At 72.4% G+C, this 55,585-nt stretch carries 56 protein-coding genes (1 of these 56 cut by a window edge); 35 read left to right on the top strand and 21 right to left on the bottom strand.

Translation table 11 applies throughout. The features are described from left to right. The first annotated feature begins 28 nt into the window (after positions 1-28). On the top strand, positions 29-3,220 hold the full coding sequence (locus ACZ5CZ_RS14310; protein ID WP_468942605.1) for an AfsR/SARP family transcriptional regulator: 3,192 nt from the start codon (positions 29-31) through the stop codon (positions 3,218-3,220). Between the two features lie 72 nt (positions 3,221-3,292). Here the strand turns inward: ACZ5CZ_RS14310 and ACZ5CZ_RS14305 are convergent, their stop codons facing one another. Both ACZ5CZ_RS14305 and ACZ5CZ_RS14300 read right to left on the bottom strand, forming a co-directional pair. Then, positions 3,293-4,978 carry a bifunctional 3'-5' exonuclease/DNA polymerase gene (locus ACZ5CZ_RS14305; protein WP_468942602.1) on the bottom strand — a complete coding sequence of 562 codons (1,686 nt, stop codon included), beginning with the start codon at positions 4,976-4,978 and terminating at the stop codon, positions 3,293-3,295. Positions 4,979-5,077: 99 nt separating this feature from the next. After that, a complete protein-coding gene (locus ACZ5CZ_RS14300) occupies positions 5,078-5,839 on the bottom strand; it encodes a Clp protease N-terminal domain-containing protein (protein ID WP_468942600.1) in 762 nt (253 codons plus the stop codon). Between the two features lie 183 nt (positions 5,840-6,022). Here ACZ5CZ_RS14300 and ACZ5CZ_RS14295 point away from each other — a divergent pair, with 183 nt between their 5' ends. Further along, the gene (locus tag ACZ5CZ_RS14295; protein ID WP_468942598.1) at positions 6,023-7,138 is read left to right on the top strand and encodes a DUF2786 domain-containing protein; all 1,116 of its coding nucleotides are present in this window, start codon (positions 6,023-6,025) and stop codon (positions 7,136-7,138) included. Positions 7,139-7,195: 57 nt separating this feature from the next. On the opposite strand, the gene ACZ5CZ_RS14290 is transcribed toward ACZ5CZ_RS14295, so the two are convergent. After that, entirely contained in the window at positions 7,196-7,711 is a 516-nt protein-coding gene (locus tag ACZ5CZ_RS14290) for a DUF4232 domain-containing protein (RefSeq protein WP_468942595.1), read from the bottom strand. A 125-nt stretch (positions 7,712-7,836) separates the two neighbouring features. Then, complete coding sequence (locus ACZ5CZ_RS14285; protein ID WP_468942592.1) at positions 7,837-8,340, bottom strand: hypothetical protein; 504 nt, start codon at positions 8,338-8,340, stop codon at positions 7,837-7,839. Between the two features lie 175 nt (positions 8,341-8,515). On the opposite strand from ACZ5CZ_RS14285, the gene ACZ5CZ_RS14280 reads away from it, so the two are divergent. From ACZ5CZ_RS14280 to ACZ5CZ_RS14265, 4 genes are all read left to right on the top strand, one after another. Further along, positions 8,516-8,890 (top strand): VOC family protein, encoded by a 375-nt coding sequence (locus ACZ5CZ_RS14280; RefSeq protein ID WP_385842152.1) that lies wholly within the window; start codon positions 8,516-8,518, stop codon positions 8,888-8,890. A 7-nt stretch (positions 8,891-8,897) separates the two neighbouring features. After that, a complete protein-coding gene (locus ACZ5CZ_RS14275; RefSeq protein ID WP_385842151.1) occupies positions 8,898-9,254 on the top strand; it encodes an ArsR/SmtB family transcription factor in 357 nt (118 codons plus the stop codon). Next, positions 9,251-9,730: an SRPBCC family protein gene (locus ACZ5CZ_RS14270; protein ID WP_468942587.1), complete on the top strand. Its 480-nt coding sequence runs from the start codon at positions 9,251-9,253 to the stop codon at positions 9,728-9,730. The genes ACZ5CZ_RS14275 and ACZ5CZ_RS14270 overlap by 4 nt, the downstream gene beginning before the upstream one ends. 169 nt (positions 9,731-9,899) lie before the next feature. Continuing rightward, positions 9,900-10,169, top strand: a complete 270-nt coding sequence (locus ACZ5CZ_RS14265; protein ID WP_385842149.1) for a DUF397 domain-containing protein — start codon at positions 9,900-9,902, stop codon at positions 10,167-10,169. 92 nt (positions 10,170-10,261) lie between these two features. On the opposite strand, the gene ACZ5CZ_RS14260 is transcribed toward ACZ5CZ_RS14265, so the two are convergent. Next, positions 10,262-10,732 (bottom strand): ATP-binding protein, encoded by a 471-nt coding sequence (locus tag ACZ5CZ_RS14260; RefSeq protein ID WP_385842148.1) that lies wholly within the window; start codon positions 10,730-10,732, stop codon positions 10,262-10,264. 366 nt (positions 10,733-11,098) lie between these two features. Here ACZ5CZ_RS14260 and ACZ5CZ_RS14255 point away from each other — a divergent pair, with 366 nt between their 5' ends. The 4 genes from ACZ5CZ_RS14255 (at position 11,099) to ACZ5CZ_RS14240 (ending at position 14,741) form a co-directional block, all read left to right on the top strand. After that, positions 11,099-11,923 carry a helix-turn-helix domain-containing protein gene (locus ACZ5CZ_RS14255; protein ID WP_385842218.1) on the top strand — a complete coding sequence of 275 codons (825 nt, stop codon included), beginning with the start codon at positions 11,099-11,101 and terminating at the stop codon, positions 11,921-11,923. 69 nt (positions 11,924-11,992) lie between these two features. Next, entirely contained in the window at positions 11,993-13,453 is a 1,461-nt protein-coding gene (locus ACZ5CZ_RS14250) for an aldehyde dehydrogenase family protein (protein ID WP_385842146.1), read from the top strand. A gap of 85 nt (positions 13,454-13,538) precedes the next feature. Next, positions 13,539-14,090 (top strand): DinB family protein, encoded by a 552-nt coding sequence (locus ACZ5CZ_RS14245; protein ID WP_385842145.1) that lies wholly within the window; start codon positions 13,539-13,541, stop codon positions 14,088-14,090. 9 nt (positions 14,091-14,099) lie between these two features. Further along, complete coding sequence (locus ACZ5CZ_RS14240; RefSeq protein ID WP_468942581.1) at positions 14,100-14,741, top strand: PadR family transcriptional regulator; 642 nt, start codon at positions 14,100-14,102, stop codon at positions 14,739-14,741. A 68-nt stretch (positions 14,742-14,809) separates the two neighbouring features. On the opposite strand, the gene ACZ5CZ_RS14235 is transcribed toward ACZ5CZ_RS14240, so the two are convergent. Continuing rightward, complete coding sequence (locus ACZ5CZ_RS14235) at positions 14,810-16,216, bottom strand: glutamate decarboxylase (RefSeq protein ID WP_468942578.1); 1,407 nt, start codon at positions 16,214-16,216, stop codon at positions 14,810-14,812. 172 nt (positions 16,217-16,388) lie between these two features. Between ACZ5CZ_RS14235 and ACZ5CZ_RS14230 the strand changes: the two genes are divergently transcribed. Next, a complete protein-coding gene (locus tag ACZ5CZ_RS14230; RefSeq protein WP_468942575.1) occupies positions 16,389-17,150 on the top strand; it encodes a MerR family transcriptional regulator in 762 nt (253 codons plus the stop codon). Positions 17,151-17,205: 55 nt separating this feature from the next. Here the strand turns inward: ACZ5CZ_RS14230 and ACZ5CZ_RS14225 are convergent, their stop codons facing one another. Then, entirely contained in the window at positions 17,206-17,571 is a 366-nt protein-coding gene (locus ACZ5CZ_RS14225) for a YbjQ family protein (RefSeq protein WP_385842139.1), read from the bottom strand. Positions 17,572-17,713: 142 nt separating this feature from the next. On the opposite strand from ACZ5CZ_RS14225, the gene ACZ5CZ_RS14220 reads away from it, so the two are divergent. Beyond that, positions 17,714-18,763, top strand: coding sequence for a DedA family protein (locus ACZ5CZ_RS14220; protein ID WP_468942571.1), 1,050 nt, complete (start codon positions 17,714-17,716; stop codon positions 18,761-18,763). Between the two features lie 21 nt (positions 18,764-18,784). On the opposite strand, the gene ACZ5CZ_RS14215 is transcribed toward ACZ5CZ_RS14220, so the two are convergent. Both ACZ5CZ_RS14215 and ACZ5CZ_RS14210 read right to left on the bottom strand, forming a co-directional pair. Further along, the gene (locus tag ACZ5CZ_RS14215) at positions 18,785-20,440 is read right to left on the bottom strand and encodes a threonine/serine exporter family protein (RefSeq protein WP_385842136.1); all 1,656 of its coding nucleotides are present in this window, start codon (positions 20,438-20,440) and stop codon (positions 18,785-18,787) included. A 109-nt stretch (positions 20,441-20,549) separates the two neighbouring features. Then, complete coding sequence (locus ACZ5CZ_RS14210; RefSeq protein ID WP_385842217.1) at positions 20,550-21,041, bottom strand: inorganic diphosphatase; 492 nt, start codon at positions 21,039-21,041, stop codon at positions 20,550-20,552. Between the two features lie 124 nt (positions 21,042-21,165). Between ACZ5CZ_RS14210 and dacB the strand changes: the two genes are divergently transcribed. The 6 genes from dacB to folE all read left to right on the top strand — a co-directional run bounded on the left by dacB (position 21,166) and on the right by folE (position 28,914). Further along, positions 21,166-22,719, top strand: coding sequence for a D-alanyl-D-alanine carboxypeptidase/D-alanyl-D-alanine endopeptidase (dacB, locus tag ACZ5CZ_RS14205; RefSeq protein WP_468942653.1), 1,554 nt, complete (start codon positions 21,166-21,168; stop codon positions 22,717-22,719). 149 nt (positions 22,720-22,868) lie between these two features. After that, the gene (locus tag ACZ5CZ_RS14200; protein WP_385842215.1) at positions 22,869-23,969 is read left to right on the top strand and encodes a zinc-dependent metalloprotease; all 1,101 of its coding nucleotides are present in this window, start codon (positions 22,869-22,871) and stop codon (positions 23,967-23,969) included. Between the two features lie 190 nt (positions 23,970-24,159). Next, complete coding sequence (tilS, locus tag ACZ5CZ_RS14195; protein WP_385842135.1) at positions 24,160-25,218, top strand: tRNA lysidine(34) synthetase TilS; 1,059 nt, start codon at positions 24,160-24,162, stop codon at positions 25,216-25,218. Between the two features lie 116 nt (positions 25,219-25,334). Next, entirely contained in the window at positions 25,335-25,895 is a 561-nt protein-coding gene (gene hpt, locus ACZ5CZ_RS14190; RefSeq protein WP_031165039.1) for a hypoxanthine phosphoribosyltransferase, read from the top strand. A 241-nt stretch (positions 25,896-26,136) separates the two neighbouring features. Then, on the top strand, positions 26,137-28,176 hold the full coding sequence (gene ftsH / locus ACZ5CZ_RS14185) for an ATP-dependent zinc metalloprotease FtsH (RefSeq protein ID WP_385842214.1): 2,040 nt from the start codon (positions 26,137-26,139) through the stop codon (positions 28,174-28,176). A gap of 132 nt (positions 28,177-28,308) precedes the next feature. Then, the gene (gene folE, locus ACZ5CZ_RS14180; RefSeq protein WP_385842134.1) at positions 28,309-28,914 is read left to right on the top strand and encodes a GTP cyclohydrolase I FolE; all 606 of its coding nucleotides are present in this window, start codon (positions 28,309-28,311) and stop codon (positions 28,912-28,914) included. A 23-nt stretch (positions 28,915-28,937) separates the two neighbouring features. Here the strand turns inward: folE and ACZ5CZ_RS14175 are convergent, their stop codons facing one another. The 6 genes from ACZ5CZ_RS14175 to ACZ5CZ_RS14150 all read right to left on the bottom strand — a co-directional run bounded on the left by ACZ5CZ_RS14175 (position 28,938) and on the right by ACZ5CZ_RS14150 (position 34,030). Then, positions 28,938-29,426: a DUF3180 domain-containing protein gene (locus tag ACZ5CZ_RS14175; protein ID WP_468942565.1), complete on the bottom strand. Its 489-nt coding sequence runs from the start codon at positions 29,424-29,426 to the stop codon at positions 28,938-28,940. A gap of 71 nt (positions 29,427-29,497) precedes the next feature. Next, the gene (gene folK, locus ACZ5CZ_RS14170) at positions 29,498-30,109 is read right to left on the bottom strand and encodes a 2-amino-4-hydroxy-6-hydroxymethyldihydropteridine diphosphokinase (RefSeq protein ID WP_468942562.1); all 612 of its coding nucleotides are present in this window, start codon (positions 30,107-30,109) and stop codon (positions 29,498-29,500) included. Next, positions 30,106-30,465 (bottom strand): dihydroneopterin aldolase, encoded by a 360-nt coding sequence (folB, locus tag ACZ5CZ_RS14165; RefSeq protein WP_184975317.1) that lies wholly within the window; start codon positions 30,463-30,465, stop codon positions 30,106-30,108. The genes folK and folB overlap by 4 nt, the downstream gene beginning before the upstream one ends. A 249-nt stretch (positions 30,466-30,714) precedes the next feature. Then, the gene (locus tag ACZ5CZ_RS14160; protein ID WP_385842130.1) at positions 30,715-31,248 is read right to left on the bottom strand and encodes a nuclear transport factor 2 family protein; all 534 of its coding nucleotides are present in this window, start codon (positions 31,246-31,248) and stop codon (positions 30,715-30,717) included. Then, positions 31,245-32,159, bottom strand: a complete 915-nt coding sequence (folP, locus tag ACZ5CZ_RS14155; protein WP_385842129.1) for a dihydropteroate synthase — start codon at positions 32,157-32,159, stop codon at positions 31,245-31,247. Before folP ends, ACZ5CZ_RS14160 begins: the two co-directional genes overlap by 4 nt. A 56-nt stretch (positions 32,160-32,215) precedes the next feature. Continuing rightward, the gene (locus ACZ5CZ_RS14150) at positions 32,216-34,030 is read right to left on the bottom strand and encodes a phosphatidylglycerol lysyltransferase domain-containing protein (protein WP_385842128.1); all 1,815 of its coding nucleotides are present in this window, start codon (positions 34,028-34,030) and stop codon (positions 32,216-32,218) included. 224 nt (positions 34,031-34,254) lie between these two features. On the opposite strand from ACZ5CZ_RS14150, the gene ACZ5CZ_RS14145 reads away from it, so the two are divergent. After that, positions 34,255-35,382, top strand: coding sequence for an alpha/beta hydrolase (locus tag ACZ5CZ_RS14145; RefSeq protein WP_385842127.1), 1,128 nt, complete (start codon positions 34,255-34,257; stop codon positions 35,380-35,382). A 97-nt stretch (positions 35,383-35,479) separates the two neighbouring features. Continuing rightward, a complete protein-coding gene (locus ACZ5CZ_RS14140) occupies positions 35,480-36,775 on the top strand; it encodes a hypothetical protein (RefSeq protein WP_468942557.1) in 1,296 nt (431 codons plus the stop codon). A gap of 32 nt (positions 36,776-36,807) precedes the next feature. On the opposite strand, the gene ACZ5CZ_RS14135 is transcribed toward ACZ5CZ_RS14140, so the two are convergent. After that, positions 36,808-38,142 (bottom strand): PH domain-containing protein, encoded by a 1,335-nt coding sequence (locus ACZ5CZ_RS14135; protein ID WP_468942555.1) that lies wholly within the window; start codon positions 38,140-38,142, stop codon positions 36,808-36,810. Then, entirely contained in the window at positions 38,139-38,642 is a 504-nt protein-coding gene (locus tag ACZ5CZ_RS14130) for a PH domain-containing protein (RefSeq protein ID WP_468942553.1), read from the bottom strand. Before ACZ5CZ_RS14130 ends, ACZ5CZ_RS14135 begins: the two co-directional genes overlap by 4 nt. Positions 38,643-38,673: 31 nt before the next feature. Here ACZ5CZ_RS14130 and ACZ5CZ_RS14125 point away from each other — a divergent pair, with 31 nt between their 5' ends. After that, positions 38,674-39,825, top strand: coding sequence for an NADH-quinone oxidoreductase subunit D (locus ACZ5CZ_RS14125; protein ID WP_385842122.1), 1,152 nt, complete (start codon positions 38,674-38,676; stop codon positions 39,823-39,825). Positions 39,826-39,846: 21 nt separating this feature from the next. Here the strand turns inward: ACZ5CZ_RS14125 and ACZ5CZ_RS14120 are convergent, their stop codons facing one another. Then, the gene (locus ACZ5CZ_RS14120; RefSeq protein WP_468942548.1) at positions 39,847-40,878 is read right to left on the bottom strand and encodes an SAM-dependent methyltransferase; all 1,032 of its coding nucleotides are present in this window, start codon (positions 40,876-40,878) and stop codon (positions 39,847-39,849) included. A 118-nt stretch (positions 40,879-40,996) separates the two neighbouring features. On the opposite strand from ACZ5CZ_RS14120, the gene ACZ5CZ_RS14115 reads away from it, so the two are divergent. Beyond that, positions 40,997-42,202, top strand: coding sequence for a sensor histidine kinase (locus ACZ5CZ_RS14115; protein WP_385842119.1), 1,206 nt, complete (start codon positions 40,997-40,999; stop codon positions 42,200-42,202). 40 nt (positions 42,203-42,242) lie between these two features. Further along, positions 42,243-42,914: a response regulator transcription factor gene (locus ACZ5CZ_RS14110; protein WP_385842118.1), complete on the top strand. Its 672-nt coding sequence runs from the start codon at positions 42,243-42,245 to the stop codon at positions 42,912-42,914. Between the two features lie 21 nt (positions 42,915-42,935). Here the strand turns inward: ACZ5CZ_RS14110 and ACZ5CZ_RS14105 are convergent, their stop codons facing one another. Continuing rightward, complete coding sequence (locus tag ACZ5CZ_RS14105; protein WP_385842117.1) at positions 42,936-44,039, bottom strand: DUF5937 family protein; 1,104 nt, start codon at positions 44,037-44,039, stop codon at positions 42,936-42,938. A gap of 183 nt (positions 44,040-44,222) precedes the next feature. On the opposite strand from ACZ5CZ_RS14105, the gene ACZ5CZ_RS14100 reads away from it, so the two are divergent. Then, the gene (locus ACZ5CZ_RS14100) at positions 44,223-44,450 is read left to right on the top strand and encodes a hypothetical protein (RefSeq protein ID WP_468942546.1); all 228 of its coding nucleotides are present in this window, start codon (positions 44,223-44,225) and stop codon (positions 44,448-44,450) included. A 12-nt stretch (positions 44,451-44,462) separates the two neighbouring features. On the opposite strand, the gene ACZ5CZ_RS14095 is transcribed toward ACZ5CZ_RS14100, so the two are convergent. Beyond that, positions 44,463-45,668 carry a threonine aldolase family protein gene (locus ACZ5CZ_RS14095; protein ID WP_468942544.1) on the bottom strand — a complete coding sequence of 402 codons (1,206 nt, stop codon included), beginning with the start codon at positions 45,666-45,668 and terminating at the stop codon, positions 44,463-44,465. Between the two features lie 219 nt (positions 45,669-45,887). Between ACZ5CZ_RS14095 and ACZ5CZ_RS14090 the strand changes: the two genes are divergently transcribed. The 10 genes from ACZ5CZ_RS14090 (at position 45,888) to ACZ5CZ_RS14045 (ending at position 54,248) form a co-directional block, all read left to right on the top strand. Next, entirely contained in the window at positions 45,888-46,841 is a 954-nt protein-coding gene (locus ACZ5CZ_RS14090) for a Rossmann-like and DUF2520 domain-containing protein (protein ID WP_467544789.1), read from the top strand. Then, positions 46,838-47,830 (top strand): pantoate--beta-alanine ligase, encoded by a 993-nt coding sequence (gene panC, locus ACZ5CZ_RS14085; RefSeq protein ID WP_468942542.1) that lies wholly within the window; start codon positions 46,838-46,840, stop codon positions 47,828-47,830. The genes ACZ5CZ_RS14090 and panC overlap by 4 nt, the downstream gene beginning before the upstream one ends. Beyond that, positions 47,827-49,524, top strand: coding sequence for an L-aspartate oxidase (locus tag ACZ5CZ_RS14080; protein ID WP_385842111.1), 1,698 nt, complete (start codon positions 47,827-47,829; stop codon positions 49,522-49,524). The genes panC and ACZ5CZ_RS14080 overlap by 4 nt, the downstream gene beginning before the upstream one ends. 54 nt (positions 49,525-49,578) lie before the next feature. Beyond that, on the top strand, positions 49,579-50,559 hold the full coding sequence (gene nadC, locus ACZ5CZ_RS14075; RefSeq protein WP_468942540.1) for a carboxylating nicotinate-nucleotide diphosphorylase: 981 nt from the start codon (positions 49,579-49,581) through the stop codon (positions 50,557-50,559). 5 nt (positions 50,560-50,564) lie between these two features. Then, positions 50,565-51,362, top strand: coding sequence for a type III pantothenate kinase (locus ACZ5CZ_RS14070; RefSeq protein ID WP_385842108.1), 798 nt, complete (start codon positions 50,565-50,567; stop codon positions 51,360-51,362). Between the two features lie 169 nt (positions 51,363-51,531). Further along, entirely contained in the window at positions 51,532-52,233 is a 702-nt protein-coding gene (locus ACZ5CZ_RS14065) for a hypothetical protein (RefSeq protein WP_468942649.1), read from the top strand. An 88-nt stretch (positions 52,234-52,321) separates the two neighbouring features. After that, the gene (locus ACZ5CZ_RS14060) at positions 52,322-52,498 is read left to right on the top strand and encodes a hypothetical protein (protein WP_385842107.1); all 177 of its coding nucleotides are present in this window, start codon (positions 52,322-52,324) and stop codon (positions 52,496-52,498) included. Between the two features lie 176 nt (positions 52,499-52,674). After that, positions 52,675-53,151 carry a BlaI/MecI/CopY family transcriptional regulator gene (locus tag ACZ5CZ_RS14055; protein WP_385842211.1) on the top strand — a complete coding sequence of 159 codons (477 nt, stop codon included), beginning with the start codon at positions 52,675-52,677 and terminating at the stop codon, positions 53,149-53,151. A 9-nt stretch (positions 53,152-53,160) separates the two neighbouring features. Continuing rightward, on the top strand, positions 53,161-53,709 hold the full coding sequence (locus tag ACZ5CZ_RS14050) for an amino-acid N-acetyltransferase (RefSeq protein ID WP_385842105.1): 549 nt from the start codon (positions 53,161-53,163) through the stop codon (positions 53,707-53,709). A gap of 203 nt (positions 53,710-53,912) precedes the next feature. Next, entirely contained in the window at positions 53,913-54,248 is a 336-nt protein-coding gene (locus ACZ5CZ_RS14045) for a histone-like nucleoid-structuring protein Lsr2 (protein WP_385842104.1), read from the top strand. Between the two features lie 11 nt (positions 54,249-54,259). Here the strand turns inward: ACZ5CZ_RS14045 and ACZ5CZ_RS14040 are convergent, their stop codons facing one another. Further along, the gene (locus ACZ5CZ_RS14040; protein ID WP_385842103.1) at positions 54,260-54,970 is read right to left on the bottom strand and encodes an SCO3374 family protein; all 711 of its coding nucleotides are present in this window, start codon (positions 54,968-54,970) and stop codon (positions 54,260-54,262) included. Between the two features lie 430 nt (positions 54,971-55,400). Between ACZ5CZ_RS14040 and ACZ5CZ_RS14035 the strand changes: the two genes are divergently transcribed. Further along, positions 55,401-55,585, top strand: the beginning of a protein-coding gene (locus ACZ5CZ_RS14035) for an ATP-dependent Clp protease ATP-binding subunit (protein ID WP_468942536.1). 2,341 nt of this gene lie beyond the right edge of the window; the window shows 185 of its 2,526 coding nt (coding positions 1-185); it begins with the start codon at positions 55,401-55,403; its stop codon lies beyond the right edge, outside the window.

The following is a 55,585-nucleotide window of genomic DNA, read 5'->3' as shown; positions in this document are numbered from 1 at the left end:
CCGGGCGGGAAGGCAGTGGAGCGGCGTGATGCGGCGGCGGTGCACGCTCCGGTTCGGACTGCTGGGGCCGCCGGTCCTGTACGACGTACGGCCGTACGGCGAGTCGTCCGAGGAGCCGTCCGAGGAGTCGCACAGGGACGCGCAGGAGGGCTCTTACGAAGACGCTCACGGCGGGTCGTACGAGGCGTCACCCCACAGCGCCGACGAGCCCATCCGGTCCATCGGCAGCCCCAAGGTGCGGGCCCTGCTCGCGGCCCTGCTGCTGGAGCCGGGCCGGGTCGTGTCGGTCGACTCCCTGAAGGACGCCCTGTGGGGCGGGGCGCCCCCCGTCTCCGCGCAGGCCTCCCTGCACAACCACGTCGCCCGGCTGCGCCGGCTGCTGGACGACCCCGAGCGGCTGCGGGCCGTACCGCCCGGCTATCTGCTCCGCGTCGATCACGGCGAGCTGGACATCCACGTCTTCGACGCCCGGGTCGCCGAGGCCCGCGCCGCGCACGGCCGCCGCGACTGGCCCGGTGTCGTACGCGCCTGCGTGGCCGCGCTCGGGCTGTGGCGCGGCACCCCGCTCAGCGGGCTCCCCACCGACCTCGGCGGCTATGCCCTCGTACAGCGCCTGGAAGAGGCCCGGCTGCTCCTGCTGGAGTGGCGCTACGAGGCCGAACTCGCCCTCGGCGGCGCCCGGCTGGCGGCGCTCGTCCCGGAGCTGGCGGCGCTCGTCACCGAGCATCCGCTGCGCGAGGCGTACCACCGCCAGCTGATGCTCGCCCTGCACCGCACCGGACGCCAGGCCGAGGCGCTCGCCGTCCACCGCGACCTGCGCACCCGCCTGGTCGAGGAACTCGGCATCGAGCCCGGCCCGGCCGTCCGCGACGCCCATGTGGAGGTGCTGCGGGGCGAGGAGGCCGCGTCGGCCGGGGAGCCGCGGCACCCGGAGGAGCACCCCGCCGACCAGCGGCGCCCGGCTGCCGAGGCGCAGGAGACGGACGCTCCCGCCGGAGCCTCGGTGCCCGTCGGCGAAGCGGCGCCGCCGTCCGCCGCCCCCGCGCAGGCGGCCGCCCGGCAGACCCCGCGGCCCGCCCAGCTCCCCGCCCCGCCGGCGCACTTCACCGGCCGGGTCGAGGTGAGCCGCCGGCTGTGCCACGCGCTGACCGAGCCGCCCGCCCCGGCACCCGCCGTCGCGGTGATCAGCGGGATGGCGGGCGTCGGCAAGAGCGCCCTCGCCCTGCATGTCGCCCACGCCCTGCGGGAGCGCTTCCCCGACGGCCAGCTCTACGTCAACCTGCACGGCGCCACTCCCGGCATGACCCCGCTCAGCCCGGTCCAGGCGCTGGCCGCGCTGCTGCGGGACCTCGGCGCCGAGCCCCGGAACATCCCCGAACACCCCGACGCGGCGGCCGCCCTGCTCCGCTCCCTGCTCGCCCCGGCGCGCATCCTGCTGGTGCTGGACGACGCGGCGAACGCGGCCCAGGTACGGCCCCTGCTGCCGGCCGGGCCGGGCTGTGCGGTGATCGTCACCAGCCGCTCCCCGCTGACCGCCCTCGACGGCGCCCGGCGCTTCCCGCTCTCCCCGCTGACCGGCGAGGACAGCGCGGCCCTGCTGCGCGCGGTGAGCGGACGCGAGGGGCTGGACGCCGGGCACGCCCTGGTCGAGCTGACCGGCCGGCTGCCGCTGGCGCTGCGCGTCGTCGCCGCCCGGCTCGCCGCCCGCCGCGCGCTCACCCCGGAGGTGCTGGCGGGCCAACTGGCCGCGACCGGCGGCCGGCTGCACCACCTGGAGTACGACGACCTGAGCGTCCGGCGCTCCCTGGCCGTGGCCCATGACGCGCTCGCCGCCGCCGGGCGCGAGGCCGACCACGACGCCGCACGGGCGCTGCGCCGCATCGGCGCGCTCGATCTGCCGACCTACGGCGCCCCGCTGATCGCCCGGCTCACCGGCACCGACGAGCGCCGCGCCGAGGCCGCCCTGGACCGCCTGGTCGACGTGGCCCTCCTGGAGGAGACGGCGTACGGCCGTTACACCCCGCACGACCTGGTCCGCGACTTCGCCCGCGAACTGGCGGAGACGACCGCGGCAACGCCCCCGGAGACCGCTCCCGACCTCGCCGCCCTGCGCTGGTACGCCGCCGTCGCCGAACGGGTGCTGAGGGCCGTCGTGGAGCCGGGACTCGATCTGGAGGACCGGCGGCGGCCGACCTCCGCGCAGCCGCCGGAGCACGCCGCGGACGTGGCCGGGGTGCCGCCCTTCGAGTCCGCCGAGGACGCCTTCGCCTGGGGCGAGGGGGAGCTGGAGAACGTCGTCGCCCTGGTGGAGCGGAACGCGGACACCGACGACCCGCGCCGGGCCGCGCATCTCTCGGCGCTGGCGCGGCTGCTCTTCCCCTATGTGCAGCGCGGCGGCCGGGTCGCCGAGATGGAGGTGCTCGGGCAGGCCGCGCTCGGCACGGCGCGCCGGCTCGGGGACCCGGCGGCCGAGGCCTACGCCCTCGGTGACCTCGCCGGCCTGTACTTCCTGACCGGGCGGCAGAACGACGCCCTCACCCTTACCGACCAGTCCCTGGACATCTGGCGGCGGCTCGGCCGGGCCTCCAGGATCCGGCGCTGTCTGAACAACCGGGGGCTGCTGCTGGAGGGCCTCGGACGCTTCGAGGAGTCCGGGGAGGCGCTGCGGCAGAGCCTCGCCTACTCGCGGCAGCTCAACGACCCGTACGGCGAGGCCGTCACCCACAGCCACCTCGGCAACCTCTACGAGCACACCGACCCGCGCGCCGCCATCGAGCAGCACCGGCGCTCGCTGGCGATCGGGGACGAGATCGGCGCGGTCATCGTGCAGCACTCGGCGCACTGCAACATCGGGTACGCCCATCTCACCCTCGGGGAACCCGCCGCCGCGGCGCGGCACTTCGAGGAGAGTCTGCGCATCCTCGGCGGCCACGGCGACTGGCACGGCGAGTCCCAGACCCGGCTCGGCCTGGTCCGCGCGCTGCGGGGGCTGGGGGAGACCGAGCGGGCGGCCGACGAGTGCGCGGAGCTGCTGCACCGGGCGGACGCCCGCGCCGACCGCTACATGGGCGGCCTGGCCCGCCACCAGCACGGGCTGCTGCTGAGCGAGCAGGGGCGGCGGGCGGAGGCGGACGACGCCTGGCGCGGGGCGCTCACGGCGCTGGTCGGCACGGACGCGCAGGCGGTGGTGGCGGAGCTGTGCGAACTCCTGGACCACTGAGGCCTCCTGGACCACTGAGGCCTCCTGGAGCACTGGGGACTGCTGGAGCACTGAAGTCACCCCCGTGGCCTCTCACTTGGCGTCCGCATAGCACTCCACCACCGCTGTGGTGAACGGAAACCGCACCGGTGTCTCGCCGAAGGTCAGCCGGCCGGCGAGGTCGGCGGCGTCGCTGATGGCCCGGACGACGGTCTCGGCCTCCTCGGCGGGGCAGTGCACGATCACCTCGTCGTGTTGGAAGAACACCAGCTCGGCCGCCATGTCCCGCAGGGTCCGGCGCAGCGCGGCGAGCAGCAGCAGGGCCCAGTCGGCGGCGCTGCCCTGGACGACGAAGTTGCGGGTGAAGCGGCCCCGCGCGCGGGAGCTGGAGGAGCTCTGGCCGGTCGACCAGGGCGGGGCCCCGGTGTCGTCGTCGCCGACCGGGATGCCCGCCTCCTCCGCCGTGTCCTCGCCGGACCCGGCCGCGGGCGGGCAGGTCCGGCCCAGCCAGGTGCGGACCAGCCGGCCCTCCTCGCCCGCGCGGGCGGCCTCGTCGACATAGGCGACCGCCTTCGGGAAGCGGCGGCGCAGCGCGGCGAGGTTCTTCAGGCCGTCGCCGGACGTCTGGCCGTAGACCGCGCCGAGGACGGCGATCTTGGCCTGGTCGCGGTCGCCGGAGAAGGCGCGCTCGGAGACGGACTGGTAGAGGTCGCTCGCGCGGCCGGCGACCTCCATCAGCCCGGGGTCGCGGGAGATCGCGGCCAGCACCCGCGGCTCCATCTGGTCGGCGTCGGCCACCACCAGCCGCCAGCCGGGGTCGGCGACCACGGCGCGGCGGATCACCTTCGGGATCTGGAGACCGCCCCCGCCGTTGGTCACCCAGCGCCCGGTGACCGTGCCGCCGGCCAGGAACTCGGGACGGAAACGGCCGTCGCGCACCCAGTCCTGAAGCCAGGACCAGCCGTGCGCCACCCAGATGCGGTACAGCTTCTTGTACTCCAGCAGCGGTGCCACGGCCGGGTGGTCCACGGACTGGATCTCCCAGCGGCGGGTGGACCCGACCTTGATCCCGGCCTGGGCGAAGGCCTTGATCACGTCGGCGGGCAGATCGGGCCGGACCCGGCGGCCGAAGGCGGCGGAGACCTGGTCCGCCAGTTCGGCGAGGCGCCGCGGCTCGCCGCCGCCCGGATACCGCTCGCCGAGCAGCCGGTGCAGCAGCTCGCGGTGGACCTCGGCGCTCCAGGGCAGGCCCGCGTGGTTCATCTCGGCGGCCACCAGCATCCCGGCGGACTCGGCGGCGGTCAGCAGCCGCATCCGGTCGGGCTGGGCGGTCCGGTCGTGCCGCCGCTGCTGGTCGGCGTAGACCGCGAGCAGGTCGGTCAGCGGCAGCCGGCTGCCGGCCGGCTCGAACAGCGGGGACTGGGCGCCCGGTTCGGCCGCGCGCTGCGGCGGGTCGGGCGGTACGGGGCCGCCGCGGAGGCGGGCCAGGGCGGCGGCGGCCGAGCGTGGCTCGCCGTGCCGCCCCTCGTGGCCCAGCAGGAGGGTCTCGGCGTCCTCGATGTCGTAGCACCGCTCCACTCGCACCCCCGTGGCGAGCAGACGCGGGTAGACCTCGGGGGTCGACCGCCACACCCAGCGCGTGACCTCCGGGCGGCTCCGCACCGCCGCGGCGAGATCGCTCTCCCGCCGCACCGGCCCGGCGGGCAGCCCGTCCGGGCCGAGGGGGGCGAGCTCCACGCCACCGTCCTCGGCCGGTGCGAGAGCCCACCGGTCGGTCATGACTGCGAGTGTGGCAGGCGGCTCTGACAATCGCCCTGACCTGCGGGTTTCCCGCTCTGCGGGTCAGGATCCGGTGCCATCGGCGGGGGGCTCGGCGGGTCAGGAACCGGTGCCGTCGGCCGGGGGCTCGGCCTCGACCTTCTGGGACTCCCGGAGCATCGCCAGCACCCTGCCGACGTACTCCTCGGTCGCGGGCTTGGTGATGCCGAGGCCGCTGAGCACGCCCTGGCCGTTCTCGTGCTCCAGGAGCGCCAGCAGGATGTGCTCGGTGCCGATGTAGTTGTGGCCGAGCCGGAGCGCCTCGCGGAAGGTGAGTTCCAGGACCTTCTTGGCCTCGGGGCCGTAGGGGATCAGGTCGGGGACCTCGTCCGCGGCCGGCGGCAGCGCGGCGGTCGCCGCCTGCCGTACGGCGTCCAGCGATACGCCCTGTGCGGTGACCGCCTTCCCGGCCAGGCCGTCCGGCTCGCTCAGCAGGCCGAGGACCAGGTGCTCGGGGCGGCCCTCGGGGTTGCGGGCGGCCACCGCCTCGTTGTGCGCGGCCATGACCACGTTCGCCGCGCGCGGGGTGTACCGGCTGAACCCCTGGCTGGGGTCGAGGTCGACGGACTCCTTCGGCACGAACCGCTTCTGCGCCGCCTGCCGGGTCACGCCCATGCTCTTGCCGATCTCGGTCCAGGACGCGCCCGAGCGGCGGGCCTGGTCGACGAAGTGGCCGATCAGGTGGTCGGCCACGTCGCCGAGGTGATCGGCGGCGATCACCGCGTCCTGGAGCTGTTCGAGGGGTTCGGCGTGGACCTTCTTGATGGCCTCGATGAGGTCGTCGAGGCGTACGGATGCCGTGATGTTCGGATGGGTCGCCATGTGTCAACCGTAGGTTGCACCCCCCGGGATGTCAACCAATGGTTGACAGTCGGTTTCGCGCCTGAGTGCCGCACTCGGACAATGGGACGCCGCCGCCGGGGCCGCTCCTTGTGCGCCCGCCGCTGTCCACAGGCTGTGGACAGCGCTACGGCGCTGTCGGCGGCCCGTGGCACGATCGACAGCGTGACCAGCTCCGCCGCCACCGTCGAGCGCGCCTTCCGCGCCGCCCTCTACGACGACACCGACACCGGCCTCGACACCGGTGCCTCCCTGCTCGCCGCCGACCCCGCCGCCGATGCCGAACTCGACCGGCGCGGCGAGGAGTTCGTCGCCACGGCCTGGCAGCGCGGCTGGCAGCCCGCCGACGTCGTACGGCTGGTGCGCCGCGAGCTGGACGACCCGCATGTGCGGCTGGCCGCCGCGCTGATCCGGGCGCAGTCCGGCCGGGACCGGCCGCGCGGCCACCGCTGGGCCGGACAGCTGGCGGCCCTGCCCGGGGACCCGGCGCGCCCGGGCGACCGCTTCGCGCACGCCACGGCGGTCCTGGAGCTGTACCGCCTGCTGCTCCGCCTGCCCGCGCTGGAGCCCCTGGAGGAGGAGCGCCCCCGCCCGCACGCCACGGCCCCGGCGGCCTCCCGCATGCTCGCCCGGATCCGCGCCCTGCTCGCCAAGGCCGAGGCGACCGGGTATCCGGAGGAGGCGGAGGCGCTCAGCGCCAAGGCCCAGGAGCTGATGGCCCGGCACAGCATCGACGAGGCGCTGCTCGCCGCCGAGGCGCCCGCCCCGGACGCCCCCGGCGCCTGCCGGATCGGCGTCGAGCCGCCGTACGAACAGGCCAAGGCGGTCCTGCTGGACGCCGTGGCGACGGCCAACCACTGCCGCGCGGTGTGGAACGAACCGTTCGGTTTCTCCACGGTCGTCGGCTTCGAGGCGGACCTCGAGGCGGTCGAGCTGCTCTACACCTCCCTGCTGGTGCAGGCCACGCACGCGATGACCAAGGCGGAGGCCGCCCAGCGCGCCGGCGGGCGCAAGCGGACCAAGACCTTCAGGCAGTCGTTCCTCGCGGCCTACGCCCACCGCGTGGGCGACCGGCTCGCTGCCGCGGCCGAGACCCAGGTCACCCAGGACCTGCTGCCGGTGCTGGCCACCCGCGCGATAGCCGTGACCGGCCGCCTGGAGCGCATGTTCCCGGAGACCACCACGACCCGGCTGCGCGGGGTGAGCGACGCCGCGGGCTGGGCGGAGGGCGCACGGGCGGCGGACCAGGCCCAGGTCAGAGCCCGCCGCCGGCTCGAATGAGGCGCACGAAGGGCCCCCGGCGCCCGGGCACGGAGGGCCCCCGGCGCCCGCCGGGGGTCAGTCGCCGACCTGCTGGAAGGCGCTGACGGAGGCGTTCGGGTGGCTCCGGCCGCCCTGGCCGGCGACCGGACCGTACTTCCAGGGGAAGCTCTGCACGGTGTCGGAGCCCGGCAGGGAGACCTTCATCGCCGTGGCCGCGAGGCTGCCCGGGTCGCCCTCCTTGCCGCGCACATAGGTGATCGTGAAGGTCGCGGAGTCGCCCTTGGCGAGCTTCAGCTTCTGCGCCTTCGCGCCCTTCTGGGCGGACAGCTTCGCGGAGACGCCCTGCTGCTCCAGGGTGACGCCGGGGAAGTGGTCCAGGGTGCAGGGCGCGCTCTGGTTGGTGATGCTCACCGGGATCTCACCCGTGTCACCCGCGCTGGGGGCCACGCTCGCCGCTCCCACCTGGACGGAGACGGTGCCGATCGCGCAGGCCGAGCTGTTCTTGCTCCCGCTCGTGCCACCGCCGCCGTTGCAGGCGGTCAGCAGGACGGCGGCGGCGAGAACGGAGACGGTGAGCGGCATGGCGCGCATGAGGCAGGTCCCATCGAGGTCGTGACGGTGCCCTTGCATCATGGCGCCTGCGCCCGGCCCCCGTGCGCGCGCCCCTGCCGAATCACCGCTTCAGGTGGTTTGCCGGGGCCGCGGCGGCGGAGCTGTCAGCCCTTCAGCCGGGCCGGCGGCGCGGTCGGCAGCTTGCCGCCCTCCGCCTTGGTGTACGTCTCCTGGCCGGCCTTGCCCGACCAGGTCACCTTCATCGCCGTACCGCTCACCGAGTCGACCATGCCGGTGACCCGCTCCTTGTCGCCGTCGGGGCAGGTCAGATGGATCATCTGCATCCCCGACTCCTCGCCCGCCGTGCCCTGGCACCAGCTCTTCTGGCCGGTCACGAAGAGCCCGGCCTTCCGGTCGCTGATCACCAGGGCCACGATCGTGCCGCCGTTCGTGGTGATCCAGCTGCCCTGGAGCTTGCCGGAGGCGCCGGTCACCGAGCCGGAGGCCGAGGTGCCGGTGGGGGACGCGGTGGCGCTCGGCGTGGCCGGGGAGCCGCTCGTCGAGCCGCCGCCCCCGCACCCGGTCAGCGCGGCCAGCGCACCCACCAGACCTGCGGCGACGGCCGCGGTCCGCGCCCGGGCGGCCGCGGAAGCAGTGTCAGAACCCACCGGAAGCTCCCAAGCTGTCGTGCGGAATGTCGTCGGCCGGACGGCCCGCAGCAAGCTATCGCACCGCACCGGGAGGGCTCGCGTACACCGGGCAGGAATCCGATGTGAGGCAGAAAACAGGTAGGTATTTCCCTACGCTTGACTGGTAGGTGAATGCCTACCTATCGTCGCCGGTATGACCATCACGCACGCCTCCTTCGTCACTCTTCCCGTCGCCGACCAGGACCGCGCCCTGGCCTTCTATCGGGACGTCCTCGGCTTCGAGGTGACCGCCGACCTGCACCTGCCGCAGGGGCGCTGGCTCCAGGTCGCGCCCGCGGGGGCGCAGACCGTCTTCACGCTCGCCGGGCCCGGGATGGGGGATTTCGAGCCCGGTTCGGCGCGGGGGATCATGTTGGCGACGACCGATGTCGACACCGACTGCGCGCGGCTCGCCGCGGCGGGCACCGAGGTGCGGGGCCCGGACGAGCTCCCCTGGGGCCGGATGGCCTCCTTCCGGGACCCGGACGGCAACGGTCTGATGCTGCTGACGGAGAAGGAAGGCCGCTGACCACGCCATGAGCACCGGGACCGGGACGGGCACCACCGCGGAGGACCGCGTCTTCGCCGCGCTCGCCAACGCCACCCGCCGTGAGGTGCTGCGGCTGCTGCGCGAGCGCGGTCCGCAGCCCGTCCAGGCCCTGGCCGACCACTTCGACATGCGCCGACCGAGCCTGTCGGAACACCTCAAGGTGCTCCGGGAGGCCGGCCTCGTCGCCGAGCAGCGCTCCGGCCGGCAGCGCATCTACCGCCTGCGGGCCGCCCCGCTCGCCGAGGTGCAGGACTGGCTCCATCCGTACGAGCGGTTCTGGCGCGCACAGCTGAAGGGCCTCGGCGATCTGCTCGACCGGATGCCCGACGATCACCCCTCATGAGCACCGAACCCGACGCCACCGCACCCGACGACGATCTGACGACCCTCCGCGTCGACCAGTTCTTCCCGCACCCGCCCGCCAAGGTCTGGCGCGCCCTGACCGACCCGGAGCTGCTCGCCCGGTGGCAGATGCCCGGCGCCGAGGACTTCCGGCTGGAGGTGGGGCACCGGTACCGGATGACCTCCGTCCCGCGTCCCCGCACGGCGTTCTCGGGCGTCGTAGAGGCGCAGGTCCTGGCCTACGACACCGAGCGGATGCTGTGCGTCCGGTGGACGGATGCCGATCCCGCCAATCCCGCCGACTGGACGATCACCTGGACCCTGGAACAGGAAGGGCGCGGTACGCGTCTCTTCCTTGTGCACGAGGGGTTCGATCCGGACGACCCGGCGCAGCTACTGGCCCGCACCATCATGGGTGGCGGCTGGCGCGGGCGTGTCCTGCCCGCTCTGGGGCAGGTGCTGGAGCGGCTCCGGTGAGGATGCCGGTCCGGTTTCGGTAAAGCGGACGTCAAAGCTGTAACCGGAGGAACACCCCGCGTGCACGTGCATCTGCTCATGCGGCTGCACGTGAACACAGCTATGATCCGGAACAGTTGACTACAGCATCTATGGCCACACCAGCCAGTGCACCAGCGGGGAGCGACCTGTGGACCGCGACGTTGACGGCGTGTACGGGGGGTACGACGTGTACAACGGCATGGCTGCCACGCAGCTGGACGGAGTGGCCTGGCAGAAGAGCAGGCACAGCAACTCACAGGGATCCTGTGTGGAGTTCGCGCGACTGCCCGGCGGCGATGTCGCCGTACGCAACTCGCGCTTCCCGGACGGACCGGCGCTCGTCTACACGCGGGCGGAGATCGAGGCCATGCTTCTCGGTGTCAAGGACGGGGAGTTCGACCACCTGGTCGGGTCGTAGCGTCCTGAAGGTCCGTGGGGCGCCGGTGTTCTCGGGTGGCAACGATGTCGGAACGGCCGCCCGGGCTGTCGGCGGCGGTGCGGCGCGTGCTCTCAGGCCGCCGTGTCCAGCCGGAACATCGCCCAGACGACCTTGCCGTCGAGCGTGCCGGCGAGCGGGTGCCAGCCCCAGCTGTCGGCGAAGGAGTCGACCAGGAACAGGCCCCGGCCCGACTCGGCCGAGAAGTCGTCCGAGTCGCCCGGCACCGGCGTCTCATGGCTCGGGTCGCGCACCGCGCACACCAGCCGCTCCGCCCAGCGCATCAGGTGCAGCCGTACCGAGGACTGCTGCTCGGTACCCGCCGCGTCGGGCAGCGCATGGCGCAGGGCGTTGGTGACGAGTTCGGAGACGACCAGGCATATGTCGTCGAAGCGGTCGCCGACGTCCCACTGGTCGAGCGTGCCGCGGGTGAAGTGCCGCGCCTCGCGCACCGCTTCGTAGCGGGCGGGGAGGGAACAGGAGGCGGCATCGGACACGGCCGCGGGATCCAGCGGCGGAAGGCCCTGCCGTAACGGCTTGAGCATGGTCGATCCATTCGTCCCCATGCGAGGCACTCCCGGTAATTCGCGGTCGTAGCGATGCGGCGGTGGTGCGGGACCATGGTTTCGGATGCGAAGAGCAGATGCAAGGGCAGATGCACGTGCACGTGACCGAAATGAGTTTGCCCGTACCGCTTCTTGGCCATTTTTTCCGCCATGTTGACGGCCTGTTCCGCCAGAGGTCACGACCTCTGCCCCGTCATGACCGAGCGGAAACGGCCGACCTCTTTCCGTTTCCGTAACCGTGCGAGTACTGCTCGGAGTGTTTTAGTGGCAGACTGCGGGCCCTGAGGACGGTTGGGGAGGCTGGCGAAGGTGAGCGCGGGAGAGCCCGGATCGGTGGTGCGGCGGATGCTGCTCGGCTCGCAACTCAGGCGGCTGCGGGAAGCGCGCGGGATCACGCGGGAGGCGGCGGGGTACTCGATCCGCGCCTCCGAGTCGAAGATCAGCCGGATGGAACTGGGCCGGGTGAGCTTCAAGACCAGAGACGTCGAAGACCTGCTGACGCTCTACGGCATCACCGAAGAGGCCGAGCGCGAGTCCCTTCTGTCCCTCGCCCGGGAGGCCAACGTGGCGGGCTGGTGGCACAGTTACACGGACGTCCTGCCGAGCTGGTTCCCCACCTATGTGGGCCTGGAGGGCGCGGCCTCGCTGATCCGGGTGTACGAGGTGCAGTTCGTGCACGGCCTGCTCCAGACCGAGGAGTACGCCCGCGCGGTCGTCCGGCGCGGCATGAAGGGCGCGAGCGCCGACGACATCGAACGGCGGGTCGCGCTGCGCCTGGAGCGGCAGAAGCACCTGCTCGGCGCCAACGCCCCCGAGCTGCACATCGTCCTGGACGAGGCCGCCCTGCGCCGGCCGTACGGCGACCGCGAGGTGATGCGCGGCCAGCTCCAGCACCTGATCGGCATCTCCGAGCGGCCCAACGTGCGGCTCCAGGTCATGCCGTTCAGCTTCGGCGGGCACTCCGGCGAGAGCGGCGCGTTCACCATCCTCAGCTTCCCCGAGTCCGACCTGTCCGACGTGGTCTACATGGAGCAGCTGACCAGCGCCCTCTACCTCGACAAGCGCGAGGACGTCACCCAGTACGAGCAGGCGCTGAAGGAGCTCCAGCAGGACAGCCCGGGCCCCGACGAGAGCCGGGATCTTCTCCGGGGACTGCTCCAACTCTCTTGATACATAAGTACGATGACGTGTGATCAGGCCCGGCGCAGCCCTGGTGTCCGCTAGCGATTGAGGGATCACATGTCGTCCTACTTCACCGACCTGGCCCAGCAGTACATCGACGGCGAGTGGCGCCCGGGTACCGGCTCCTGGGACGTGATCGACTTCAATCCGTACGACGGCGAGAAGCTCGCCTCGATCACCGTGGCCACCGTCGACGAGGTGGACCAGGCCTACCGGGCGGCCGCCCGCGCCCAGCAGCAGTGGGCCTCCACCAACCCCTACGCCCGCCGCGCGGTCTTCGAGCGGGCGCTCAGGCTGATCGAGGACCGCGAGCAGGAGATAGCCGACCTGATCATCGCGGAACTGGGCGGCACACGCGTGAAGGCCGGGTTCGAGCTGCACCTCGCCAAGGAGTTCCTGCGCGAGTCGATCCACCTCGCGCTGCGCCCCGAGGGCAAGATCCTGCCCTCGCCGGAGGACGGCAAGGAGAACCGCGTCTACCGGGTGCCGGTCGGTGTCGTGGGCGTGATCAGCCCGTTCAACTTCCCGTTCCTGCTGTCGCTGAAGTCCGTCGCCCCGGCGCTCGCGCTCGGCAACGGCGTGGTCCTCAAGCCGCACCAGAACACCCCGATCGCGGGCGGCACCCTGATCGCCAGGATCTTCGAGGAGGCCGGGCTGCCCGGCGGCCTGCTCAACGTCGTCGTCACCGACATCGCCGAGATCGGCGACGCGTTCATCGAGCACCCCATCCCGAAGGTCATCTCCTTCACCGGCTCCGACAAGGTCGGCCGGCACGTCGCCACGGTGTGCGCCGCGAACTTCAAGCGCTCGGTCCTCGAACTGGGCGGCAACAGCGCGCTGGTGGTGCTGGACGACGCCGACATCGACTACGCGGTGGACGCGGCGGTCTTCAGCCGGTTCGTCCACCAGGGCCAGGTCTGCATGGCCGCCAACCGGGTCCTGGTGGACGCGTCCGTCGCCGAGGAGTTCACCGAGAAGTTCGTCGCCAAGGTCCGCACCCTCAAGGTCGGCGACCCGCGCGACCCGGAGACCGTCATCGGCCCGGTGATCAACAGCACCCAGGCCAACGCCGTCTCGGGCGCGGTCGAGCAGGCGCTCGCCGAGGGCGCCACGGCCCTGGTGCGCGGCCGCACCGACAACAACCTGGTCGAGCCGACCGTGCTCACCGACGTCCCCGCCGGCTCCTCCCTGCTCCAGCAGGAGATCTTCGGCCCGGTCGTCTTCCTCGTCCCCTTCGACGGCGAGGAGGAGGCGGTCCGGATCGTCAACGACACCCCGTACGGCCTCAGCGGTGCCGTACACACGGGGGACATCGAGCGGGGTGTCGCCTTCGCCCAGCGGATCGAGACCGGCATGTTCCATGTGAACGACGGCACGGTCCACGACGAACCGCTCGTCCCCTTCGGCGGCGAGAAGCACTCCGGCATCGGCCGGCTGAACGGCGAGACGACGCTGGAGGCCTTCACCACCCTCAAGTGGATCTCCGTGCAGCACGGCCGCAGCCGGTTCCCGTTCTGATCCCGCACAGCGGACAGGATCTGACCTAAAGGGCCCGTAGCGTCGTTCGTGTCAGGCGGAAGAACCCCATGAAGGGCGGCAGGCCATGGTCATGCACGTACCGGCGGAGGCGAAGGGCGACGAGCGGGGGGCGCTGCTGGCGTTCCTGGAGGAGCAGCGGGGCGGGATCCGCCGTTCCCTGCTCGGGCTCACCGAGGAGCAGGCCCGCACCCGTCCCAGCGCCAGCGAACTGTCCCTCGGCGGCCTGCTCAAGCATGTCGCCGAGGTCGAGCAGAGCTGGATCGCCCGGGCCCGGCAGGAACCCCCGGCGGTCCACCGCGACCAGTCGAACTGGCACGAGTGCTTCCAGCTGGGCGACGACGAGACGGTCGCCGGGCAGCTGGCGTACTGGGAGCAGGTCGCCGCCGAGACCGAGAAGCTCATCCGCTCGGCGCCGAGCCTGGACGACACCTTCCCGCTGCCGCCCGACCCCTGGTTCCCGCCGGAGGGCCGGGTCTCCCTGCGCTGGCTGTGTCTGCACCTCATCCGCGAGACCGCCCGGCACGCCGGCCACGCCGACATCATCCGGGAGTCCCTCGACGGCAAGACCGCCTTCGAGCTGGTGGCCGAGGCACAGGCCCAGGCCGGGCGGCCATAACCTGGGGGCATGTCAGCGATCCGTCTGCTCGTGCTCGGCGCGGTCCGCGGGCACGGGCGGGCCCACGGCTACCAGGTCCGCAACGACCTGGAGTACTGGGGCGCGCACGAGTGGTCCAACGCCAAGCCGGGCTCGATCTACCACGCGCTGAAGCAGATGGCCAAGCAGGGGCTGCTGCACGCGCACGAGACCGCGCCGTCCACGGCGGGCGGGCCGCCGCGCACGGAGTACGAGATCACCGAGCGGGGCACCGAGGAGTACTTCACCCTCCTCAGACAGGCGCTGGTGACCCACGACCGCGGCATCGACCTCCTCTCCACCGCGCTCGGCTTCATGGTCGACCTGGACCGCGCGGAGGTCCTGGACCTGCTCCGCGAACGCCTGCGCCGCCTCGCCGAGTGGCGGGCCTCCGTCACCGGGCACTACCTGCCCGCCGACGGCCCGGAGCAACTGGGCCACATCGGCGAGATCATGAACATGTGGCTCCACACGGCCGACGGCGAGGCCGCCTGGACCCAGGGCCTGATCGAGCGCGTCGAAGGCGGCGCCTACACCTTCGCCGGTGAGGGCGAGCCGTTCGTCGGCGTCCTCACCGAGGGCCAGGAGAACCCGTACGCGACGGGGGAGCGGCACCCGGACGACGACCGCTGACGCACAGGGTGCGCGGATGCCGGGAGACGGGTCCGGCCGCGGCCTCGGGCTTTTCTTCCGGAGAGGCCCTAGTGGTGGAAGCCGGTGGCCGCCGATCTGTCCCGGGTCAGGGGATGCTGCTGCCGGCGCAGCTCCGGCAGCAGCCTGGTCAGGTCCGCCACGAACAGCTCGGCCAGGTCGTGCGAGAAGCCGTTGCGGCACACGATCCGCAGCACCGACAGGTCCTCCCGGTTCGCCGGGAAGGTGTACGCGGGCACCAGCCAGCCGCTCTCGCGCAGCCGCCGGGAGACATCGAAGACGTCGTACGCCGAGACGCCGCCGTCCGTGGTGAACGCGAACACCGGCAGCTCGTCCCCGCGCGTCAGCAGCCGGAAGTCGCCGAGTGCCTCGATCCGGTCCGCGAGCGAGCGCGCCACGTCCCGGGTGGACTGCTGCACCGCGCGGTAGCCCTCGCGGCCCAGCCGCAGGAACGTGTAGTACTGCGCCACCACCTGCGCGCCGGGCCGGGAGAAGTTCAGCGCGAAGGTCGGCATGTCGCCGCCCAGGTAGTTGACCCGGAAGACCAGCTCCTCGGGCAGCGCCTCCGAGTCCCGCCACAGCGCCCAGCCGACGCCCGGGTACACCAGCCCGTACTTGTGCCCGGAGGTGTTGATGGAGGCCACGCGGGGGAGGCGGAAGTCCCACACCAGGTCCTCGTCCAGGAACGGCGCCACCATGCCGCCCGACGCCCCGTCCACGTGCACCGGGATGTCCAGGCCGGTCCGCTCCTGAAGCGCGTCCAGGGCCGCGCACAGCTCGGCGATCGGCTCGTAGGAGCCGTCGAAGGTGGAGCCGAGGATGCCGACGACCCCGATGGTGTTCTCGTCGCACAGCTCGGCCGCCGCCTGCGGGTCCAGATGGAAGCGGTCGCCCTCCATCGGCACCTGCCGGGCCTCCACCTCCCAGAAGTTGCAGAACTTGTCCCAGCACACCTGCACATTGACGCCCATGACCAGGTTCGGGCGGGCGCCCGGATACCGGTCGGCGTTCTTCCTGGCCCAGCGCCGCTTGAGCGCCATCCCGGCGAGCATGCAGGCCTCGCTCGACCCGGTGGTCGAACAGCCCACCGCGGCCGCCGGGTCCGGTGCGTTCCACAGCTCGGCGAGCATCGCCACGCAGCGCCGCTCCAGTTCGGCGGTGCGCGGGTACTCGTCCTTGTCGATCATGTTCTTGTCGCGGCACTCCGCCATCAGCACCCCGGCCTGCGGCTCCATCCAGGTGGTGACGAAGGTGGCCAGGTTCAGCCGGGAGTTGCCGTCCAGCATCAGTTCGTCGTGGACCAGCTGGTACGCCGTGGTCGGGGTCAGCGGAGCGTCCGGGAGCCGGTGCGTGGGCGGGGCTTCGATCATGCCGCCGACCGGGTCGGCCTCCCCGAAGAACGGGTTGACCGACATCGTTCGCTGCTGGTGCTTCTCGGGACCTTTGTGCAGGGCCATCAGCGCCTCCTCTCGGCCACCATAGGCGGACGGCGCGAACCCGGACATCCGGAATGACCCGGACCGGGGCCCGGTGACGACCCCGGACCGAGGATCAGGGACGCCCCGGACTTGCACCTCACGCGGCGTGAGGCCGCAGGGTGGAGCGCGTACCGACGACAAGGAGCGGAAAGTGAGCTACTCCGTGGGACAGGTCGCGGGGTTCGCCGGGATCACGGTGCGCACCCTGCACCACTACGACGAGATCGGGCTGCTCGCCCCGGGCGAGCGCACCCACGCCGGCCACCGGCGCTACACCGACGCCGACCTCGACCGGCTCCAGCAGATCCTGTTCTACCGCGAGCTGGGCTTTCCGCTCGACGAGGTCGCGGTCCTGCTCGACGACCCGGACGCGGACCCGCGGGAGCACCTGCGCCGCCAGTACGACGTGCTGACCGCCCGGATCGAGAAGCTCCGGAAGATGACCGAGGCCGTGGAACACGCCATGGAGGCACGCAAGATGGGCATCAACCTCACCCCCGAGGAGCGGTTCGAGGTCTTCGGGGACAAGGACCCCGAGCAGTACGCCGAGGAGGCCGAGGCTCGCTGGGGCGGCACCGAGGCGTACGCCGAGTCGCAGCGCCGGGCCGCCCGCTACACCAAGGAGGACTGGAAACGCGTCCAGGCGGAGATGGACGACTGGCAGGAGCGGTACACCGCGCTGGTGGCCGCCGACGAGCAGCCCGGTGGCGGGGCGGCCATGGACCTCGCTGAGGAACACCGGCAGCACATCACCCGGTGGTACTTCGAGGTCCCGTACGAGATGCACCGCTGCCTCGGCGAGATGTACGTCACCGACGAGCGCTTCAAGGCGTACTACGACGCCATGCGCCCCGGCCTGGCCGAGCACCTGCGCGACGCGATCCTCGCCAACGCCGACCGGCACACCGCCTGACCGGTCCGGGCCCGGGCACGGACGGGATCACACCCGGGGCTTCACTCCGGGTCCTTCACTCCCGGGCCACGACCACCGCGGTGCCGTAGGCGCACACCTCGGTGCCCGTGTCCGCGGCCTCCGTCACGTCGAACCGGAAGGCGAGCACCGCGTTGGCCCCACGCGCGCGTGCCTGCTCCACCAGGCGCTCCATGGCCTGGTTGCGGGTCTGCACGAGCGTCTTGGTGAGCCCCCTCAGCTCGCCGCCGATCATCGACTTCAGTCCGGCGCCGATCTGGCTGCCCAGGTGCCGGGAGCGGACGGTGAGTCCGAAGACCTCACCGATCACCTTCTGCACCCGGAATCCGGGCATGTCGTTCGTCGTCACGACCAGTACGTCCGGCTGGGGCTCCTGCCCGCCGCCGTAGTCCTCGAGTCCCATGACTCACAGGTTCGGCCCAGTCGTCCCACAGTGCATCCTGGAGACACCGGTGGAACCCGGGGCGGTCACCTCACGTTGATAGCTTTAGCGGCTGTACCTGGACGCCGCAGCCGCCTTTCATCCCCTTCAGGAGCCCGGACCCGTGATGACACTCGCCCTCGGCCCCGCGTGGCTCACGCCGGACTATCTGATCTCGACATTCGGCCTGGTCGGCATCCTGGTGATCGTCTTCGCCGAGTCGGGCCTGTTCGCCTTCCTGCCCGGCGACTCCCTGCTGTTCACGGCGGGTCTGCTGGTCGCCGACGGCAAGTGGATCCACCAGCCCCTGTGGCTGGTGTGCACCCTGATCGTGGCGGCGGCGGTCCTCGGCGACCAGGTCGGCTTCCTGATCGGCAAGTTCTTCGGGCCCAAGTTGTTCAAGCGGCCCAAGTCCAAGATCTTCAAGCAGGAGAACCTGGAGAAGGCGCACGAGTTCGTCGAGAAGCACGGCCCCAAGGCCATCGTCCTGGCCCGGTTCGTGCCGATCGTGCGCACCTTCGCCCCGATCATCGCCGGCGCCGGCCGCATGAAGTACCGCACGTTCTTCACGTACAACGTGATCGGCGGCGCCATGTGGGGCACCGGCGTCACGGTCGCGGGCTACTTCCTGGGCCAGATCGACTTCATCAAGAACAACGTCGAGGGCATCCTCGTCCTGATCGTCCTGATCTCGGTCATCCCGGTGATCTTCGAGGTCATGCGCGCCCGCAAGGAACAGCGCAACGCCCCGGCCGAACCCGAGTCCGCCCAGCAGCCGCCCGCCCCGCAGTACCAGCAGGCCCCGGCCATGGACGCCGCCACCACCCAGCTCCGCCGCATCGAGCCGGAGCAGTCCTACGAGCAGCCGTACGGCTACCAGTACGAGCAGCAGCAGTCGCCCCAGCAGTCGCAGCCGCAGCAGCAGGACTGGGACCGGCAGTACTACGACCAGCAGCAGTACCCGCAGCATCCGCAGCAGCAGTACGGCCAGAACCAGCACGGTCAGGATCAGTACGGGCAGCAGCAGTACGGCCAGCAGCAGTACGAGCAGAACCAGTACCAGCAGAACCAGTACCAGCCGAATCCCTACGAGCAGGATCAGTACGAGCAGGGCCAGTACGAGCAGGGCCAGTACGAGCAGGGCCAGCAGCCCTACGGCTACCGCCAGCAGTAGGCGCCGGGCGCCCGACCGCGCCTAGAAGCCGCGCGTGCGCTTGGCGGCCCGCCGCTTGCCGGCGGAGCCGACCCGCAGGAACAGCCGGAACACCTCCGAGCCCAGGTTCACGCCGATCGCGATGGCCATCGCCAGGGACGCCGCGTTGGCCAGCGACACCAACCCCTTGTCCACCTGGTTCTGGGCCATGTTCAGCAGCCCGAAATAGGTGGCCGAGCCGGGCAGCAGCGGACCGATCGCCGCCGTCGTGAACGGCAGCGCCGAGGCGAACCGGTACCGCGACAGCAGCTGCCCGAACAGCCCCACCAGACCGGCCGCCACCGCCGTCGACGCCACCGGTGAGATGTCGGCGACATAGTGCATCGCGCCGTACACCGACCAGGCGACCCCACCGTTCAGGGTCACCCACAGCACGGTGGATCGTTCCTGCTGGAGCAGCACCGCGAACGTCAGCGACAGCACCATCGAGGCCGCGATCTGGATCAGCGGCCGCTGGGTGGGGTTCAGCGCCGCGTCCGGGTTGAGCTGGCCGCCGAGCTTCACGCCGAAGTACAGGACGATCAGTACCCCGGTGACGATGCCCACGAAGAAGTACAGGACTTCCAGCAGGCGGGCGGAGGCGGTGATGTAAAAGCCCGTCAGGCCGTCCTGGACGCCCGCCACCAGCGCCCGCCCGGGCAGCAGCGCGAACAGCCCACCGGTGACCACGGCGGACGCCTTCACGTCCACGCTCGCCACCGCGAACGCCACCCCGATCGCGGCGGGCGGCATCGCGGCCACCGTGAACTGGTAGAACTCCGGCAGCCCGCGCCCGGCGCACAGCCAGGCCAGCCGGTCGCCGAGCATCGCGCCGACCGCCGCCGCGACGAACACCAGCAGGTCACCGCCGACCAGCACCGAGGCGGCACCGGCCAGCAGCCCGCTCGCCAGGGTCAGCGCCCAGCCCGGGTAGGGGTGCCGGTTGCGGCGGATCTCCGCCAGGCGCCCGTACGCCTCCTCCAGGGAGACATGGGTCTCCGCGTCGGTCAGGTCGTCCACCAGCCGGAACACGGCGGCCAGACGCGTGTAGTCGGTGCCCCGCCGCCGTACCGTGCGGGACGCCGTCACCGGGTCCTCCACCAGGGACGGCTGGTGCGAGATCGACAGCAGCGTGAAGGTGACGTTGGGCTCGCAGCGGTCCAGGCCGTAGGAGCGGCACACCGCGAACATCGCGGCCTCCACGTCCTCCGCGCCCTCGCCGCCCGCCAGCAGCAGCTCCCCGATACGCAGCGTCAGGTCGAGCACGCGCGGGACCGCCGGGCCGCCCTCCTCCTCCCGCTGCACCGGCTCCGGCGCCGGCCGCTCGGCCACCGGCATGCGCAGCATGGTGCGCATCCGGTCCTGCCAGGGGGCGTCCTTGACCAGGCTGACCAGCGGCACCCCGGCGGCCGGGGTGAAGGCGGCCGGCGCGTTCCTGCTGCTGTAGGTGCTCGGCAGGGTGAACGCCGACCCCTCCGGCTCGGCCCCCGGCGGCTGCGGCGGCTCCAGACCCTTCGGCACGGCGAACTCGGAGGTCGTCTCCGGCTCCGTGACCGCCTTGGGGACGTCCAGGCCCTTGGGGAGGGCGAACTCGGACGTGATCTCCGGGTCGTACCGCGCCTCGTCGGACCGGGGTTTGCGGTCCTCCGCCTCCGTCACCTCGCACCGCTCCCTGAACGACACATTCCGCCTGCCCCAGTATGCGCACGGACAAGCGAACGGGCCGCACGCGTGCGCGTACGGCCCGTCTCCTTACGCGAGCGGGGGCTCAGTGGCCGCCCTGCTCCTTGAAGCGCTTGTACGACCGCTCGATCTCCACCTCGGCGTCCGCGCGGCCCACCCAGTTGGCACCCTCGACCGACTTGCCGGGCTCCAGGTCCTTGTAGACCTCGAAGAAGTGCTGGATCTCCAGGCGGTCGAACTCCGACACGTGGTGGATGTCCCGCAGGTGCTCCACGCGCGGGTCGGTGGACGGCACGCACAGCAGCTTGTCGTCGCCGCCGGCCTCGTCCGTCATCCGGAACATGCCGATGGCGCGGCAGCGGATGAGGCAGCCCGGGAAGGTCGGCTCGTCCAGGATGACCAGCGCGTCCAGCGGGTCACCGTCCTCGCCGAGGGTGTTCTCGACGAACCCGTAGTCGGTCGGGTATGCGGTCGAGGTGAAGAGGCGACGGTCCAGGCGGATCCGACCGGTCTCGTGGTCCACCTCGTACTTGTTGCGCGAACCCTTCGGGATCTCGATCGTGACGTCGAACTCCACCGGTGGCTCCTCCATGATCAGCACATCGTTCTGGTGGTTAAGTGTCCCTCACGCAGGTGTGTGATCGCGAAAGGGGCTGGTGGTCGTGCCAGAGCTGAGGCCGTGGCGGGCCGCGAGACCGCAGATGGCGCGGGTCGCGAACGCCGTACGACCACGTCTGGTACGCGCCGTCACGGCCACGAAACCGCGGCTCGCGCGGTTGACGCGGTCGGTACGGCCGCTGCTCGCCGGCCTCCCCCGGACACGCACCCTCAGGACCTGGCAGTACACCGCGGGCGCCGCCACCGCCGGCCTGGCACTGGCCGCCGGTGTGGTGACCGCAGCGGGCCCCTGGGAGGCCAACGGTCAGCGTACGGCCGAGCGGGACCGGGCGGTCGCCCTGGAGCGGGCAGGTGGCGCAGATCACGGCGCCGGTACGGCCGTGGGCGCGCCCCGGCCCGCCCCGAGCGCCCCACCCGTCCTGGTGGCCCTGGACGGCCCCACGAGCGCCGTGGACACCCGGGAGGCCCCTCCGGGCGGTAAGGCCCTCCCGGACGTCCTGAGGCCCCTTCTGGGCGTCTCCGCGCTCGGCGACAGCCACGCGGCCGCCGTCCTCGACATGACGACCGGCAAGCTGCTCTACGGCAGCGACCCCGGCAAGGCCCTCACCCCCGCCTCCACCACCAAGATCGCCACCGCCGTCGCCGCTCTGTCCGCCCTCGGCCCCGACCACCGCTTCACCACGCGCGCGGCCCTCGAACCCGACACCGGGGAACTCGTCCTGGTCGGCGGCGGCGACCCCACCCTCACCGCGCACCGCAACGCCGACGGCTGGGCCAGCCTGCGGACCCTGGCGGCGGACACCGCCACGGCCCTGCACAAGCGCGGCATCCGCAAGGTCACGCTGTCCTACGACACCACCCTCTACAGCGGCCCGGCCCTGCACCCCATCGGCGTCAACGACAACCTCGCTCCCGTCACCGCCCTCGCCGCCGACGAGGGCCGCACCGACGACTCCACCAGCGGCCCGGCGGCCCGCGTCGCCGACCCGGCCGCGGACGCGACCTCCCGGTTCGCCGGCTTCCTCAAGGACGCCGGCATCGCGACCACCCCGCCCGGCCCCTCCAAGGCCAGCACGCGCGCGGAGACCCTCGCCGCGGTCGCCTCGCCCCCGCTGTCCGCCGTGGTCGAGCGCATGCTCACCAACAGCGACAACGACATCGCCGAGGCGCTGGCCCGCCAGACGGCCCTCACCAGCGGGCAGCCCGGCAGCTTCACCGGCGGCGCGAAGGCGATCGCCGCCCGGCTGACCAAGCTGGGCCTGCCCATGGCCGGCGCGTCCTTCCACGACGGCAGCGGCCTCGACCGCGCCGACCGGCTGACCCCCGAGCTGCTCACCGGCCTGCTGGCCACGGCCGGCGACCCCGACCGCCCCGGCCTGCGCCCCGTCCTCACCGGCCTGCCCGTGGCCGCCTTCACCGGCACCCTCGCCGACCGCTACACCGAGGGCGCGGCCGGTCTCGTACACGCCAAGACCGGCACTCTGACCGGCGTGAACACCCTGGCCGGCACGGTCGTGGACGCCGACGGCCGGCTCCTGGCCTTCGCCTTCATGGCCTCGGGCACGACCGACCCCCAGGCGGCCCAGGCCGCCCTGGACCGAACGGCGACGGCGCTGGCCGCGTGCGGCTGCCGGTAGCCCCCCGGGATGGAGGGCGGGCGCGTCCGCCAACTCCGCCTGCGCGGTCCGATGTCGCCGACGTCGCCGACGTCACGGCCTGCCCCCGACGGCGGGCCTCCCGTACGGTTGACACCATGACTGGCTTCGGTGGCACCGCATCTCCCGGGATGGTCGACTGGAACCTCGCGGTCGCGACCGCGACACGGCTCGTACGACCGGGCCCCGACGTCAGCCGCGACGAGGCCAGGGCCGTCGTCGCGGAACTGCGCCGGCACGCGAAGGCCTCGGAGGAACACGTCCGGGGCTTCACCCGTCTGGGCACGGAGGAGACCCACGACACCCCGGTCCTCGTCGTCGACCGCCCCGGCTGGGTCCGGGCCAATGTGGCCGGCTTCCGGGAGATCCTCCGGCCGCTGCTGGAGAAGATGCAGGAACGCCGCTCCGGCAGCCCGGGCAGCGCCGTCCTCGGCACCGTCGGCGGCAAGGTCACCGGCGTCGAGCTGGGCATGCTGCTGTCGTTCCTGTCCTCCCGGGTCCTCGGCCAGTACGAGACCTTCGCCCCCGCCACCCGCGACCTCCCGGCCGGCGAGAACGGCGGCGGCCGGCTCCTGCTCGTCGCGCCCAACATCGTCCACGTGGAGCGCGAACTCGACGTCGAGCCGCACGACTTCCGGCTGTGGGTGTGTCTGCACGAGGAGACCCACCGCACGCAGTTCACGGCTGTGCCCTGGCTGCGCGACCATCTCGAGGGCGAAATCCAGTCGTTCTTGGCGGAGACCGACGTCGACCCGATGACCTTCCTGGAGCGCATCCGGGAGGCCGCGCAGTCCCTCGCCGGCGGCCGCCCCGAGGCCGAGGAGGACGACGGCGGCCGTTCCTTCGTCGAGCTGGTGCAGACCCCCGCCCAGCGGGAGATCCTCAGCCGCCTCACGGCCGTGATGTCCCTGCTCGAAGGCCATGCCGACTACGTCATGGACGGCGTCGGACCCAGCGTCGTACCGACCGTCGCGGAGATCCGCGAGAAGTTCCAGCAGCGCCGCGCGAAGGGCGCCTCCCGGCTCGACATGGCCCTGCGCAAGCTGCTGGGTCTGGATGCCAAACTGAGGCAGTACCGGGACGGCGAACGCTTCGTCCGGGCCGTCGTGGACCAGGTCGGCGTCGACGGCTTCAACCGCGTGTGGACCTCGCCCAACACCCTTCCCACCAAGGCGGAGATCGCCAAACCGGCGGACTGGGTCGCGCGGGTGCACCGCAAGGCCGAGTCGTGAACCTCCGTGAGCGGGGTGACACGAATCCGGCCGACGGCAGGCGAACGCCCCTTCAATCACCCGTCCGAGGGACCGTGGGGCTTGCGTAGGCGTGCGATGCTCAGGGAACGCCCCGGTTCTGTCACCATCTACACACTCTGAGTGACGGCCTCGGGCTCACCCCCCGAAAAAACCATGAAGGGAACCGGACATGGGTCCCCATCCTGCGGTCGCGGCGATACGCCTGGCGGTTCGCCGCGTGCTCCACGACATCCTGAACGACCACCAGACCTCCGGCGCGCTTCCCCGCCCGCACGCCCCCGGCGCACACCCGGACCGGACGGCCGAGCGGCCCCCCTCCCCGCTCGTCCTCGTCGCGTGCTCCGGCGGCGCCGACTCCATGGCCCTCGCCTCCGCCCTCGCCTTCGAGGCCCCCCGGCTCGGCATCCGCGCGGGTGGCGTCACCGTCGACCACGGCCTCCAGCCGGGCTCCGACCTGCGGGCCGACGAGGTCGCCCTGCGACTGCGCGGCCTCGGCCTCGACCCCGTCGAGTCCGTCGCCGTCACCGTGGGCCGCGCAGGCGGACCCGAAGCCGCCGCCCGGGACGCCCGCTACGCCGCCCTCGACACGATCGCCGAACGCCACGGCGCCGCCGCCGTCCTGCTCGGCCACACCCGCGACGACCAGGCCGAAACCGTCCTGCTGGGGCTCGCCCGCGGCTCCGGCATCCGCTCCCTGTCCGGGATGGCCGCGGTCTCGGGGGCCGGCGGCCGTTACCGGCGCCCCTTCCTGGAACTGGACCGGCAGACCGCCCGCAAGGCCTGCATGGTCCAGTCCCTGCCGGTCTGGGACGACCCGCACAACGCCGACCCCGCCTACACCCGGTCCCGGTTGCGCCACGAAGGCCTGCCCGCCCTGGAGAAGGCCCTCGGCAAGGGCGTCGTCGAGGCGCTCGCCCGCACCGCCCAGCTCTCCCGCGACGACGCCGACGCCCTCGACGCCTGGGCCAGCCAGGCCGAGTCCGCCGTACGCGACGCCACCGGCCTGCTGGAGTGCGCCAAGCTCTACGCCCTGCCGCCCGCCGTACGCCGCCGCATCCTGCGCCGGGCCGCCATCGAGGCCGGTGCCCCGGCCGGGTCGCTGTTCGCCCGCCACATCGAGGAGGTCGACCGGCTGATCACCGGTTGGCGCGGCCAGGGGGCCATCAATCTCCCGGGCAAAGTCGTGGCTCAGCGACAGGGTGGCAGACTGGTGATTCGGCAAGGCTGAATCCCGACCCCGCGGAGCGATCCTCCGGCGGCCGGTCCGGGGCAGCCGGGCGGCCGCACACGCGGCCGGAGCCAGAGGCCGTGCGTACGGCCGTAAGTGCGGGACGACCGAAAGTGATGCGGGTGGACGCGAAAGACATGGGTGCCGACCTCCAGCAGGTACTCATCACCAAGGAAGAGATCGACGCCAAGCTGGCCGAGCTGGCCGCGAAGATCGACGCGGAGTACGCGGGCAAGGACCTGCTGATCGTCGGCGTCCTCAAGGGCGCGGTGATGGTCATGGCCGACCTCGCCCGGGCGCTGTCCACCCCCGTCACCATGGACTGGATGGCCGTGTCCTCGTACGGCGCGGGCACCCAGTCCTCCGGTGTGGTGCGCATCCTCAAGGACCTCGACACCGACATCAAGGGCAAGCACGTCCTGATCGTCGAGGACATCATCGACTCCGGCCTGACCCTGTCCTGGCTGATCAACAACCTCGGCTCGCGCGAGCCCGCCTCTCTGAAGGTGTGCACGCTGCTGCGCAAGCCCGACGCCGCCAAGGTCGCCATCGACGTCGAGTGGGTCGGCTTCGACATCCCGAACGAGTTCGTCGTCGGCTATGGCCTCGACTACGCGGAGAAGTACCGCAACCTGCCGTTCGTGGGGACGCTCGCGCCCCACGTCTACGGCGGCTGAAGCCCGTCCGGGGCACGGGAGGGACTGGTTCGGCCGCTCGCTGAGCCAGTCGGCCCAAACCCGGTAGGACGATCGGGAACCCCGGCGGGTTCCGTCCCGTTGAAGCATGCAGGGACGGGAACTCCAGGCCGTTCGAAACGCTTTCGTGCAGCTTCGGACCGCCACGCTGGGGTACCGTCAGAAGAACTGTCTTATCAAACTCACTATGGCAGGAGGGACGGGGCGGCACCGCTCCGTATGGATGGACGTGAAGCGATACTTCCGTGGGCCGGTCATGTGGATCGTGCTGGCCGTCCTTGCCGTGGTCGTGTTGATGCAGGTCGTCGGCGGGACCGGCGGCTACAAGACGGTGGACACCGGCCAGGTCGTGGCGGCGATCAGCGACAACAAGGTCCAGTCGGCCAAGATCACCACTGGTGACGAGCAGAACATCAAGGTGACGCTCAAGGACGGCGTCAAGGTCGACGGCAGCTCGAAGATCCAGGCGAGCTACATCGGCGACCAGGGCGTGACCATCGCCGGCATGCTCCAGGACAAGTACCAGCACAAGCAGGTCCCGGACGGGTACACCGTCTCGCCGACCAAGCAGAACCAGTTCGTCAGCGTCCTGCTCTCCCTGCTGCCGTTCGTCCTGATCGTCGTCGTCTTCCTGTTCCTGATGAACCAGATGCAGGGCGGCGGCTCCCGGGTGATGAACTTCGGGAAGTCCAAGGCCAAGCTCATCACCAAGGACACCCCGAAGACGACCTTCTCCGACGTCGCCGGCTGCGACGAGGCCGTCGAGGAGCTCCACGAGATCAAGGAGTTCCTCCAGGAGCCGGCCAAGTTCCAGGCCGTCGGCGCCAAGATCCCCAAGGGCGTGCTGCTCTACGGCCGCCCGGGTACCGGCAAGACCCTGCTCGCCCGCGCGGTCGCCGGCGAGGCGGGCGTCCCCTTCTACTCGATCTCCGGTTCCGACTTCGTCGAGATGTTCGTCGGTGTCGGTGCCTCCCGAGTGCGCGACCTGTTCGAGCAGGCCAAGGCGAACGCCCCGGCGATCGTCTTCGTCGACGAGATCGACGCGGTCGGCCGCCACCGCGGCGCCGGCCTCGGCGGTGGTCACGACGAGCGCGAGCAGACGCTGAACCAGCTGCTGGTCGAGATGGACGGCTTCGACGTCAAGGGCGGCGTCATCCTGATCGCCGCCACCAACCGGCCCGACATCCTCGACCCGGCGCTGCTGCGTCCCGGCCGCTTCGACCGGCAGATCGCGGTCGACCCGCCGGACCTCCAGGGCCGTCTGGAGATCCTCAAGGTCCACCAGAAGGGCAAGCCGGTCGCGCCCGACGTCGACCTGGCGGCCGTCGCCCGTCGCACCCCCGGTATGACCGGTGCCGACCTGGCGAACGTCCTCAACGAGGCGGCTCTGCTGACCGCCCGCAGCGACCAGAAGCTGATCGACAACAAGGCGCTGGACGAGGCGATCGACCGCGTGGTGGCCGGCCCGCAGAAGCGGACCCGGATCATGTCGGACAAGGAGAAGAAGATCACCGCGTACCACGAGGGCGGTCACGCCCTGGTCGCGGCGGCCTCGCCGAACTCCGACCCGGTCCACAAGATCACGATCCTGTCCCGGGGCCGCGCCCTCGGCTACACGATGGTCCTGCCGGACGAGGACAAGTACTCCACCACGCGCAACGAGATGCTCGACCAGCTGGGCTACATGCTGGGCGGCCGCGCGGCGGAGGAGCTGGTCTTCCACGACCCGACCACCGGTGCCGCGAACGACATCGAGAAGGCCACCAACCTGGCCCGCGCGATGGTCACGCAGTACGGCATGACCGAGCGGCTCGGCGCGATCAAGTTCGGCGGCGACAACAGCGAGCCGTTCCTGGGCCGTGAGATGGCGCACCAGCGCGACTACTCGGAAGAGGTCGCCGCCCTGGTGGACGAAGAGGTCAAGAAGCTCATCGAGAACGCGCACAACGAGGCCTGGGAGATCCTGGTCGAGAACCGCGACGTGCTCGACAACCTGGTCCTGGCCCTCCTGGAGAAGGAGACGCTGGGCAAGGAGGAGATCGCCGAGATCTTCGCCCCCGTCGTCAAGCGCCCGCCGCGGCCCGCGTGGACCGGCTCCTCGCGCCGTACCCCGTCCACCCGCCCGCCGGTGCTCTCCCCCAAGGAGCTGGCACTGACCAACGGTGCGAACGGCTCGACGGCCTCGATCAGCACGGTCAAGTCCACCGCCACGGAGTCCGCTCCGCTGACGGACCAGACCCCGGAGGACCGCCCCGAAAGCTGACGGCTTTCGGCCAAACCGGCCTGGAATGACTGCCGCGCCCATCAGGTTCTAGCCTGGTGGGCGCGGCGTCGTATGTCCGCAGACGCACGCATGGCCGCCGCCATGCGCGACAGCACAGGAGCGAGGAACCAGATGACCGACCCAGTGACGCTGGACGGTGAGGGCCCCATCGGCGAGTTCGACGAGAAGCGCGCCGAGAACGCCGTACGGGAGTTGCTGATCGCGGTCGGCGAGGATCCGGACCGGGAGGGCCTCAGGGAGACGCCGGCGCGGGTGGCGCGGGCGTACAAGGAGATCTTCGCGGGGCTGTGGCAGAAGCCCGAGGACGTGCTGACGACCACGTTCGACCTGGGCCACGACGAGATGGTCCTGGTGAAGGACATCGAGGTGTACAGCACCTGTGAGCACCATCTGGTGCCCTTCCGGGGAGTGGCCCACGTCGGGTACATCCCGTCCGGCACCGGAAAGATCACCGGCCTGTCCAAGCTGGCCCGGCTGGTGGACGTCTATGCCCGCCGGCCGCAGGTGCAGGAACGACTCACCACCCAGATCGCCGACTCCCTGATGGAGATCCTGGAGCCGCGCGGGGTCATCGTGGTCGTCGAGTGCGAGCACATGTGCATGTCCATGCGCGGCATCCGCAAGCCGGGCGCCAAGACCATAACCTCGGCGGTGCGCGGTCAGCTGAGGGACGCGGCGACGCGGAACGAGGCCATGAGCCTCATCATGGCGCGCTGAACCTCCCCGAAGGGACCGGCGGCTCAGGCCGCCGGTTCGGCGCCGGGGCGGTCCTGGTCCTCGTCCTCCGGGAGCTTGCAGACGCGCTCCAGGAAGAGGGCGGCCGCTATCACGCCGATGCCTGCCAGGACCGAGAAGCCGGCGTAGAAGGCCTGGTCGCGGCGGGCGGGGATGTCCAGCAGCTCCAGCAGGAAGGCCCCGATGCCGCCGTACACACCGGCGACGAGCGCGGCGACCAGGGCGCTGGACTGGCCGAAGACGACCGCGCGGGCGGCCATCAGCGGGTCGACGGCCTTGGCGCCGGGGCGGCGCTCGCGCTGGGCCTTCAGCCGACTGCGCAGCGAGAGGGCCGTCGCCAGCAGCACCACCGCGATCAGGGCGAGGACGATGGGGGCGGCCAGCGGGACACTGGGCAGGGTCCCGATCGAGTTCCAGAGGCGGGCGCCCGCCCAGGACAGGACTCCGGCCACGACGAACACGCCGACCAGCACCCTGATGCGCAGCTCTCTCACGGTGTCCCTTCAGTTCCCCCGGACCGCCCCGGACCGCGGCCTTCCCGACCTTGCCGTCTTGACCTTAACGACTATTCGGGCAGTCGGAGTTCCAGGTCCTCGCGAGGTGCCACGCCCTCGCGGGTGACGGACGTCAGCAGGGCGGCCACCGCGCCGCGGCCGGGCAGCTGGGCCTCGGGGTCCACGTCGTGCCACGGGGCGAGCACGAAGGCGCGCTCGTGGGCGCGCGGGTGGGGCAGGGTGAGGTGCGGGTCGTCGGAGGTGACATCGGCGTAGGCGACGATGTCGACGTCCAGGGTGCGCGGGCCCCAGCGCTCGTCGCGGACCCGGTTGAAGGCCTCCTCGATGGCGTGCGCCCGCTCCAGCAGCGAGGCGGGGGGCAGCGTGGTCTTCAGGGCCACGACCGCGTTGAAGTACGAGGGCTGGCTGCCGGGCGCCACGCCCCAGGGCTCCGTCTCGTACACCGGGGAGACGGCTTTCACGCGCACACCCGGGGTGTCCTCCAGCGCGTCCACGGCGCCCTGGAGGGTCTCCAGGCGGTTGCCGAGGTTGGAGCCGATGGAGATGACGGCCCACTGGGGGTTGTGCAGGGTGGTGTCGGCGGCGTCCACCGTCTCGACGACCGAGGCGGGCACCGGCTGGACGGTCGGGTCAGGGTGACCCTGGACGAAAGGTCGGGTCATACTCGGCTCCGGGTGATGGTGACGGTCACGTCGTCGAAGGGCACGGTGATCGGCGCGTCCGGCTTGTGGACGCAGACCTCGACCTCCTGGACCCCTTCGTGCTTCAGGCAGGTCTGGGCGATCCGCTCGGCGAGCGTCTCGATGAGGTTCACCGGCTCGCCCTCGACCACGGCCACGACCTCCTCGGCCACGATGCCGTAGTGCGCGGTCTTCGTCAGGTCGTCGTCGGCCGCGGCCGGCCGGGTGTCCAGGCCGAGGACGAGGTCGACGATGAAGGTCTGGCCCTCCTCGCGCTCCTTGGGGAACACACCGTGGTGCCCGCGGGCCTTGAGGCCGCGCAGCGCGACACGATCCACGCGAATCACTCCTGCAATCGTCGGGAACGGCCGGGCCGTACCGCGTGCGGGCGGTACGCCGGCCTTGGACGAATCTACCTGCGGGCGCCGACACAGCCGGGCGACGGGGGGACGGGGCCGTGTCCGACCACGAGCGTTCATCTCGTGTTTCCCCCGGGAAACCCGGCCGTGCCAGGGCTGGTAGCCGCTCCTACCCCGGGGTAGGTGATTCCAACCACTTCCCGGTCCGTCTACCCACCCGGACCGTGCTCAGGCGAGGGTGCCGTCGTCCGGGTTCACGCCGTTCACGCCGTCGCTCTCGTCCTCGTCGTCGCTCTCCGCGAGGACGGGTGAGGCGTGGTGCGACCAGAGCTTCCAGCCGGAGGGCGTGCGCCGGAACACGTTCGTGGCGACGACGAGCTGGCCGACGAGCGGGCCCAGCTCCGAGCCGTCCGCGGGGGCGGGGCCGCCGCTGAGGATGTTCTCGGTGCAGGTGACGAGCGCGGTGTCGCCGGTGACGGAGACATGCACATCGGTGAGGAAGAACTGGATGTAGTCGGTGTTGGCCATGATCAGGGCGTACGACCTGAGGACCTCGCCGCGGCCGGTGAGCACCGGCCAGCCGGGGTGTACGCAGGAGATCACGCCGGTGTCCGCCGGGTCGTGGTACTCCTCGTCCACGCCCAGGTCGGCCGGGGTGAGCCAGAGGGAGGTGACCTCCTCGAAGTCGCCGCGCTCGAGTGCCTCGTAGAAGGCGGTGTTGGCGGCCTCCACCTGTTCGACGTCGGTGTGGGGGGCGCTCACCGCTTTCCTTCCGCCCCACGCTCGTCCTTCGCGCCCGGCGCCGGTCTCGTCGTACGCGCCCCTTCCACGGCCCGTGCGACCCGTACCGCGTCGGCGGTGGCGCGTACCTCGTGCACGCGGACGGCCCAGGCGCCGGCGTGCGCCGCGAGTGCGGAGACGGCGGCCGTGGCCGCGTCGCGCTCCCGGGCGGGCGGCGGTGCTCCGTCGGGGCCGGCCAGGACACGGCCGAGGAACCGCTTGCGGGAGGCGGCGACCAGCAGGGGGTGGCCGAGGGCGCGCAGCCGGTCGAGGTGGGCGAGGAGGACGAGGTCGTGGTCGGCCTCCTTGGAGAAGCCGAGACCGGGGTCCACGACGATGCGGTCGGGGGTGACACCGCCCGCGAGAACGGCCTCCACGCGCGCGTGCAGTTCGTCCACGACCTCGGTGACGACGTCCTCGTACGCGCCGCGGACGTTGCCGCCCTGGAGGAAGCCGCGCCAGTGCATGACGACGAAGGGGGCGCCGGCGTCGGCGACCACCGGGATCATCGCGGGGTCGGCGAGGCCGCCGCTGACGTCGTTGACGAGGGCGGCACCGGCCGCGAGGGCCTGTTCGGCGACGGAGGCGCGCATGGTGTCGACGGAGACGACGACGCCTTCGGAGGCGAGGCCGCGGACGACCGGGACGACCCGCCGCAGTTCCTCGGCCTCGTCCACGCGCGTGGCGCCCGGACGGGTGGACTCGCCGCCGACGTCGACCAGGTCCGCGCCCTCGGCGGCCAGGTCGAGGCCGTGCTTGACGGCGAGGGTCGTGTCGAACCAGCGGCCGCCGTCGGAGAAGGAATCGGGGGTCACGTTCACGACACCCATGACCGCGCACCGGTCCCATGCCGGAAGGCCCGCCACTCGGCCGCGCCCGCTGAGGTTGTTCATACGTTCAGCGTAGGCCCAGGAGGCCGCCGCAACGCGCGGCGGCCCGGGGCCGTGGCTCAGGCCGCTCGGACGTCGTGTTCGGCCAGGGCGTGCGAGCAGGGGCGCGCGGCGGCCTTCCGGCGCCGGCGCAGGAAGCGCGGCAGCGGCACGGCGAAGTCGACGAAGCCCTCGGCCTGCATGGTGGCGAAGCCGATGCGGGGCAGGTCGGCGGTGGCGCGGTAGACGATGAACCGCGGTTCCCAGCGCGGCTGGAACTTGGCGTTGAACTTGTACAGCGACTCGATCTGGAACCAGCGCGAGAGGAAGACCAGCAGTCCGCGCCAGGCGCGCAGCACCGGTCCGGCGCCGATCTTCTCGCCGCGCGCGAGGGCGGAGCGGAACATGGCGAAGTTCAGCGAGACGCGGGCGATGCCGAACTTCGGGGCGGCCTGGAGGGCGGCGACGATCAGCAGCTCGTTCATGCCGGGGTCGGCGCTGCGGTCGCGGCGCATCAGGTCCAGCGAGACGCCGTCCGTGCCCCAGGGCACGAAGTGCAGGATCGCCTTGAGGTCGCCGTACTCGCCGGGCTCGTCGTCCTGCTTGTGCGCGGTGGCGATCAGGCAGTCGCCGTCGGAGGGGTCGCCGATGCGGCCGAGCGCCATGGAGAAGCCGCGTTCGGTGTCGGTGCCGCGCCAGTCCTCGGCCGCCCTGCGGACCCGCTCCAGTTCCGTCTCGCCGAGGTCACGGACACGCCGTACCCGGGTTTCGTAGCCGGCCCGCTCGATGCGCTTGACCATCTGGCGCACATTGCGCATCGCGCGTCCGGCGAGCGAGAAATCCGCTACGTCCACCACCGCCTCGTCGCCCAGCTCCAGGGCGTCCAGGCCGGTCTCGCGGGTCCACACCTCGCCGCCCGTCTCCGAGCAGCCGACCACGGCGGGGGTCCAGGAGTGGGCCTTTGCCTCGTCCATGAAGCGCTCGATGGCGCCCGGCCAGGCCTCGACGTCGCCGATCGGGTCGCCGCTGGCGAGCATCACGCCGGAGACGACGCGGTAGGTGACGGCGGCCTTGCCGCTGGGCGAGAAGACGACGGCCTTGTCGCGGCGCAGCGCGAAGTGGCCGAGGGAGTCGCGTCCGCCGTGCTTCTCCAGCAGGGCGCGGAGTTTGGCCTCGTCCTCCTCGGTCAGCCGGGCGGCCGGGTGCTCGGGGCGGAAGGCCAGGTAGATGGTGGTGACCGCGGTCAGCCAGCCGAGGGCGCCGAGGGACATGGCGACGGTCCAGGAGGTGTTGCCCTGGTAGTCGACCGGGCCCTCGAAGCCGAACAGGCCGTAGACGACGTGCGTCAGCCGATCGGCCAGGCTCGGGTCGCCGATCGTCCGGTGCGGGTGGACGCTGACGATGATGAGTCCGAGCACGAGGGAACCGGCGCTCATGAGGATGAAGTTCGCGAGGGCGCGCCACCGGCTGCGCGGGTCGGGCAGGGCCGCGAACTCGCTCCGGTGGACCAGCAGCGGCACCAGCAGTGCCAGCGCGATGAGCGCGCCGACGACCGAGTGCCGGTACGCGAACTGCGCCACCGCGCCGGCGGGGAGCAGGACCACCGCCGCGCGCCAGGCCCGGCGCTTGCGCCGTTTGAGGCCGTGCGCGAGCAGCAGCAGAAGGATGCCGGAGCTGAGCGACAGCGCCGCGGCGAAGGGGCCGAAGGAGCCGGGGAGCACCTCGGCCATGGCGTGCATACGACTGTGACGGAAACGCGGGAACACTCCGCCGGCGATGTCCAGGACGCCCACGAGAGTGGCGGCCCTGCCGACCAGAGCGGGTACGGCCTCGGGACGCGGGCCGCGCAGTATGCGCCGCGCCCGGCTTGATCGGCTCGGAACCCCGCCCGACATTTCCCCATCTATCCTGACAGACATCGCATCCCGTAGTTCTGCGAGAGACCTTGAACCCGGGCCCGAGCGGGCATCCGGCGACATTGCGCCCTCTAGGACGGTGTCTCGGGGAGAGAGGTTCACTCCCCTCCGGAAAGTCGGGTCAAAGGCCGAGGAAAGCCCCGGGCAAGCCCGCGCGACGAGGCGCGGGCGGCAACGGGCGGAAAGCGCAGGCAGGAAGAGCCATGGGACTCACGAGCAACAACGTGCTGCTGCTGGCGGTTCTCTTCGCCATTGTGCTGTTCGTCGGCACGGTGTGGCGGTGGCCGCGGCTGGCCCGGCAGAGCTGGCGGACCGTCATCGGGCGTGTCGGCCTGCTCCTTGCCACCCAGCTGGCCCTCTTCGCCTGCCTGGGCCTCGCGGTCAACCAGGCCTTCGGCTTCTACGCGAGCTGGGGGGACCTGCTGGGCACGGAGACCGACCAGGGGGTGGTGGTCGACCACTCGGCCAACGGCAGCACCGGCGGTCCCGTCCAGGTGGTCTCCACGGCGTCCGTGCCGGGCCAGAGCGGCTCGCGCCCGGAGGCGGGCGGGGAGATCCAGAAGGTGGACATCGTCGGCCGCAAGAGCCACATCGTGACACCGGCGTACGTCTACCTGCCGCCGGAGTACTTCCAGCCCCAGTACCGCACGCGTACGTTCCCGGCGGCCGTGGTGCTGACCGGCTACCCGGGGACGGCCCAGGCGCTGGTGGACAAGCTGCGCTATCCGCACACCGCGCAGCAGCTGGCCAAGGACGGCAAGATGCAGCCGATGATCCTGGTGATGCTGCGGCCGACCGTGGCGCCGCCGCGGGACACCGAGTGCGTCGACGTCCCGGGCGGGCCGCAGACGGAAACGTTTTTTGCGAACGATCTTCCGGAGGCGGTGCTCGCCCACTACCGGGTCGGCAAGCGGCCCGGCAGCTGGGGTCTCATCGGCGACTCCACGGGCGGCTACTGCGCGCTCAAGATCGCCATGCACCACCCGGGCGTGTACGCGGCGGCCGCGGGCCTGTCGCCGTACTACAAGGCGCCGATCGACCCCACCACCGGTGACCTCTTCCACGGCGACAAGACCCTGGAGAGCCGTGCCAACCTGTTCTGGCTCCTCAAGCACGAGGCCGCGCCGGACACCTCGCTGCTCGTGACCAGCAGCAAGGTCGGCGAGCACAACTACAAGTCCACGCTGAAGTTCATAGAGCGGGTGCAGGCCACCCATCTGACCCGGATCTCGTCGATCATCCTCGACAGCGGCGGGCACAACTTCAACACCTGGCGGCGCGAGATCCCGGCGACGCTGCAATGGATGAGCAGCCGGCTCGCCGACCGCTGAGCCGCCGTACGGCTGACACGCTGTGAACCCCGCTGCGTGGCCGGGTTTTTACGGGGCGGGGGCCCGCGATTCGCCTACGCGCGGTAAGTTTCTGGCCATGCCACGTGGACGCCACCGCCATTCCCCTCCCCTGCACCGGCTGTTGCCTCCGTCGGCGATCGCCGGTGTCTCCATCGTCTGCGCGCTGGGTCCCTGGGTGGTCTCCGAGGCCGCGGCGGTGCGTGCGCTGGCCGCCGTCGCCGCGGTGACGGCCGTCACCGGCGCGTTCGTGATGCGCCGCTGGGACATCTACGCGGGCAAGCAGGTCGCCGACCTCACGCGCGCGCGTGCCGGTGACGAGTGGCGGTTCGAGGAGCGGGTCGCCGAGCTGGAGGCCGATCTCGAGGAGTCCCGCGAGCTGCGCGCGAAGCTGGAGCAGCGGCTGCGCGCCAAGCGTGCCGAGCTGGCGGGCCTGCGCAACGAGCACGCGGCCCTGCTGCGCCGGTACGCCACGGCGGAGACCGAGCGCGCGAGCGCCCTGGAGGGGCGCCGACGGCTGGAGATAGAGGCCGCGGTGCCCGCGCTGCCGCCCGCGCGGAGCAGCGAGAAGTCCGCCGGGACGGCCGCGGCAGAGGGTGCCGCCGCCGCGTCACAGCCGGAGTCGTACGCGGTGTTCTCGCCCGAGGGCTCCCGGCTCTACCTGCGGGCCCTGACGGCGCTGGCGCGCTTCGGGGGGCAGGAGAGCGCCGAGGCGGACGCCGGTGCGCCCGGCCCGGACGCCGACGCGCCGGACGAGGACGGCCCCGACGAGGACGGCCCGGCCGGGGACCGTCCGGCCGGGGACACGCCGGTCGAGGACGGCCCGGCGGCCAAGGAGGACGGTCCGGCCGCCCAAGGGGCCGCCAAAGGGGAACAGGCCGCCGCAGACATGACGCCGGCCGCTCCGCAGGAGCACTCCGCGGCGCAGGACGGCCACCCGCGCGTGACCGCTGCCGTCGCCCTCCCGGCGCTTCCCCCGGCCGAGCCCGCCGACGCTCCTGAGCCTGCCGACGACGCCGCTGCGCCTGCCGAGGGTGCCAAGTCCGCCGGGCAGGCGCCCGCCGGGCACCTCGCCGTGCCGACCGCGGTGGCCGTCGTACCGGCGACGCCCGCGCGGCGCCCGGTCGCCGAGGGCGGCTTCGACTTCTTCGGCACCCAGAAGAGCGCCCCGAAGGCGGCGCTGGACTCCGTGCAGAACGAGGACCTCGCCGACGTCGTCGGCCAGGAGGCGCTCGCCGTGCACAAGGCGGAGGCGGAGGCCGCCTACAAGGCGGCCGGACCGCAGTCGCCGGCCGTCGGCCAGGTCATCGACCTGACGGCGCACGACGAGACCGAGCAGATCGACGTCCAGAGGCTGCGCAGCGCGGCTTCCTGAGGCTCACCGGACCGTCCGGCAGCCCCCTGGTGTCATCCGGTCATCCAGCGGTCCGGGCGGGCGTCCCGGCGGCCGGTGCGGGACCGCTCCGCCTGCTCCCGCAGCAGGCGTACGGCGTCCTCCGCGTCCCGCAGGCGGGTGGTGACGGTCTTGTCGGCTCCGGTGTCCACATGGACGTCGGCGAGCCCCCACAGCCGCTCCCACGGCCCCTGGGTGAGCCGTACGCTCTGCACCTTGGCGTGCGGGACCAGCGCGAGCCGGCGGCGCAGCAGGCCGTGCCGGGCGGCGAACACCGTGCCGGAGACCGCGAGGCGATGCCCGCGCCACCACACCGGCACGCACCACCGGGCCCGCCGCGGCGGCCGCGACAGCTCCTGAGGCACCGTCACCCCGGGCAGTATGCGCGCGAGGACCGACTCGGCCGCGGCGCGCGGAGCGACCGGTATCAGCACCGAGTTCTTGGACCCGGCCACGTCCAGCTCCACCCGCACCCAGCCGGGCCCCCGCCACAGCAGCGGCTCCACGAGCCGCACGGTCTGCACCCGGCCGGGCGGCACGGTCTCGTGCGCACGGTCGAGCAGCCCGTGGTCGATGCGCAGCCCGTCCGGGGACTCGCTCACCGCCCAGTCGAACTCGGTGACGAACCGCCCCGCGCTGCTCGTGCCGGCCGCGCCGAACAGCGGCAGGGCGCTGGCGACGACGGTCCATAGGTTGTGGGTGGTGAGCCACAGCACGGTCGGGACGACGAGGGCGGCGCACAGCGTGCCCCAGGTGGCGCCCGTCAGCAGCAGGGAGAACACCAGCATCCGCGGGGGCACGCGCAGCAGCTCGTACGCCGGCGCCTCGCCGACCTCGCGCGCCGTCTCCGGTGCGAAGCCCGCCGCGCGCGCGAGCAGCTCCGCGCGCAGGGCGCGCGCCTCCCGCTCGCCCAGGAAGGCCAGCTCGTCCTTGCTTTCGGTGCCGACGACGTCGATCCGCAGCTTCGCCACGCCGGCCACGCGCGCGAGGAGCGGACGGGAGACGTCCACCGCCTGGATGCGTTCCAGCCGGATGTGCGCGGTGCGCCGGAACAGCAGTCCCGTGCGGATGCGCAGCTCGGTGTCGGTGACCGCGAAGTGGGTGAACCACCAGGACAGGAAGCCGTAGAGGCCGGCCACCGGCACCAGCACCGCGAACCCCAGCGCCAGCATGGTGCCCGTCAGCTGGGCCAGCTGCTCCTGGGCGCTGGTCGGGTCGTGCACGACCCAGCCCATGACGACGGCGACCGGCGCCCACGCCCGCCGGAACGGCGTGACCGGGTGCAGCCGGCGCTCGGCCGCCGGCACGCGCTCCTCCGCTATGCCCGCGCCGGGGTCCGGGGCCGTCACAGGCCCGCCGATCGGGCCTCGCCCAGCTCGGTGAGGCGGTCGCGCAGACGTTCCGCCTCGGCCGGGTCCAGGCCGGGGATGGTCGCGTCGGTGGCGGCGGCCGCGGTGTGCAGCTGCACGGTGGCCAGCCCGAAGCGCCGCTCCACCGGCCCGGAGGTGACCTCCACCAGCTGCATCCGGCCGTACGGCACCACGGTCTCCTCGCGCCACAGGACCCCGCGGCTGATCAGCAGGTCGTCGGCGCGCTCGGCGTACCGCCACGACCGCCAGTTGCGCTCCAGCAGCCGCCAGCACCACCCGGCGAACGCCGCCGGCAGCAGCGCCCAGGCCGCCCACCCGGGCCCCACCAGGAGGCCCAGCAGCAGCCCCGTGGCCAGGGCGAGCGCTCCCGTCCACACCACCAGCAGCAGTCGCCGTACGCGCAGCAGGCCCGGCGGCAGCCCCCGCCACAGCGGCTCGTCAGCGGCCGCCGCCCCCTCTTCCAGGCTCCCCGTTTCCATGGGCCAAGCGTACGTAAGGGAAACTGGGGCCATGACTCCTACGACGGAGACCACGGTCGGGATCGGTGGCGCGGCCGAGAGCACCGACATGGTGCTCAACATCGGCCCTCAGCACCCGTCCACGCACGGCGTGCTGCGGCTCAAGCTGGTGCTGGACGGGGAGCGCATCGTGCGCGCGGAACCGGTGATCGGCTATATGCACCGGGGCGCCGAGAAGCTCTTCGAGGCACGCGACTACCGGCAGATCATCATGCTCGCCAACCGCCACGACTGGCTGTCGGCGTTCTCGAACGAGCTGGGCGTGGTCCTCGCCGTGGAGCGGATGCTCGGCATGGAGGTGCCCGAGCGCGCGGTGTGGACGCGCACGCTGCTCGCCGAGCTGAACCGGGTGCTGAACCACCTGATGTTCCTCGGCTCCTATCCGCTGGAGCTCGGCGGGATCACGCCGATGTTCTACGCGTTCCGGGAGCGCGAGGTCCTCCAGAACGTGATGGAGGAGGTCTCCGGTGGGCGCATGCACTACATGTTCAACCGCGTCGGCGGCCTCAAGGAGGACCTGCCGGCCGGCTGGGCCACCCGCGCGCGCGGTGCCGTGGCCGCCGTGCGCTCGCGCATGGACGTCTTCGACGACCTGGTGCTCGGCAACGAGATCTTCCGGGGGCGCACGCGCGGGGTCGGGGCGCTCACGCCCGAGATCGTGCACGCCTATGGCGTGAGCGGGCCCATCGCGCGCGCCTCGGGCGTCGACTTCGACCTGCGCCGCGACGAGCCCTACCTGGCGTACGGCGACCTCCAGGACGTGCTGAAGGTCGTCACCCGCGACGAGGGCGACTGCCTGGCCCGCTTCGAGTGCCTGCTGGCGCAGACCCACAACGCGCTGGACCTCGCCGACGCCTGTCTGGACCGGCTCGCCGAGCTGCCGCCCGGGCCGATCAACCAGCGGCTGCCGAAGGTGCTGAAGGCGCCCGAGGGGCACACCTACGCGTGGACCGAGAACCCGCTCGGCATCAACGGCTACTACCTGGTCAGCAAGGGCGAGAAGACCCCGTACCGGCTGAAGCTGCGCTCGGCGTCCTACAACAACATCCAGGCGCTGACCGAGCTGCTGCCCGGCACGCTGGTGGCGGACATGGTGGCCATCCTGGGCTCGATGTTCTTCGTGGTCGGGGACATCGACAAGTAACCCGCACCGGCGGGGCCGGTCTCAGGCGAGCGGGTCCGTGATGCCGACCGGCTGGAGCAGCCAGCCGAAGTCGCCCAGGCCGCCCGCGGCGGTCAGCTCGGCGGCCTCGCCGGCGCTCGCGAGGGCGCGCACATAGGCCGCGGGGTCGGTGGAGGCCAGCGCGAGCGGGGGGCGTGCGCCGGTCAGGCCGAGGGCGTGCAGGGCGGCGCGCTGGGTGAGAAGGCGCGCGCCGGAGCGTGCACCGGCTCCGCGCGCCGTGGGTGCCGCCGCGCACGCGTCCAGCGCCACATGCGCCGTGATGTCGCACGACCCGTCCGGCACGGGAGCCGTCTCGCGCCCCTCCCGGAAGCCTGTGAGCGTGCCGAACGGGGGGCGCGTGTCCCGGGTGTGCGCGTAGTCCACGGCCACCGCGAGCCCGCGCACCACCCGGCGCACGGCCGCCGCCCACGCCTCGTCGCGAGGCAGGCCGATCTCCGCGCGGAGCCCCTCCTCGGCCGGCAGCGGCCACCAGCGGGCGAGCCAGTCCGCGTCCGGCCCGGTCACCGGCTCGCCGAGCCGTTCGGCGCCGTCGGCGGCGACCAGGACCCGCCGGGGCACGCCCGCGGAGTCCACCTCGGCGACGTCCACCGGCACGTTGTCCAGCCACTCGTTGGCGAACAGCAGCCCGGTCACGGCGGCCGGGGGCTCGCTCAGCCAGGCGATCCGCGCGTCCAGGCCGGGCGGGCGGTCGGCGATCTCCACCGCGTACCCGCGCGCGCGGGCCGCCACCTCGGCCGGCAGGGCGGCGAGCACCCCGGTGACCAGCTCGCCCCGGCCGGCTCCCAGATCGACGAAGTCCAGCACCGGGGGCCGCCCCAGCGCCTCGTCGACCCGGCACAGCAGCCGGGCCACGGCCTGCGCGAACAGCGCGGACGCGTGCACGGACGTACGGAAGTGGCCGGCCGGGCCCTCCGGGCGCCGGTAGAAGCCGCCGGGCCCGTACAGCGCCGCCTCGGCCGCCGACCGCCAGCCGTGTTCCGCGTGGAAGGCCTCCGCCCTCGTCTCCTCCGCCACGCGAACAGACTAGGCGCACGAATGATCACGCCCTCCACCTTGCGGAGTACGCGCACCGGCTGGGGATCGGCCCTCCGGTTGACCCCTGCACCCACCCGGTTTCCCTACTCTGGGTTACGTGCAGCGCCTCTATGACTTCCTCCGCCGCCACCCGACCTGGGTCGACAGCTTCTGGGCCGTCGTCCTGTTCGGGGTGTCCGGCGTGAGTGTGGTCGGCGCCAGCAGACAGCCCGACCACCACATGGAGGTGGCCGCCGGGCTGACGGTCTCCGCCGTGCTGTGCGTCGTCGTCATGCTGCGCCGCCGGTTCCCGGAGCCGATGCTGCTGCTCGCGCTCGCGACGGGGCTGGTCCAGCTGATCGCGGACATCGAGACGACGGCCGCCGACTTCGCCATGCTGGTGATCGTCTACACGGTGGCGGCGACCGGCGCGCGCTGGGCCTCCCGGCTTGCCCTGGGCGCGAGCCTGGTCGCGGCCACCCTGGCCCAGCTGCGCTGGCCGAACGAGCACGCCAGCTTCCTCGGCCATGTCGCGATCGTGGTCTTCCAGACGGTGCCCTTCGCGCTCGCCTGGGTGCTCGGCGACTCCATGCGCACCCGGCGCGCCTACTTCGCCCAGCTGGAGGAGCGCGCGGCCCGCCTGGAGAAGGAGCGCGAGGCACAGGCGAAGGTCGCGGTCGCCGCCGAGCGCGCCCGGATCGCGCGCGAGCTGCACGACGTCGTCGCGCACAACGTGTCCGTGATGGTGGTGCAGGCCGACGGCGCCGCCTATGTCCTGGACGCCGCCCCGGACCAGGCCCGCACCGCCCTGGAGACGATCTCCTCGACCGGCCGGCAGGCCCTCGCCGAGATGCGGCGCCTGCTCGGCGTGCTGCGCACCGGCGAGCACCAGGAGAGCGGGGAGTACGTCCCGCAGCCCGACGTCGAGCAGATCGACGAGCTGATCAAGCAGTGCCGCACCTCCGGTCTTCCCGTCGACTTCCGGGTCGAGGGCACGCCCCGCCCGCTGCCCAGCGGCGTGGAGCTGACCGCGTACCGGATCGTGCAGGAGGCGCTCACCAACACGCGCAAGCACGGCGGGCCGAACGCGGGCGCCAGCGTCCGGCTGGTCTACTTCGACGACGGACTCGGCCTGCTCGTGGAGGACGACGGCAAGGGCGCGCCGCACGAGCTGTACGAGGAGGGCGGCGCCGACGGGCAGGGGCACGGCCTGATCGGCATGCGCGAGCGGGTCGGCATGGTCGGGGGCACCCTGGACGCGGGCCCGCGCCCGGGCGGAGGATTCCGCATCAGCGCCCTGCTGCCGCTCAAACCGGCGCACTGATACCTCCGGCTCCGAACGAATTCCGAACGAAAGAGGCCCGATGACGATCCGTGTGATGCTCGTCGACGACCAGGTGCTGCTGCGCACCGGGTTCCGGATGGTGCTCGACGCCCAGCCGGACATGGAGGTCGTCGCGGAGGCGGGCGACGGTGTCGAGGCCCTCCAGGCGCTGCGCGCGACGGCCGTCGACGTCGTGCTGATGGATGTCCGCATGCCGAAGCTGGACGGCGTGGAGGCCACCCGGCGGATCTGTGCCGAGCCCGGCGCGCCGAAGGTGCTGATCCTGACCACGTTCGACCTGGACGAGTACGCCTTCTCGGGGCTGAAGGCGGGCGCCTCCGGCTTCATGCTCAAGGATGTGCCCCCCGGCGAGCTGCTGGCCGCGATCCGGGCCGTGCACAGCGGGGACGCGGTCGTGGCGCCCTCCACCACCCGGCGCCTGCTGGACCGCTTCGCGCCCATGCTGCCGTCCACCGGCAAGGAGCCCCGGCACAAGGAGCTGGAGCGGCTCACCGACCGGGAGCGCGAGGTGATGGTGCTGGTCGCGCAGGGCCTGTCCAACGGGGAGATCGCGGCCCGGCTGGTGCTGTCCGAGGCGACGGTGAAGACCCATGTGGGCCGCATCCTGACCAAGCTCGGGCTGCGCGACCGGGTGCAGGTGGTGGTGCTGGCGTACGAGACCGGGCTGGTGCGCGCGGGCAATCACGGCTGACCGGACCGCGGCGGTGCCCGGTCAGCGCAGGACGCCCTCGATGAAGTCGCTGCCCAGCCGGGCCACCGCGGGCAGGTCCAGCTGGTGGCGGACGTACCGGCCGTGCCGGCAGCTGGTGATGAGGCCGGCCTTCTTCAGCACCGCCAGGTGCCGGGATATCTCCGGGGCCGACAGGCCGTGCGCGTCGGCCAGTTCGCTGGTGCTGTGCGGGCCGCGCGCGAGGTCCCGGCACATCCGCAGCCGCGCCGGGTGGGCCAGCGCCTCCAGACGGCGGGTGAGCTGCTCCACGGTCGGCGCCCGGTGGCTCGGCGACCTGACGGGATAGCTGATCGCGGGCTGCCAGCCGTACCGGTGCAGGACCATCACATGGGGCCAGCCGAGGCTGGTCGGCATCAGGACCAGGCCGCCGTCGCCGGTGGCGGTGTGGCCCACCGTGAGCTTGTCGACCGAGACGAGCCCGGCCTCCTCGTCCAGCGAGACGGCGCCGGAGAGCGCGGCCAGTGCCTCGCCCAGCCCCTTGCGGCGCAGCAGTTCGGTCTTGTGCCGGGCGTCGGCGGCGAGCTGGGGCTGCACCCGCGCCCAGATGTCGGCGAAGAAGGCCTCCTCGCAGTCGAACATCAGCTGCCGGAACCACGCGCGCACGGCCGGCGGGTCCTCCAGCACCCGGCGGGCGAACCGCTCCTGGGTGGCACCGCGCGCGGCGGCCAGCTCCAGGGAACGGCGGCGCACCTCCGGGTCCTCGAGCGGGCCCTCCTCGCGGAGGTAGTAGCGGGGCTGGCAGGTGAACTCCAGCGCTGCGTTCACGAACTGTTCGTCCGTCAGCTTGTCCAGCAGGTCCAGATCCTCGGCGAGCGTGGCGCCCGGCAGCGCCCGACGGCCGGGGATGCCACCGAACGGGGCGAACACGTCGGAGAACGTCGTGCGCCACAGGAACTCCGCCTCGCACAGCCGGTCCGCCAGTCTCGGGTCCAGCCGGCTGGCAACGGCGGTCGCCCAGCCCTGGAGGTCGGGGTGGTGCCCGGGTTCGCTCAGTGCGTGCAGCGCCCTTCCCAGCTCCGCCAGCGGAGAGGGCACGACGGAGATCCGCTCGGCCGGCAGCCCGGTGATGTCGATGGTCACGCTCATGCCTCCATCGTGCACCGGCCCACTGACATCGCCCGGTGGATTGACGGCACCCGTCAATCCACGGGACATCGGCTGTGACCAGGCGCAACCTGATGACACCGGGGCAGCCGCGGAGCCCGAACCGGCACCGAGCGAATCGGTGGCCAGTCCATGTCCCGAGAGATTGCGAGAAGGCGATCCGTCATGAGCATCACCCAGCAGTACCTCCTGGACAGTTACCGTGCCCGGGTGATCGGCGAGCCCGATCCGCCCGCGCCCGGCCGCCACGACCTGGACGTCGTCCGCGAGCTGCGCGAGTACCGGCGCTTTCGCGCCGTCGTCGCCGAACGCCCGGCGCACGGACGGCTGCTACGCGCCCTGCGGCGCCGACTGCACGCCGCGCAACGCCTGTTGCGCCCGCGTGCGCTGTAGGTATCGGCACCGCTACACCGCGGGCAGCCGTACGGCGAACTCCGCGACGGCCGTGCGCACATCGTCGGCCGTCCACTCCAGGCCCGCCTCGCGCACGCTGACCTCGGTGAAGGCGAGACCCGGGCCGCCGCGGTCCCAGGGCCGGGCGAAGAGGTAGGTGCCCGTCTCCTCCGCCTGGCGCAGCGCCGCATCCATGAGCGCGTCCGGCTCGTACGGCAGCCAGACCTGGAACTCGTGGGTGTGCGGTTCCCCGGGGTGCACCCGCGCCCACGGCACGTCCGCCGCCGCGAATCCCTCGCGCAGCGCCGCGGCGACCACGCGCGCGTGGCGGACGTAGTCGGGGAGCCGGGGCAGCTCGCGGTCGAGCCCGGCGAGCGCCGACAGCACCGTCGGGAACTGCTGGAAGACCATGCCGCCGTACCGGTGCCGCCAGATCCTCGCCTCGTCGGTCAGGGTCTTCGGGCCGGCGAGCGCGGCGCCGCCGATGCCTTCGAGGGACTTGTAGAACGACACGTAGACGCTGTCCGCGAGGCCCGCGATCTCCGCGAGGGGGCGGCCGAAGCGGACGGTGGTCTCCCACAGGCGCGCGCCGTCGAAGTGCACCACCGCCTCCCGCTCCCGCGCCGCCTCGACCACCTCGGTCAGCTCCTCCCAGGTGGGCAGCACGTACCCCGCGTCCCTGAGGGGCAGTTCCAGCATCAGCGCGCCGAAGGGCTCCTCGACGTCCCGTACCTCGGCGGCCGTGGGCAGCCGGGGCTCGGCCGTCACCCGGACCGGACGCAGCCCGCTGACCGCGCTGAACGCGTGCCGTTCGTGCACCTCCGGGTGGGACAGGGCGTGCAGCGCGACCGCGGGGTTGCCGGTACGGCCCGCCCAGCAGCGCAAAGCCACCTGCTGCGCCATGGTGCCGGTCGGGAAGAACGCGGCGTCCTCCGTGCCCAGCAGGTCCGCGACCCGCCGCTCCAGGTCCGCCACGATCCCGGTGCCGTAGAAGTCCCCCGGCTGGTCCAGGTCGTACAGCTCGGGTGGGGCGTCCAGCAGGTCCGTGAGCCGTTCCCGCATCGTGCGCCGGGTGCCCTCACGCGCGAGGACCCGCTTCGCCGCCCGGAAGGCGGCCCGGCGGCGCTCCCGCATCTGCTCCTGCTCCTGCTCGGCCGGGCCGGGCTCCCCGGCCCCCTCCGCCTGCTGGTCCGCGCCCTGCTGTGCCGTATCGGTCATGCCCGGGATCATTCCGTCCCGCGCGCGGGCGGGCAGCCGAATTTCCGCCCGGGCCAGGGCGTGGCCGGTGGGATGGCGGAGGCGGCCGGAAAGCATCGTGGACGGCGTGGCGAAACCCACAGCCTGTGGACAACCGGCCGGCCCCGGAGCGGATAGCGTTAACATGACGAGAAATCGTCCGGTACCCAGAGCGGACTGGAACGGGAAGGCCTCCGTCGCGTGAGTACAGTCCATCAGCCAGACCTCAAGGACCGCCCCGCGCGGCTCACCGTCGGTGTCGTCGGCGCCGGCCGCGTGGGCCCCGCGCTGGCCGCGTCCCTCCAGCTCGCCGGGCACCGCCCGGTGGCCGTCTCCGGCGTCTCCGACGCCTCCCGGCGGCGGGCCGCGACCATGCTCCCCGACGTCCCGCTGGTGCCGCCCGCCGAGGTCCTCCACCGTGCCGACCTGGTGCTGCTCACCGTCCCCGACGACGTCCTGCCCGGCCTCGTCGGCGGGCTCGCCGAGACCGGTGCGGTACGGCCCGGACAGCTGCTCGTGCACACCTCCGGCCGGTACGGCACCAAGGTCCTCGACCCGGCCCTGCGCGCGGGCGCGCTGCCACTGGCCCTGCACCCGGCGATGACGTTCACCGGCACCCCGGTGGACGTCCAGCGCCTCGCCGGCTGCTCCTTCGGGGTCACCGCGCCCGAGGAGCTGCGGCTGGCCGCCCAGGCCCTGGTGATCGAGATGGGCGGCGAGCCCGAGTGGATCAGCGAGGAGAACCGCCCGCTCTACCACGCGGCCCTCGCGCTCGGCGCCAACCACCTGGTGACCCTGGTCGCCCAGTCCATGGAGCTGCTGCGGGCGGCCGGCGTCGAGGCCCCCGACCGGATGCTGGGCCCGCTGCTCGGGGCGGCCCTGGACAACGCGCTGCGCTCCGGCGACGCCGCCCTGACCGGCCCGGTCGCGCGCGGGGACGCGGGCACGGTCGCCGCGCACGTCACCGAGTTGCGCAGGCACGCCCCGCAGGCCGTGGCCGGCTATCTGGCGATGGCCCGCGCGACCGCCGACCGGGCGCTCGCGCACGGCCTGCTGAAGCCGGAACTCGCCGAGGACCTGCTCGGCGTGCTCGCCGAGGGATCCGGCGGCACCGGCACGAACGGCACGAACGGCACCGAGGGGAACGACCGATGACCACCGCCCTGCTGCGCACCGCCGACGAGCTGCACGCGCGCGTGCGCCGTGGCCGCCGTGCCGTCGTGATGACCATGGGCGCCCTGCACGAGGGCCACGCGACCCTGATCCGCTCCGCCCGGGAACTCGCCGGAGCGGACGGCGAGGTCGTCGTCACGGTCTTCGTCAACCCGTTGCAGTTCGGCGCGGGCGAGGACCTGGACCGCTACCCGCGCACCCTCGACGCCGACCTGAAGATCGCCGAGCAGGCGGGCGCCGACGTCGTGTTCGCGCCCTCCGTGGACGAGGTCTACCCGGGCGGCGAACCCCAGGTCCGGATCTCCGCCGGCCCCATGGGCACGCGGCTGGAGGGCGCCTCGCGGCCCGGGCACTTCGACGGCATGCTCACCGTCGTCGCCAAGCTGCTGCACCTCACCCGCCCCGACGCGGCCCTGTTCGGGCAGAAGGACGCCCAGCAGCTGGCCCTGATCCGGCGCATGGTGCGCGACCTGAACTTCGGCGTCGAGATCGTCGCCGTACCGACCGTGCGCGAGGAGGACGGGCTCGCCCTGTCCAGCCGCAACCGCTACCTGTCGCCCGCGGAGCGCCGTACCGCGCTCGCGCTGTCCCGCGCGCTGTTCGCGGGCCGGGACCGGCACGCCGCGCAGGAGGCGCTGCGCGCGCGGGCCCGCGAAGTGCCCTCCACGCACGCGCGTGCCGAGGCGCTGAGCGCCATAGGCGAGTCCCGCGCCGCCGCCGACGCGCACGCGGTCGCCACGGCGTCCCCCGCCAGCCCGGCGGCCGTCCGCGCGGCCGCCCGCCAGGTGCTGGACGACGCCGCCCGCCTCGACCCCCCGCTCGACCTGGACTACCTGGCCCTCGTCGACCCTTCCGACTTCACCGAGATCGGTGATGGTTTCACCGGCGAGGCCGTCCTCGCCGTCGCCGCCCGGGTCGGCACGACCCGGCTGATCGACAACCTCCCTCTCACCTTCGGAGCCGCCTCGTGACCAGCACAGGCATACGACTGCACGCGCCCGCACCCGGTTGGGCGATCTCTGCCGACGTGGTGGTCGTCGGCTCCGGAGTGGCCGGGCTGACCGCGGCCCTGCGCTGCGAGGCCGCGGGCCTCAGCACGGTCGTCGTCACCAAGGCCCGCCTGGACGACGGCTCCACGCGCTGGGCGCAGGGCGGCATCGCCGCCGCGCTCGGCGAGGGCGACACGCCCGAGGAGCACCTGGCGGACACCCTCGTGGCCGGCGCCGGCCTGTGCGACGAGGAGGCCGTGCGGACCCTCGTCACCGAGGGCCCGGACGCGGTACGGCGGCTCATCGACACCGGCGCGCACTTCGACGAGTCCTCCGAAGGCGAACTGGACCTCACCCGCGAGGGCGGCCACCACCGGCGCCGGATCGCGCACGCGGGCGGCGACGCCACCGGCGCGGAGGTCTCCCGGGCGCTCGTGGCGGCCGTACGCGCGCGCGGTCTGCGCACCATCGAGAACGCGCTCGTGCTGGACCTGCTCACCGACGACGAGGGCCGTACGGCCGGTGTGACGCTGCATGTGATGGGCGAGGGCCAGCACGACGGCGTGGGGGCCGTGCACGCGCCTGCGGTGGTGCTCGCGACCGGCGGCATGGGCCAGGTGTTCTCCGCGACCACCAACCCGTCCGTGTCCACCGGCGACGGGGTGGCGCTGGCGCTGCGCGCGGGCGCCGAGGTCAGCGACCTGGAGTTCGTGCAGTTCCACCCGACCGTGCTGTTCCTCGGCCCGGACGCCGAGGGCCAGCAGCCGCTCGTCTCCGAGGCGGTGCGCGGCGAGGGCGCCTACCTGATCGACGGCGACGGCGTGCGCTTCATGGTCGGCCAGCACGAGCTGGCGGAGCTGGCGCCGCGCGACATCGTCGCCAAGGGCATCCTGCGGCGGATGATGGAGCAGGACGCCGAGCACATGTACCTCGACGCCCGGCACTTCGGCGCCGACATGTGGGAGCACCGGTTCCCGACCATCCTGGCCGCCTGCCGGGCCAACGGCATCGACCCGATCACCGAGCCCATCCCGATCGCTCCGGCCGCCCACCACGCCTCCGGCGGCGTCCGCACCGACGCGCACGGCCGGACCACCGTGCCGGGCCTGTACGCGTGCGGCGAGGTCGCCTGCTCCGGCGTGCACGGCGCCAACCGGCTCGCCTCCAACAGCCTCCTCGAAGGCCTGGTCTACGCCGAGCGGATCGCGGACGACATCGCCGCCATGCACGCGGCCAACGGCCTGCACGCGCGCGTGCCCGCACCCGTCGAGCACCCCGACACCCCGGTGCACCCGCTGCTGGCCCCCGAGGCCCGGTTCGCCATCCAGCGGATCATGACCGAGGGCGCGGGCGTGCTGCGCTCCGAGGAAGGCCTCGCCCGGGCCGCCGAGCAGCTCCAGCGGCTGCACGACGAGGCCCGCGGCGCGCTCGCCGAGAACGGCAAGACCGCCGAGCCCGGCGTCGACACCTGGGAGGCCACCAACTTGCTGTGCGTGGGCCGCGCCCTGGTCACCGCCGCGCTGCTGCGCGAGGAGACCCGCGGCTGCCACTGGCGCGAGGACCGCCCCGAGCGGGACGACACGCTCTGGCGGCGCCACATCGTCGTACGGCTGAACCCCGACCGGTCGCTGGCCGTGCACACCACCGACACCGCAGACTTCCCCCCTGTCCGGTAACACCGGCGAACCAGCACCCAGCGAAACCCCCAGCGCCCAGGAGCAGTGACAGACGTGAGCACCGAAGACCTTCCCCTCGCCCCGACCGGCGGCTGCGGCGACGGCTGCGCCTGCGGCGCCGAGGGCGACGACGAGGAGTACCTGGAGAGCGGGCTCGACCCCGCGCTCGCCGAGCTGCTGGCCGCTGCCGGGCTCGACCCCGTGGAGGTCGAGGACATCGCCAACGTCGCGATCCAGGAGGACCTGGACGGGGGCGTCGACGTGACCACCGTGGCCACCATCCCCGAGGAGGCGACCGCCACCGGCGACTTCACCGCGCGCGAGGCGGGCGTGGCGGCCGGTCTGCGGGTCGCCGAGGCCGTCCTCTCCGTGGTCTGCACCGACGAGTTCGAGGTCGAGCGGCACGTCGAGGACGGCGACCGCGTCGAGGCCGGGCAGAAGCTGCTGTCGGTGACCACGCGCACGCGTGACCTGCTCACCGCCGAGCGCAGCGCGCTGAACATCCTGTGCCGCCTGTCCGGCATCGCGACCACCACGCGCGCGTGGGCGGACGCGCTGGAGGGCACCAAGACCAAGGTCCGCGACACCCGCAAGACCACCCCCGGTCTGCGCTCGCTGGAGAAGTTCGCCGTCCGCTGCGGCGGCGGCGTCAACCACCGCATGTCGCTGTGCGACGCGGCCCTCGTGAAGGACAACCACGTGGTGGCCGCAGGCGGCGTCGCGCAGGCCTTCAAGGCCGTACGGGAGGCCTTCCCGGAGGTGGCGATCGAGGTCGAGGTCGACACCCTGCACCAGCTGCGCGAGGTGGTCGACGCGGGCGCCGACCTGATCCTGCTGGACAACTTCACCCCCACCGAGTGCGCGGAGGCCGTCGGCATCGTCGGCGGTCGCGCGCTGCTGGAGGCCTCCGGCCGGCTCACGCTCGACAACGCGCGCGTGTACGCCGACACGGGCGTGGACTTCCTGGCCGTCGGCGCGCTCACCCACTCCTCGCCGATCCTCGACATCGGCCTGGACCTGCGCGAGGCGGAGTAAGGGCCATGCTCCTCACCATCGACGTCGGCAACACGCACACCGTCCTCGGCCTGTTCGACGGCGAGGACATCGTCGAACACTGGCGCATCTCCACGGACGCGCGCCGTACGGCGGACGAGCTGGCGGTGCTGCTCCAGGGCCTGATGGGCATGCACCCGCTGCTCGGCGAGGAGCTGGGCGACGGCATCGACGGCATCGCGATCTGCGCGACGGTCCCGTCCGTGCTGCACGAGCTGCGCGAGGTCACCCGGCGCTACTACGGCGACGTGCCCGCGGTGCTCGTCGAGCCGGGGGTGAAGACCGGTGTGCCGATCCTGACCGACAACCCCAAGGAGGTCGGCGCGGACCGGATCATCAACGCGGTCGCGGCCGTCGAGCTGTACGGCGGCCCGGCGATCGTCGTCGACTTCGGTACGGCGACGACGTTCGACGCGGTCTCCGCGCGCGGGGAGTACGTCGGCGGGGTCATCGCGCCCGGCATCGAGATCTCCGTGGAGGCGCTCGGCGTGAAGGGCGCGCAGCTGCGGAAGATCGAGGTGGCCAGGCCGCGCAGCGTCATCGGCAAGAACACCGTCGAGGCCATGCAGGCGGGCATCGTGTACGGGTTCGCCGGACAGGTCGACGGGGTCGTCAGCCGGATGGCGCGGGAGCTGGCGGACGATCCGGACGACGTGACGGTGATCGCGACGGGCGGGCTGGCACCGATGGTGCTGGGCGAGTCCTCGGTGATCGACGAGCACCAGCCGTGGCTGACGCTGATCGGACTGCGGCTGGTGTACGAGCGGAACGTGGCGCGGATGTGAGAGCGGCGGTCCCCACGCGCGCGTGGGGACCGGGCCGGGGGACGGCGTCCTGGGACCGGTCGGGGGAACCTCGGGCGACACGGCGCCGTCACGGCATTCCGATCCGTCACTTTTGTCCGATTAGCGGTAGCGTCGCCGCATGCCCACGCCATACGGATCCCGCGGCGGCATGGCGTTCGGCGTGGAGGAGCTGCGTGTGCTCCGCCGCGCCCTCGCCCTCGCCCTCCACCCCGGCCGAGCGTCCGCCGAGGACGTCCAGGACTGCTTCCGGCTCGCCGAGTCGCTCGACGAGGCGATGCACGAGGGGACCAGACTGCGCGCCTTCCTGATCGCCGACCTCGGCCGGTACCGGGCCGCGCTGCCGGGTACGGCCGCCGGCTACCTGGCCCTGCTGGAGGAGGCGCTGGGCGCCGGGCACCGGCCCACCCCGGACGATCTCGCCGCGCTGCGGGCGCTGCGCGGGAACCCCGCCGCGGCGGCGCTGCTGGAGCGGTGCCAGGCGCTGGCCGAGCAGGATGTGCGGGCCCGCTTCGCGCAGGGGGCGCGGAGGGTTCCGGCGCCGGCCGTGCCGGCCGCGCGGACGCGTCTGCTGGCCCTCCCCGGGGGCGCGGGGGACCTCCCGCTCCGGCTGGGCGAGGAGAGTGCCGAACCGGCCCGGGAACCCGCGGAGAAGCCCGCCGAGAGGCCCTCCGAGAGGCCCGCGGAGAAGCCGGGGGAGAAGTCCGGGCCCGAGCCGGGGCAGCGGCCCGCGCCCAAGCGGCCCATTCCCACGCCGGGAGAGGTGTTCCCGCGGCGCAAGCCGGGAGCGTCGGCGGACGAGTCGGCGCAGCCGCCGGAGCCGGTGGAGCATCGGGAGCTGGCCGCGGGCTGAGTCCTTCCGGAGGGTGTCCCCGGCGGCGCGCGCCCCGCCGGGGACACCCCGGGGCATTTCGGTGGGGTGGCGTGGCTACTCTGGTGGCATGGACTACGTCTCCGCGCTCGTGCCCCCCGTCGTCATGGCCGCGTTCTTCATCGGTGTGGTCAGGGTGATCGTGAAGACCCAGGGCGGGGCCGCCAAGGCCAAGGAGGACGCGGCCGTCGACGCCGCCCTCGCGCGCGTGGAGAGCGCGCGCCAGGCCTCCGCCGGCGACGCCTGAGACATCCCGGCGCTTCGAAACCTCTCAGGGCGGCGAGGGCATCGCCCCGCTTCGAACCGCACGCCCTTTTTGTCATCGTTTCATTCGGTCGGTGCACGTCGGCAGGCCGATGCCGGGATCTCCCACTATTGTTCTGAACTGTGCCTCGCCCCTTGGGAGAACTCGAAGACGCGGTCATGACGCGGGTGTGGAAGTGGAACCGCCCGGTCACCGTTCGAGAAGTCCTGGAAGACCTACAGCAGGAACGGTCCATCGCGTACACCACGGTGATGACCGTTTTGGACAATCTCCATCAGAAGGGCTGGGTGCGCCGGGAAGCGGAAGGCCGGGCCTATCGATATGAGGCCGTCTCCACACGTGCCGCGTACGCCGCCGCCCTGATGAACGACGCCTGGTCGCAGAGCGACAACCCGGCCGCCGCTCTCGTCGCCTTCTTCGGGATGATGAGCGAGGAACAGCGCCAGGCCCTCAGCGACGCGGTACGCATCGTCCAGGGACCGGAAACACAGGAACCCCCGCAACCGGCGGAACCCGTGGAAGCCACGGAAGCCACGGAACCCCGGGAAGCCGCAGAAGCCGGGGAAGGACGCGAACCCCGGGAAGCCGCCGAAGGGCAGAACCCCGGCTCGGCCCAGGACGGCGACGGGCGATAGCGTCCGCTCATGTCAGCAGAGCGTCTGTCCGCAGAGCGTCCCGAACTCTCCGCAAAAGCCATCACCGTCCGCAGGGCCCGGACCAGCGATGTCCCGGCCGTGCGCCGTCTCCTCGACGCGTACGTCCGTGACGGCATCCTGCTCGACAAAGCGATGGTCACGCTTTACGAGGACATCCAGGAGTTCTGGGTCGCGGAACGCGACGACAACGCCGAGGTGGTCGGCTGCGGTGCGCTGCACGTCATGTGGGAGGACCTCGCGGAAGTCCGCACTCTGGCGGTGAAGCCCGGCCTCAAGGGCGCCGGCGTCGGCCATCAGTTGCTGGAGAAGTTGCTCCAGACCGCGCGCTGGCTCGGCGTTCGCCGGGTTTTCTGCCTCACCTTCGAAGTGGACTTCTTCGGGAAGCACGGCTTCGTGGAGATCGGTGAGACACCGGTCGACACCGATGTCTACACCGAGCTGATGCGTTCCTATGACGAGGGCGTCGCGGAGTTCCTCGGCCTCGAACGAGTGAAACCGAACACCTTGGGCAACAGCCGGATGCTTCTGCATCTGTGATCGTCATTGCCCTGGTGCCCTATGTCCGAAACGCGCATGTTTCCGGGCGGGGCCGATGCGCTCCCCTCTCCCAGGGGTTTGTGTTTTTCCGGCAAAAGCGGTTTGCTTTCCGACGTAGTGCAGTACTGCATATAACAGGGGGCGGCGAAACGGCGGACGCCGCACACCCCTGACCCTCAACGTTATCGATGAAAGGAAATCCGGTGGCACAGAAGGTTCAGGTCCTTCTTGTCGACGACCTCGACGGCGGCGAGGCGGACGAGACGGTGACGTTCGCGCTGGACGGCAAGACGTACGAGATCGATCTCACGACCGCCAATGCGGACAAGCTGCGCGGCCTTCTCGAGCCCTATGTGAAGGGCGGCCGTCGTACCGGAGGCCGTACCTCGGGCGGGCGTGGAAAGGCGCGTGCCGCTTCCGGCGGCAACCAGGACACCGCGGCGATCCGCGCCTGGGCGAAGGAGAACGGCCTCGAGGTCAACGACCGCGGCCGCGTTCCCGGGAACATCCGCGAGGCCTACGAGAAGGCCAACGGCTGATTCCGCGGCGCTTACGAGAAGGCGGCCGGCCGGCTGCGCTCACGGGCGGACGGCCCGGCGCACCCGCGCCGCAGCCGGATGCGGTGACACTCCGCTGCCACCGTGTCCAGCAGTCGTACGAGATCGGGGACGCTCCCCTCGCGTCCCACGGCCGACAGCGCCGGCAGCGCCGGCAGCGAGTCCTCGACCTCGCGCCCCGGCCCGGGGGGCCGCAGCCACACGGCGGCCCCCACGGCGGCCTCAGCGGGAGCCCCTCGCCCGGGTACGGCGGCCCCCGCGGCCCCGGTGACCGCCCAGGGCGGAAGCGGCGCTTCCATCACCTCGCCCGCCCCCAGGACCCGCAGGTCGAGGGCGATGGCGCCCCACTCCAGCCAGTCCAGCAGCCCCGGCAGCTCCTCCGCGCTGCCCGCGGCCAGCAGCAGCTCCGTCCGGTCGCCCCGCAGGGCCACCGGGGAGTCCGCCGCGAGATGCCGCAGCGCCCTCCTGCCCGCCTCGGCCGGCACGTCCAGGACGTCGAAGCGCACCCCCGTGAGCAGCCGTAGCGGCTTTTTCGCCGCGTCGGGCACGGTCGGCCAGCCCAGATCGTTCTCGTACCAGTGGCGGGTCCGGGCGTCCTCCGGGCCGGCCGGCGCGGACGAGGATGCCGGCCCCCCGTCGAGGGGGTGGCGAGGAGGCGGGACGGTATGGGCGCAAGGGTGGGCCATGGGGGCCGAGCCAACCATGCCCGGTGCAACCGCCGCGAGAGCCCGCGCGTTACGCTGGGTGTCCAGTCGATCGCACAAGGTGCCGGAAATGGGGGCGCGTGGGGCCTCGGGGAGGCGCAAGGTTGTTCGCCCATAGCGGAGGGAACCGGTGCGCGCGGCATGGAGTGTCAGTCCCTGCGGGTAAGACATGCCTAGTGGGAGGGGGCGACACGCAGGAAGGGCCGTCTCACGTTCGCCATCGGCGTACTGGCGACTGGGGTAACTGCCTGGCCTGCGGGAACATCGTCTCGCACCATCGGGTTGGAGCAGATGTCGGCGTTCGGGGTCAGGAGGCCAAGGACGGTGTCGGCAGTTGGAATGAGCGGTCCCCGCTTGCGGGACTAAGCTGCGGAAGGACAGGGAGGGGAAGTTCCCCCCACTGCCTGACCGCTCTGAGGAGCGATTAACGATGTTCGAGAGGTTCACCGACCGCGCGCGGCGGGTTGTCGTCCTGGCTCAGGAAGAAGCCCGGATGCTCAACCACAACTACATCGGCACCGAGCACATCCTCCTGGGTCTCATCCACGAGGGCGAAGGTGTCGCCGCTAAGGCCCTGGAGAGCCTCGGCATTTCGCTTGAGGCGGTCCGCCAGCA

It is taken from the genome of Streptomyces sp. NPDC031418 (assembly GCF_055581605.1).
Note: the sequence above shows the minus strand (reverse complement) of the source record. Positions and strands in the feature narration are given on the sequence as shown.

Coding starts and splice junctions, on each gene's coding strand:
- ACZ5CZ_RS14310 (WP_468942605.1), top strand. CDS start 29: ATGCGGCGGCGGTGCACGCTCCGGTTCGGACTGCTGGGGCCGCCGGTC.
- ACZ5CZ_RS14305 (WP_468942602.1), bottom strand. CDS start 4,978: ATGACCGACCGGTGGGCTCTCGCACCGGCCGAGGACGGTGGCGTGGAG.
- ACZ5CZ_RS14095 (WP_468942544.1), bottom strand. CDS start 45,668: ATGACCGATACGGCACAGCAGGGCGCGGACCAGCAGGCGGAGGGGGCC.
- ACZ5CZ_RS14065 (WP_468942649.1), top strand. CDS start 51,532: ATGGCGTTCGGCGTGGAGGAGCTGCGTGTGCTCCGCCGCGCCCTCGCC.
- ACZ5CZ_RS14040 (WP_385842103.1), bottom strand. CDS start 54,970: ATGGTTGGCTCGGCCCCCATGGCCCACCCTTGCGCCCATACCGTCCCG.
- ACZ5CZ_RS14145 (WP_385842127.1), top strand. CDS start 34,255: ATGGGACTCACGAGCAACAACGTGCTGCTGCTGGCGGTTCTCTTCGCC.
- ACZ5CZ_RS14280 (WP_385842152.1), top strand. CDS start 8,516: ATGACCATCACGCACGCCTCCTTCGTCACTCTTCCCGTCGCCGACCAG.
- ACZ5CZ_RS14235 (WP_468942578.1), bottom strand. CDS start 16,216: ATGGCCCTGCACAAAGGTCCCGAGAAGCACCAGCAGCGAACGATGTCG.
- ACZ5CZ_RS14100 (WP_468942546.1), top strand. CDS start 44,223: ATGAGCATCACCCAGCAGTACCTCCTGGACAGTTACCGTGCCCGGGTG.
- ACZ5CZ_RS14105 (WP_385842117.1), bottom strand. CDS start 44,039: ATGAGCGTGACCATCGACATCACCGGGCTGCCGGCCGAGCGGATCTCC.
- ACZ5CZ_RS14260 (WP_385842148.1), bottom strand. CDS start 10,732: ATGCTCAAGCCGTTACGGCAGGGCCTTCCGCCGCTGGATCCCGCGGCC.
- folK (WP_468942562.1), bottom strand. CDS start 30,109: ATGACCCGACCTTTCGTCCAGGGTCACCCTGACCCGACCGTCCAGCCG.
- hpt (WP_031165039.1), top strand. CDS start 25,335: ATGCGGGTGGACGCGAAAGACATGGGTGCCGACCTCCAGCAGGTACTC.
- ACZ5CZ_RS14225 (WP_385842139.1), bottom strand. CDS start 17,571: ATGGGACTCGAGGACTACGGCGGCGGGCAGGAGCCCCAGCCGGACGTA.
- folE (WP_385842134.1), top strand. CDS start 28,309: ATGACCGACCCAGTGACGCTGGACGGTGAGGGCCCCATCGGCGAGTTC.
- ACZ5CZ_RS14130 (WP_468942553.1), bottom strand. CDS start 38,642: ATGGAAACGGGGAGCCTGGAAGAGGGGGCGGCGGCCGCTGACGAGCCG.
- ACZ5CZ_RS14050 (WP_385842105.1), top strand. CDS start 53,161: ATGTCAGCAGAGCGTCTGTCCGCAGAGCGTCCCGAACTCTCCGCAAAA.
- ACZ5CZ_RS14290 (WP_468942595.1), bottom strand. CDS start 7,711: ATGCGCGCCATGCCGCTCACCGTCTCCGTTCTCGCCGCCGCCGTCCTG.
- ACZ5CZ_RS14110 (WP_385842118.1), top strand. CDS start 42,243: ATGACGATCCGTGTGATGCTCGTCGACGACCAGGTGCTGCTGCGCACC.
- ACZ5CZ_RS14275 (WP_385842151.1), top strand. CDS start 8,898: ATGAGCACCGGGACCGGGACGGGCACCACCGCGGAGGACCGCGTCTTC.
- dacB (WP_468942653.1), top strand. CDS start 21,166: ATGGCGCGGGTCGCGAACGCCGTACGACCACGTCTGGTACGCGCCGTC.
- ACZ5CZ_RS14150 (WP_385842128.1), bottom strand. CDS start 34,030: ATGTCGGGCGGGGTTCCGAGCCGATCAAGCCGGGCGCGGCGCATACTG.
- ACZ5CZ_RS14300 (WP_468942600.1), bottom strand. CDS start 5,839: ATGGCGACCCATCCGAACATCACGGCATCCGTACGCCTCGACGACCTC.
- ACZ5CZ_RS14060 (WP_385842107.1), top strand. CDS start 52,322: ATGGACTACGTCTCCGCGCTCGTGCCCCCCGTCGTCATGGCCGCGTTC.
- panC (WP_468942542.1), top strand. CDS start 46,838: ATGACCACCGCCCTGCTGCGCACCGCCGACGAGCTGCACGCGCGCGTG.
- folP (WP_385842129.1), bottom strand. CDS start 32,159: ATGAACAACCTCAGCGGGCGCGGCCGAGTGGCGGGCCTTCCGGCATGG.
- tilS (WP_385842135.1), top strand. CDS start 24,160: ATGGGTCCCCATCCTGCGGTCGCGGCGATACGCCTGGCGGTTCGCCGC.
- ACZ5CZ_RS14055 (WP_385842211.1), top strand. CDS start 52,675: ATGACGCGGGTGTGGAAGTGGAACCGCCCGGTCACCGTTCGAGAAGTC.
- ACZ5CZ_RS14255 (WP_385842218.1), top strand. CDS start 11,099: ATGCTGCTCGGCTCGCAACTCAGGCGGCTGCGGGAAGCGCGCGGGATC.
- ACZ5CZ_RS14125 (WP_385842122.1), top strand. CDS start 38,674: ATGACTCCTACGACGGAGACCACGGTCGGGATCGGTGGCGCGGCCGAG.
- ACZ5CZ_RS14270 (WP_468942587.1), top strand. CDS start 9,251: ATGAGCACCGAACCCGACGCCACCGCACCCGACGACGATCTGACGACC.
- ACZ5CZ_RS14200 (WP_385842215.1), top strand. CDS start 22,869: ATGGTCGACTGGAACCTCGCGGTCGCGACCGCGACACGGCTCGTACGA.
- ACZ5CZ_RS14140 (WP_468942557.1), top strand. CDS start 35,480: ATGCCACGTGGACGCCACCGCCATTCCCCTCCCCTGCACCGGCTGTTG.
- ACZ5CZ_RS14070 (WP_385842108.1), top strand. CDS start 50,565: ATGCTCCTCACCATCGACGTCGGCAACACGCACACCGTCCTCGGCCTG.
- ACZ5CZ_RS14250 (WP_385842146.1), top strand. CDS start 11,993: ATGTCGTCCTACTTCACCGACCTGGCCCAGCAGTACATCGACGGCGAG.
- ACZ5CZ_RS14245 (WP_385842145.1), top strand. CDS start 13,539: ATGGTCATGCACGTACCGGCGGAGGCGAAGGGCGACGAGCGGGGGGCG.
- ACZ5CZ_RS14240 (WP_468942581.1), top strand. CDS start 14,100: ATGTCAGCGATCCGTCTGCTCGTGCTCGGCGCGGTCCGCGGGCACGGG.
- ftsH (WP_385842214.1), top strand. CDS start 26,137: ATGGACGTGAAGCGATACTTCCGTGGGCCGGTCATGTGGATCGTGCTG.